Annotated in this window: 52 protein-coding genes and 2 tRNA genes; 12 read left to right on the top strand and 42 right to left on the bottom strand. The window is 53.6% G+C overall.

Features of this window, described 5'->3' with window-relative positions; genetic code table 11:
- Positions 1-359 precede the first annotated feature (359 nt).
- Positions 360-1,388: a glycosyltransferase family protein gene (locus tag V6575_RS20820; RefSeq protein ID WP_340277137.1), complete on the top strand. Its 1,029-nt coding sequence runs from the start codon at positions 360-362 to the stop codon at positions 1,386-1,388.
- 58 nt (positions 1,389-1,446) lie between these two features.
- On the opposite strand, the gene V6575_RS20815 is transcribed toward V6575_RS20820, so the two are convergent.
- Positions 1,447-2,559: a polysaccharide deacetylase family protein gene (locus V6575_RS20815; protein WP_340277136.1), complete on the bottom strand. Its 1,113-nt coding sequence runs from the start codon at positions 2,557-2,559 to the stop codon at positions 1,447-1,449.
- Between the two features lie 140 nt (positions 2,560-2,699).
- Between V6575_RS20815 and V6575_RS20810 the strand changes: the two genes are divergently transcribed.
- The 3 genes from V6575_RS20810 to V6575_RS20800 are packed head-to-tail and all read left to right on the top strand — an operon-like array spanning position 2,700 to position 6,977.
- A complete protein-coding gene (locus tag V6575_RS20810; protein ID WP_340277134.1) occupies positions 2,700-3,662 on the top strand; it encodes a glycosyltransferase family 2 protein in 963 nt (320 codons plus the stop codon).
- A 47-nt stretch (positions 3,663-3,709) separates the two neighbouring features.
- Positions 3,710-5,227, top strand: coding sequence for a lipopolysaccharide biosynthesis protein (locus V6575_RS20805; protein ID WP_340277133.1), 1,518 nt, complete (start codon positions 3,710-3,712; stop codon positions 5,225-5,227).
- A 4-nt stretch (positions 5,228-5,231) separates the two neighbouring features.
- Positions 5,232-6,977: an alpha/beta hydrolase gene (locus V6575_RS20800; RefSeq protein ID WP_340277132.1), complete on the top strand. Its 1,746-nt coding sequence runs from the start codon at positions 5,232-5,234 to the stop codon at positions 6,975-6,977.
- Here V6575_RS20800 and V6575_RS20795 read toward each other — a convergent pair.
- From V6575_RS20795 to V6575_RS20755, 9 genes are all read right to left on the bottom strand, one after another.
- Positions 6,974-9,457 carry a beta-mannosidase gene (locus V6575_RS20795; RefSeq protein WP_340277130.1) on the bottom strand — a complete coding sequence of 828 codons (2,484 nt, stop codon included), beginning with the start codon at positions 9,455-9,457 and terminating at the stop codon, positions 6,974-6,976. The two genes, V6575_RS20800 and V6575_RS20795, sit on opposite strands and share 4 nt — an antisense overlap.
- 2 nt (positions 9,458-9,459) lie before the next feature.
- Complete coding sequence (locus tag V6575_RS20790) at positions 9,460-10,458, bottom strand: DUF1839 family protein (protein ID WP_340277147.1); 999 nt, start codon at positions 10,456-10,458, stop codon at positions 9,460-9,462.
- 17 nt (positions 10,459-10,475) lie between these two features.
- Positions 10,476-11,384: an amino acid--[acyl-carrier-protein] ligase gene (locus V6575_RS20785; protein ID WP_340277128.1), complete on the bottom strand. Its 909-nt coding sequence runs from the start codon at positions 11,382-11,384 to the stop codon at positions 10,476-10,478.
- Between the two features lie 6 nt (positions 11,385-11,390).
- Complete coding sequence (locus V6575_RS20780; protein ID WP_340277126.1) at positions 11,391-12,572, bottom strand: acyl-CoA dehydrogenase family protein; 1,182 nt, start codon at positions 12,570-12,572, stop codon at positions 11,391-11,393.
- Position 12,573: 1 nt separating this feature from the next.
- The gene (locus tag V6575_RS20775; protein ID WP_340277123.1) at positions 12,574-12,825 is read right to left on the bottom strand and encodes an acyl carrier protein; all 252 of its coding nucleotides are present in this window, start codon (positions 12,823-12,825) and stop codon (positions 12,574-12,576) included.
- Positions 12,826-13,043: 218 nt separating this feature from the next.
- Entirely contained in the window at positions 13,044-13,844 is an 801-nt protein-coding gene (locus V6575_RS20770; protein WP_340277121.1) for a class I SAM-dependent methyltransferase, read from the bottom strand.
- Positions 13,844-14,941 carry a glycosyltransferase family 4 protein gene (locus V6575_RS20765; RefSeq protein WP_340277119.1) on the bottom strand — a complete coding sequence of 366 codons (1,098 nt, stop codon included), beginning with the start codon at positions 14,939-14,941 and terminating at the stop codon, positions 13,844-13,846. Before V6575_RS20765 ends, V6575_RS20770 begins: the two co-directional genes overlap by 1 nt.
- Entirely contained in the window at positions 14,941-15,342 is a 402-nt protein-coding gene (locus V6575_RS20760; RefSeq protein ID WP_340277117.1) for a 6-pyruvoyl trahydropterin synthase family protein, read from the bottom strand. The genes V6575_RS20765 and V6575_RS20760 overlap by 1 nt, the downstream gene beginning before the upstream one ends.
- Positions 15,343-15,367: 25 nt before the next feature.
- Positions 15,368-16,291: a zinc-dependent alcohol dehydrogenase gene (locus V6575_RS20755; RefSeq protein WP_340277115.1), complete on the bottom strand. Its 924-nt coding sequence runs from the start codon at positions 16,289-16,291 to the stop codon at positions 15,368-15,370.
- A 178-nt stretch (positions 16,292-16,469) separates the two neighbouring features.
- Here V6575_RS20755 and mdoH point away from each other — a divergent pair, with 178 nt between their 5' ends.
- Entirely contained in the window at positions 16,470-18,308 is a 1,839-nt protein-coding gene (gene mdoH / locus V6575_RS20750) for a glucans biosynthesis glucosyltransferase MdoH (RefSeq protein ID WP_340277114.1), read from the top strand.
- Positions 18,309-18,373: 65 nt separating this feature from the next.
- Here the strand turns inward: mdoH and ptsN are convergent, their stop codons facing one another.
- From ptsN to V6575_RS20695, 11 genes are all read right to left on the bottom strand, one after another.
- The gene (gene ptsN, locus V6575_RS20745; RefSeq protein WP_340277113.1) at positions 18,374-18,841 is read right to left on the bottom strand and encodes a PTS IIA-like nitrogen regulatory protein PtsN; all 468 of its coding nucleotides are present in this window, start codon (positions 18,839-18,841) and stop codon (positions 18,374-18,376) included.
- A gap of 62 nt (positions 18,842-18,903) precedes the next feature.
- Positions 18,904-19,491 (bottom strand): ribosome hibernation-promoting factor, HPF/YfiA family, encoded by a 588-nt coding sequence (gene hpf, locus V6575_RS20740; RefSeq protein WP_340277111.1) that lies wholly within the window; start codon positions 19,489-19,491, stop codon positions 18,904-18,906.
- A 281-nt stretch (positions 19,492-19,772) separates the two neighbouring features.
- Positions 19,773-21,341 carry an RNA polymerase factor sigma-54 gene (rpoN, locus tag V6575_RS20735; RefSeq protein ID WP_340277110.1) on the bottom strand — a complete coding sequence of 523 codons (1,569 nt, stop codon included), beginning with the start codon at positions 21,339-21,341 and terminating at the stop codon, positions 19,773-19,775.
- 64 nt (positions 21,342-21,405) lie between these two features.
- On the bottom strand, positions 21,406-22,206 hold the full coding sequence (gene lptB, locus V6575_RS20730; RefSeq protein WP_340277108.1) for an LPS export ABC transporter ATP-binding protein: 801 nt from the start codon (positions 22,204-22,206) through the stop codon (positions 21,406-21,408).
- 88 nt (positions 22,207-22,294) lie between these two features.
- Positions 22,295-22,831, bottom strand: coding sequence for a lipopolysaccharide transport periplasmic protein LptA (gene lptA, locus V6575_RS20725; protein ID WP_340277106.1), 537 nt, complete (start codon positions 22,829-22,831; stop codon positions 22,295-22,297).
- Positions 22,832-22,834: 3 nt separating this feature from the next.
- The gene (gene lptC, locus V6575_RS20720) at positions 22,835-23,482 is read right to left on the bottom strand and encodes an LPS export ABC transporter periplasmic protein LptC (RefSeq protein ID WP_340277104.1); all 648 of its coding nucleotides are present in this window, start codon (positions 23,480-23,482) and stop codon (positions 22,835-22,837) included.
- A gap of 38 nt (positions 23,483-23,520) precedes the next feature.
- Positions 23,521-24,141 carry a ribonuclease D gene (locus tag V6575_RS20715; protein ID WP_340277102.1) on the bottom strand — a complete coding sequence of 207 codons (621 nt, stop codon included), beginning with the start codon at positions 24,139-24,141 and terminating at the stop codon, positions 23,521-23,523.
- 324 nt (positions 24,142-24,465) lie between these two features.
- A complete protein-coding gene (locus V6575_RS20710) occupies positions 24,466-25,377 on the bottom strand; it encodes a restriction endonuclease (RefSeq protein WP_340277100.1) in 912 nt (303 codons plus the stop codon).
- Between the two features lie 12 nt (positions 25,378-25,389).
- Positions 25,390-26,613 carry a type IIL restriction-modification enzyme MmeI gene (locus V6575_RS20705; protein ID WP_340277097.1) on the bottom strand — a complete coding sequence of 408 codons (1,224 nt, stop codon included), beginning with the start codon at positions 26,611-26,613 and terminating at the stop codon, positions 25,390-25,392.
- A complete protein-coding gene (locus tag V6575_RS20700; protein ID WP_340277096.1) occupies positions 26,580-28,823 on the bottom strand; it encodes a DNA methyltransferase in 2,244 nt (747 codons plus the stop codon). The genes V6575_RS20705 and V6575_RS20700 overlap by 34 nt, the downstream gene beginning before the upstream one ends.
- A 211-nt stretch (positions 28,824-29,034) precedes the next feature.
- A tRNA-Leu gene (locus V6575_RS20695) sits at positions 29,035-29,121 on the bottom strand.
- A 242-nt stretch (positions 29,122-29,363) separates the two neighbouring features.
- On the opposite strand from V6575_RS20695, the gene V6575_RS20690 reads away from it, so the two are divergent.
- Positions 29,364-30,338, top strand: a complete 975-nt coding sequence (locus V6575_RS20690; protein ID WP_340277095.1) for a complex I NDUFA9 subunit family protein — start codon at positions 29,364-29,366, stop codon at positions 30,336-30,338.
- 68 nt (positions 30,339-30,406) lie between these two features.
- Here the strand turns inward: V6575_RS20690 and V6575_RS20685 are convergent, their stop codons facing one another.
- Positions 30,407-30,643: a DUF1127 domain-containing protein gene (locus tag V6575_RS20685; RefSeq protein ID WP_340277094.1), complete on the bottom strand. Its 237-nt coding sequence runs from the start codon at positions 30,641-30,643 to the stop codon at positions 30,407-30,409.
- A 153-nt stretch (positions 30,644-30,796) separates the two neighbouring features.
- On the opposite strand from V6575_RS20685, the gene V6575_RS20680 reads away from it, so the two are divergent.
- Complete coding sequence (locus V6575_RS20680; RefSeq protein WP_340277093.1) at positions 30,797-31,810, top strand: helix-turn-helix transcriptional regulator; 1,014 nt, start codon at positions 30,797-30,799, stop codon at positions 31,808-31,810.
- 20 nt (positions 31,811-31,830) lie between these two features.
- On the opposite strand, the gene V6575_RS20675 is transcribed toward V6575_RS20680, so the two are convergent.
- Complete coding sequence (locus V6575_RS20675; protein WP_340277092.1) at positions 31,831-32,637, bottom strand: undecaprenyl-diphosphate phosphatase; 807 nt, start codon at positions 32,635-32,637, stop codon at positions 31,831-31,833.
- A gap of 189 nt (positions 32,638-32,826) precedes the next feature.
- Between V6575_RS20675 and V6575_RS20670 the strand changes: the two genes are divergently transcribed.
- Positions 32,827-33,519, top strand: coding sequence for a glutathione S-transferase family protein (locus tag V6575_RS20670; protein ID WP_340277091.1), 693 nt, complete (start codon positions 32,827-32,829; stop codon positions 33,517-33,519).
- A 25-nt stretch (positions 33,520-33,544) separates the two neighbouring features.
- The gene (gene queG / locus V6575_RS20665) at positions 33,545-34,669 is read left to right on the top strand and encodes a tRNA epoxyqueuosine(34) reductase QueG (protein ID WP_422785612.1); all 1,125 of its coding nucleotides are present in this window, start codon (positions 33,545-33,547) and stop codon (positions 34,667-34,669) included.
- A 3-nt stretch (positions 34,670-34,672) separates the two neighbouring features.
- Here the strand turns inward: queG and fdhF are convergent, their stop codons facing one another.
- The 8 genes from fdhF to V6575_RS20625 all read right to left on the bottom strand — a co-directional run bounded on the left by fdhF (position 34,673) and on the right by V6575_RS20625 (position 45,471).
- Positions 34,673-37,441, bottom strand: coding sequence for a formate dehydrogenase subunit alpha (gene fdhF / locus V6575_RS20660; RefSeq protein ID WP_340277089.1), 2,769 nt, complete (start codon positions 37,439-37,441; stop codon positions 34,673-34,675).
- The gene (locus tag V6575_RS20655; RefSeq protein ID WP_340277088.1) at positions 37,438-39,114 is read right to left on the bottom strand and encodes an NAD(P)H-dependent oxidoreductase subunit E; all 1,677 of its coding nucleotides are present in this window, start codon (positions 39,112-39,114) and stop codon (positions 37,438-37,440) included. Before V6575_RS20655 ends, fdhF begins: the two co-directional genes overlap by 4 nt.
- A 95-nt stretch (positions 39,115-39,209) precedes the next feature.
- The gene (locus V6575_RS20650) at positions 39,210-40,121 is read right to left on the bottom strand and encodes a LysR substrate-binding domain-containing protein (RefSeq protein WP_340277087.1); all 912 of its coding nucleotides are present in this window, start codon (positions 40,119-40,121) and stop codon (positions 39,210-39,212) included.
- A 50-nt stretch (positions 40,122-40,171) separates the two neighbouring features.
- Entirely contained in the window at positions 40,172-40,942 is a 771-nt protein-coding gene (locus V6575_RS20645) for an SDR family NAD(P)-dependent oxidoreductase (protein ID WP_340277086.1), read from the bottom strand.
- Positions 40,943-41,017: 75 nt separating this feature from the next.
- Positions 41,018-41,548 carry an RNA pyrophosphohydrolase gene (locus tag V6575_RS20640; RefSeq protein WP_340277084.1) on the bottom strand — a complete coding sequence of 177 codons (531 nt, stop codon included), beginning with the start codon at positions 41,546-41,548 and terminating at the stop codon, positions 41,018-41,020.
- Positions 41,549-41,557: 9 nt separating this feature from the next.
- On the bottom strand, positions 41,558-42,574 hold the full coding sequence (locus V6575_RS20635; protein WP_340277145.1) for a divergent polysaccharide deacetylase family protein: 1,017 nt from the start codon (positions 42,572-42,574) through the stop codon (positions 41,558-41,560).
- A gap of 207 nt (positions 42,575-42,781) precedes the next feature.
- Positions 42,782-44,122, bottom strand: a complete 1,341-nt coding sequence (locus tag V6575_RS20630; protein WP_340277083.1) for a S41 family peptidase — start codon at positions 44,120-44,122, stop codon at positions 42,782-42,784.
- Positions 44,119-45,471 carry a murein hydrolase activator EnvC family protein gene (locus V6575_RS20625; RefSeq protein ID WP_340277081.1) on the bottom strand — a complete coding sequence of 451 codons (1,353 nt, stop codon included), beginning with the start codon at positions 45,469-45,471 and terminating at the stop codon, positions 44,119-44,121. The genes V6575_RS20630 and V6575_RS20625 overlap by 4 nt, the downstream gene beginning before the upstream one ends.
- A gap of 405 nt (positions 45,472-45,876) precedes the next feature.
- Here V6575_RS20625 and V6575_RS20620 point away from each other — a divergent pair, with 405 nt between their 5' ends.
- The gene (locus V6575_RS20620; RefSeq protein WP_340277079.1) at positions 45,877-46,404 is read left to right on the top strand and encodes a hypothetical protein; all 528 of its coding nucleotides are present in this window, start codon (positions 45,877-45,879) and stop codon (positions 46,402-46,404) included.
- A gap of 54 nt (positions 46,405-46,458) precedes the next feature.
- On the opposite strand, the gene rlmH is transcribed toward V6575_RS20620, so the two are convergent.
- The 11 genes from rlmH to V6575_RS20565 all read right to left on the bottom strand — a co-directional run bounded on the left by rlmH (position 46,459) and on the right by V6575_RS20565 (position 54,561).
- Complete coding sequence (gene rlmH / locus V6575_RS20615) at positions 46,459-46,941, bottom strand: 23S rRNA (pseudouridine(1915)-N(3))-methyltransferase RlmH (RefSeq protein ID WP_340277077.1); 483 nt, start codon at positions 46,939-46,941, stop codon at positions 46,459-46,461.
- 65 nt (positions 46,942-47,006) lie between these two features.
- Positions 47,007-47,423, bottom strand: coding sequence for a ribosome silencing factor (gene rsfS, locus V6575_RS20610; RefSeq protein WP_422785613.1), 417 nt, complete (start codon positions 47,421-47,423; stop codon positions 47,007-47,009).
- Between the two features lie 153 nt (positions 47,424-47,576).
- Positions 47,577-48,212 carry a nicotinate-nucleotide adenylyltransferase gene (locus V6575_RS20605; RefSeq protein WP_340277076.1) on the bottom strand — a complete coding sequence of 212 codons (636 nt, stop codon included), beginning with the start codon at positions 48,210-48,212 and terminating at the stop codon, positions 47,577-47,579.
- The gene (locus V6575_RS20600; protein ID WP_340277141.1) at positions 48,209-49,483 is read right to left on the bottom strand and encodes a glutamate-5-semialdehyde dehydrogenase; all 1,275 of its coding nucleotides are present in this window, start codon (positions 49,481-49,483) and stop codon (positions 48,209-48,211) included. Before V6575_RS20600 ends, V6575_RS20605 begins: the two co-directional genes overlap by 4 nt.
- A gap of 69 nt (positions 49,484-49,552) precedes the next feature.
- The gene (proB, locus tag V6575_RS20595; protein WP_422785611.1) at positions 49,553-50,704 is read right to left on the bottom strand and encodes a glutamate 5-kinase; all 1,152 of its coding nucleotides are present in this window, start codon (positions 50,702-50,704) and stop codon (positions 49,553-49,555) included.
- Positions 50,692-51,738: a GTPase ObgE gene (obgE, locus tag V6575_RS20590; protein ID WP_340277075.1), complete on the bottom strand. Its 1,047-nt coding sequence runs from the start codon at positions 51,736-51,738 to the stop codon at positions 50,692-50,694. Before obgE ends, proB begins: the two co-directional genes overlap by 13 nt.
- Before the next feature lie 31 nt (positions 51,739-51,769).
- Positions 51,770-52,321 carry a GNAT family N-acetyltransferase gene (locus V6575_RS20585; protein ID WP_340277073.1) on the bottom strand — a complete coding sequence of 184 codons (552 nt, stop codon included), beginning with the start codon at positions 52,319-52,321 and terminating at the stop codon, positions 51,770-51,772.
- Entirely contained in the window at positions 52,318-52,881 is a 564-nt protein-coding gene (locus V6575_RS20580) for a GNAT family N-acetyltransferase (protein ID WP_340277138.1), read from the bottom strand. Before V6575_RS20580 ends, V6575_RS20585 begins: the two co-directional genes overlap by 4 nt.
- A complete protein-coding gene (locus tag V6575_RS20575; RefSeq protein WP_340277071.1) occupies positions 52,881-53,489 on the bottom strand; it encodes a GNAT family N-acetyltransferase in 609 nt (202 codons plus the stop codon). The genes V6575_RS20580 and V6575_RS20575 overlap by 1 nt, the downstream gene beginning before the upstream one ends.
- A gap of 128 nt (positions 53,490-53,617) precedes the next feature.
- A complete protein-coding gene (gene rpmA, locus V6575_RS20570) occupies positions 53,618-53,887 on the bottom strand; it encodes a 50S ribosomal protein L27 (RefSeq protein ID WP_340277067.1) in 270 nt (89 codons plus the stop codon).
- A gap of 53 nt (positions 53,888-53,940) precedes the next feature.
- Positions 53,941-54,561 carry a 50S ribosomal protein L21 gene (locus tag V6575_RS20565; protein ID WP_340277065.1) on the bottom strand — a complete coding sequence of 207 codons (621 nt, stop codon included), beginning with the start codon at positions 54,559-54,561 and terminating at the stop codon, positions 53,941-53,943.
- A gap of 486 nt (positions 54,562-55,047) precedes the next feature.
- On the opposite strand from V6575_RS20565, the gene V6575_RS20560 reads away from it, so the two are divergent.
- Together V6575_RS20560 and V6575_RS20555 are read left to right on the top strand one after the other, a co-directional pair.
- Positions 55,048-55,137, top strand: a tRNA-Ser gene (locus V6575_RS20560).
- Between the two features lie 275 nt (positions 55,138-55,412).
- Entirely contained in the window at positions 55,413-57,212 is a 1,800-nt protein-coding gene (locus tag V6575_RS20555) for a hypothetical protein (RefSeq protein ID WP_340277064.1), read from the top strand.
- Positions 57,213-57,322: the final 110 nt, after the last annotated feature.

Genomic DNA, 57,322 nt, shown 5'->3' with positions numbered 1-57,322 from the left:
CTTCATCTTGCCGATGTGATAGCGGCGACTGGCGTTATGTTTATACGGCATGCTGGACCAATCAAGTTGGTTTCGATCGCAACCGAATAAGCAGAAATCGTTGAATTCTTATTCATGCACCAAAGCCTTTCAATAAAGGAACCAATGCACTCAAACGATTGCATGCCTACCGGCCCCAAAGCGCATCTAAACAGACACTTAATTGATCAACCTAATGATTTTTAACAGCCCAGAAAGTGAAAGCATGAATAGTGCGTCTAAAATTAAAATACTTGACCAGCAAAGAAACACAAACGCCTCCAAAACCCGCTTCTTTTTGGAGCACTATGAAACCAATTAAGAACTAAGGTCGGCAAGAAATGAAGATAGCAATGATATCCGGGAGCTGGCCGCCTGAACGCTGTGGGATCGGTGATTATAGCGATGTTCTTAGTCGCGCTTTAGAGGCCGAAGGTGCTGATGTCGTAAGGATAGAACGGAAGGACTGGAGTATTAGGTCTCTTTTCTCCTATCGACATCAGCTTACGAAGGCAGAAGCGGATATTCATCATATCCAGTACCCTTCCGTCGGGTACGGCAGGTCGATCCTACCATCGCTGACGCCCTATCTTGGCGGGACAACACCATCCGTCGTCACATTACACGAGTACGAAATTTTCAAGCCCTACCGAAAGCCATGGTTTTTCCCTTTTGCACACCGGAGTAAAGCGAGAATATTTTCGCGTGAGGCAGAACTAACTGCTTTCAGAACTGCTTTCAGAAAAGACTTGGGGCAAGATTTGGTCCTACCGATTGGCAGCAATATACCTTCCGCAAGCAGCACTGTTGAGCGCCTGCCGGATAGCATCGTTTTCTTCGGACTTTTCTGGCCTGGAAAAGGGCTTGAGGAATTCTTAGACCTCGCACGTTTGCTTCGCGAAGCTGGACAAGACAGCCGCAGGCTAACAATTATCGGGGCTCCCGTTGCTAACCAAGAAGGCTTTGCGAAAGAGATCCGGAAGGCAGCTGATAAATATGAAATCCACCTCCATGAAGGCCTGCCACCTCTATCTGTCGCGAAAGTTTTGGCAACCCATGAATATGCATATCTTCCCTATCCAGATGGTGCAGATGAAAGGCGGGGAACGCTTGCGGCAGCTATCGTCAACGGCTGCATCCCGGTCACCCGCCATGGCGCAGGAACGCCAGACTGGCTTAAAACCGCAACTATTCCAGCGGACACGCCGCTTTCAGCAAGCATGCTCTTTCAAGATCCGGCATTTCTCACAAATGGCAACTACGATTTGACAGCGCCCCTTGCATTTGCAGCGCGACGCTACGACTGGGCTGCAATCTCAGCGCAACACATGAAGGTATATCGTGCGCTTCTGTCAGAGGGCATTAGATGAGAATAGACTTAGGAGGATCGGGCTTCTTGCAGACGATACACTTTCTCATCACCTTTGCTTAGGCCAAGGTTGCCATAGGCTCACCGAAATTGGTTGTCATGGCCCTATGCAACCCGTTGAGACGACTAGCCAATGCCGCAGCGCTTTGTGGCGCATAACCAATATCAATGCGGGGCAACAACTGCGGCGAATTCAAATGATCTGCAAACAAGTGACCAGGCCGTGTGGTGAAACTTGCTGTAAAGCCAACGTTCTCCGCAATGTCGGCCTCTCGTGCTCCGCAGGCCGTCTCTGTACCATATGGGTATGCCAGATATTTTACCGGCACCTGAAGCAGGTCTTCCAGAAAGGCTTTGTTGACTGACAGTTCCCTTACAACACTTTCGTCATCTAGATTAGACAGGAACCTGTGCGTCTGCGTATGAGCTCCGATGGTCACCAGACGATGTTCTGAAAAACGCTTCAGCTCCTGCGCGTTCATGGCAACTCGCTCAACAATTTCTGAAACGGAAACTCCAGACTGAACAAAGACGTCTTCAAGAGCATCTGCCCGGCTCTGACTGGTGCCAATCCAACCTGCAATCTGGCGCATAGAAGCCGCCTTGCTGGCAAGGTCAGACGTCGTGAATTTTTTTTCCATTGCAGGAACTTCGACGTTATCGAACGATTTGATAACCTCACGCAATCCAAGCCACCAAGCATAGATCGACCGGTCAATCATACCGGTTGGCGCAAAGAGTGTCAGTGGGGCATTAAAGTGCTCAAGAACCGGAAGTGCATTGGTCCAGTTGTCCCGATAAGCATCATCGAAGGTTAGCAGGGCAAAGGGCCGACTTTCCGGATCAGCCAACCTGCGCAAACCTTCTTCTATGGTGACGATCTCGCGCCCCTCGGCCAAAACGGCCTCAATAATCCGCGTCAACTGAGCAACGTCACAGCCTGTTCGCAATTCGGCATCCACATCATCGTGAATTTCGTGAAACATCAAAGCAACGCCTGCTCCGCGATAACGCTGTCCTAAAACTCTGCCAATGCCCGTTCGGTGGGCCACCTCTTCGCCGAACTTGGAAAGCTTTGGCTTTGCAATCGACCAGGTTTTATTCGGCAGTACATGAAGAGGCTCGCCGCGCAACTCCCGCCAGACCCGGCGCAGATTATTTAATAAATACAATTTCTCGCCTCCCCCCTTTTTTCCAACTCATGAATCTCCCCACGGCCCATCCGAAAGAAAACTTCTTCGATCTTGGCAAATATACGGAATTGAAAGAATAATTCCTTAAACAGGAGGACTAACGCAATCGGAATATTCAAATGTCTTTGCCCAAGGTCTCCGCAATCATCCCCTGCTACAACACCAGAGACTGCGTTGTCACGGCCGTGGAGAGCGCGCTCAATCAAGCCGGGCACCCAATTGAAGTGATCGTTGTCGACGACGGATCAAGCGATGATAGCGCTGATGTGGTCGAACGGGCATTCTCGAATGACTCACGTGTATGTGTAATTCGGCTTCCAAATAATCAGGGGCCATCGGCGGCCCGAAATGCCGGGTTTGAAGCTGCCCAAGGTGAGTGGATTGGACTGCTGGATTCTGACGATATCTGGAGGCCAAATCGGGTTTCGACCTTGTTGCAACATGAAGCGGATGCTGACTTTATCGCCGACAATCTGATGGGCTTCGATGCCATTGCCAATGTAGAGACTGGCGCGGTTTACGAAGAATTATCTAATCGATGGCTCAATCTTACGGACTTCATTACCCCAAGCGCACCAGACCGTCACGACTTCGGTTATTTGCAGCCCCTCATACGCAGGAGCTTTCTGATAGAGCATGCAATCAGATACCGAGTGGACGTACGCGCGGGCGAAGACCTTCTCCTCAATCTCAGCATTCTTGCAAAAGGCGGACGGGCCTATTATGTAAATGAACCTCTTTATGTCTATGCGACACCAGTGGGTGCAGTCAGTCGGAATGCTTCACCGCATTCCCGCAGCACTGCAGATACTAAACCGTTGATTCAAGCGCTCATAGAATTTTCAGAAGAGTTTAAGTCCAAATTGACGAGTTCGGAAAATTCGGCTTTCAAACTCCGCCTCGCGGATCTCCGATCTCAGGCCCCAATTGGTGCGTTTCATAGAGCCAGAACGAACAAGCGCTACCTTGAGATGCTATTTTTAATCGCCCGAGAGCCCATAGTTCGCCGCAAGATTTTTGACCGCATACTGAACAAACCGGGAAATGGAATTTCCGCGTCTACATCGTCTACCAACTCCTAGAAATCACACTGCTAGGTTGAAAATTCCGGAGCCCGAACAGGACCCATATGGCCAGCTTTATCAGTTCTTCCGCGTTCAGCACCATGGCAGGGGCGGTTTCGCTGATCTTCGGCTTTACCTCAAGCATCATAGTGGCGCGCCTTCTGGGCGCTGAAGGCACCGGTGCCGTAGCTTTCTCGCTTTGGGTTGCCATGACGGCTGCCACGGTGGTGAATTTCGGCATTCCGTCAATCCTACTTCGCTACATGACCCGCTTTAACCGAGAAGAAAACCCAGGTGGGGGGCTCGCCCGCCTGCTTTTAATCCGCTTCCTAGTCCCCGTCATCTTAACAGCTGCCGGGATAGGACTATACGCTATCTGGCGTTGGCAACATGGCGGGGATGTAAACCATCCCCCGTCGCTCTGGGTGATGACCTCACTGCTTCTCGTCTCATATACAACTGCGTCATTCGCAGAGGCAGCGGCCCGTGGCTTGAATAAATTCGATGAAACGGCGCGGTTGGCCTTCTATGGCTGCCTGCTGCAACTTCCACTAATCGCTCTTGGCGCCTATTTCTTTGGCGTTGCAGGCGCCCTTGTCGGCCATGTCGCGCGCCATTTACCACAAGCATGCCGAGCAATCTTTTACGTTCGTCAGATTCCCGACGAAGTCGTTGAAATTCAGCCGAAAATGGCAATTTTTGGTCGAAACACATGGTTTTCCAACGTAGTGGGCATGTTGGTCTGGTCTCGATCAGAGTTTTTCTTCCTTGGACTTTATCTATCAACCACTCAAATTGGCTACTATGCAGCCGGGCTCACATTGGCCGGTCTTGTGATCCAACTTCCAACGCAGATGATTGCCGCACTCACCCCGCACATTGGCAAACAACACGATGACAATGATCACGCTCGGATCAACCGCACCTATCAACGTGTCATGCTTTGGCTGTGCCTTTTCATTCTGCCCATCTGCTTTGGTGGTGCCGCGATCATGGGAGAGCTACTTCCATTTCTGTTCGGCTCTGACTTTAGTGATGCCGTCTGGGTGTCGATTGTCCTTGTCGGCTTTGCGTTTATTACAGCGCTCTCTCTGGTGCCTTCAACCATTATCGCTGCCCGCGAGAGAACCGATTTTTATCTCTATGCATCCCCAATCATGGCTGTGATCTCGATGGGGTCATTTGCTGTGGTCACCCCAATTGCTGGCGACATCGGGACGGCTTGGGTTCGCACAGCCGTTCATACGACCTGGTTTTTCTGGCTTGTCATATTTTGCTGGCACACTTTGAATGTCCGCTTAAACATTCTAGAGCTTGGCAAGGTCGTGGCTGCAGCTGCCTTGTGTGCTGGCGCTGCATTTGGCTGCCTTCAATTGCAAGGCGGGCTTTTGGGCATGATCATTGCTGTTCCCATCGGCGGACTTGTTTATGCAGCGGGCTTGAGGCTTTTCAAGGCCATTCCAGAGAATGATGTCATCGCGCTAGCTGATAATTTGCCGTCAGCCTTACCGCGAAAAATCTCGGATCTGGGCATTAAAGCCCTCATGCTCCTCGTACCTTCATCGGGCCGAAATGCGGGATAGCTCAATGACATCATCAACACCTGTCGCTTTTTCAGGCTGCGCTGGCTTAATCCAAAAACCCAAAGACGAGCACATTCGTGCTACAGCAATTGTGTTGTGCCCAAATTGGGGTTTTGACGAACTTTGCGCTCGCAAGTTTTATCGTCATATTGCGAAAACACTCTGCGCAAACGGCTTTCCGACATTGCGGTTCGATTACCCAGGAACCGTCGACTCTCTCGATATGGTAACCGGAGAAAGTCTGGAGGATTGGTTGAATGCAACCAATGCGGCTTGCGACTTACTCAAGAATCAAACGGGTTGCGTCAATGTCGCACTTTTCGGCCTTGGCCTCGGTGCGATGATTGCACAATTGGTTTCCGAGGGCAGACAAGACATAGTCGGCTTAATCCTATCTGCGCCGGTCATAAATGGACGGCGTTATTTGCGAGAAACTAGCCTAAGGGCAAAAATGATCGTCGAAGGGCTCGGCCTGGCGCCAGACGCCTTACCAAAGCAAGGGACATCTATTGGCGGACTCATGATGTCCGATCAAATCGCCACCGACCTCAAATCCATAAACCTGGAAAAGAATTCGAATAGCAGGCCCATTCCAACTCTCGTTTGGGCACGCCAGACCGTCACTGCCGATGCCACCTTTGCTGAACACCTTGTGAAGCAGGGCGTGCCTGTGACCACCAAAAGTTTTCTGGGCTATGAATATCTGATGGACAATCCAACATCATCAAAATTGCCACTCGGCATTCTGAACACATTGGGCTCGTGGTGCGATAGTAACTTCCCGGACCGTATGCCGGAACCCGTTGAGAAAAGTGGAGCAGATGCCCTTTCCATTGGTCCAGCCATTCTCCAGGACGATGAATTTGAGGAAGAGGGCCTCATTCTCAGAACAGCTGCCCCTCTGCACGGCATTCTCTGCAAACCGAAAAATCTGATTCCCGGGCCTGTCTTCGTGTTTTTGAATGCGGGTTATGATCACCACGGCGGCTGGGCACGGAACTGGGTCAAATCAGCTAGAGCCCTGGCCCGTGAAGGCCATCCCTCTTTCCGCTTTGACATGTCGAATATCGGGGATAGTCCGGAAATACCGGGAGAGCCTGATCAGGTCCTCTATACAGATGGACCGATCAATGACGTGTCGGATGTTTTGGCTGAGTTAGCCGATCGGATCTCGGGCGACTTCATCCTGGTTGGCCGCTGCAGCGGCGCATATACAGCCTTTCACGCAGGTTTTCGCGACAACCGGGTCAAGGAAATGGTGTTGATCAATCAGCTGCGTTTCATTTGGGACACCGAAGAAAGCATCACGGACGCAGCCCGCATGGGGCCACGCTCGATGGCCGACTACAAAAAGAAAATGGTAGACACCAAGACCCTGAAGAGACTGCTTGCTGGAGATATTAATATCCGAGGCGTTTTGCGCGGGTTCAGCATACATGCCAGAACGCATATCTCCCACATGCTTGCACCGGTCTTTCCAAACATCTCAAAATATGCCCGCTTCCGCGCCGAATGCCATCGCATGTTCGCAGGTCTTAGTGAGCGAGGCGTACCCATGCACCTTCTGTGCAGCGAGGGCGACGAAAGCCTGGAACAACTCTGCCTTTATTTCGGCAATCAGCGCCAAGGCTTAAAGAAATTCCCCCTTGCATCCGTCACTACTTTGGTAAACGCGGATCACAACCTGACACCCTTTCCAGTGCAGGGTGAATTGATCCAGTTCCTGAAGTCCGTTGCGAGAAGAAGTTAGCCAGCAGACAACTGAACCGATGTATTTCCATTCAGAGCCCGAAGATGCCCTTTAGGGTCACCAGTCGTTTCAATGGTGGCGTTCAGCTGCACCACTTTCTCTGCACCTGGTGCCAGATGGAACCAATTGTCTGAGGCCTGCCAACCTGGGATGTCCAGATGTACCGAACGGGCGAAGCGCTGTGCTGTGAGCGTAAGATACCAATTTCCAGTATGCGCTTCTTGGTGCAGTTTAGTTTCTAGCGCCAGAAGCTGCCTAATCTCCTGATGCCCTTGTGGGAAATGGAAAGCCTCCGCAAGGATTTCTTCGGTCTCTGAATCGATCAACCGTGCAACAGTCACATCATGCGCGGGTGGACCGAAACGGTAAGCGTAGGTCGTATCGAAAAACGCGCCGAACAGATCTGTTGCGGCGATTTGTTGATTGCTGAGTGGCATCAAATTCAATTCACGGCGACCAGAGACCACGGGCGTCGTTCCATCGCGCAGGCAGGCGAGTGTCAGCAGCAGATTTCGCGGCGCGGCGGCCTCGTTGATGACATGAACGCAAAGCCCATTCGTACCTTCATCGGTCATCGTTACATTCACAGGTCGAAAAGCCCGCTTCAGCGCATAGTAGGCTGGCTTTGGCATGCCGGATGAATCTAGAATGCCCCAACCAGCGCCCGGCTCCAGGTCCTGATAGGTCCAAACAAGCGCGCCATTGCAAGATGACCCGGCCCGGCGCCATTCGGCAAATGTCGCCTCCATGACCTCACCCGTAACAACACGGGAGAGATCGAGATAGCGATCTGGATCACTGTAGCGCAGGTCCTGCGGGTTGATCTTGTAGAGCGCCTTCAGATAGTGATCACGAACATCCTCGAAATCCCATCCTGCCCCACGATCACGCGGCACACGGGATTTCCAGCGTGGATCATGTCCCGGTTTGACCGGTAAATGAGTTTCCAACAATGAGCCTTCCGGAACATTGGAAAAGGCCAGGCACTCTGCAGCAAAACGCACATCCGCACGTCGCGCGTCTTCCAGTGGGCGCTGATATGCTCCCACGCCATAGTAGTGTGCAATACCAGCGTTCGGGGAAAAGGGCAAAGCCCCCTCGCACGGGGAATTCGCCACATAGGGCACATCAGGGCGCGCTGCGCTGCTTTCCGCACTCAGGATTTCTTCGCAAAGAGGACCCTTCCACCGGTTTTCCGGCAACCCCATCATGGCTCCCTGTTGGTAGATTTCACTGCCACCACACAGGACCGCAAGCGAGGGACAACCTTGCACCTTGCCCAACTGCTCACGCGCCTCTTCGCGAACCGTTGCCACAAAGGCCTCGTCCTTGACCGGGTAGTCATAGTTGGCGAATTGGAAATCCTGCCAGACCAAAATGCCGAGCTGATCGCAAAACTCGAAAAAAGCCCGCGTTTCATAGGTCATGGTGCCGCCGATGCGCAGCATATTCATGCCGGCATCACGAGCGAGTTCCAACAAGGGTCGATAGGTCGCCTCGCTGCCGGAAAGGTTCAGAAGATCAGCAGATGTCCAGACTGCGCCCCGGCAAAACACAGGTTTGCCGTTCACAACCAGCCCGAAGCCTTTGCCGTCGGGTCCGCGATCCACTTCTATGGATCGAAACCCAGTGCAACCAAGGTCAAACGCCTGTCCGTCAACCAAAACGGAAACGCCATAGAGATGCGGTTCTCCGTGGGTGTGTGGCATCCAGGGCGTAACATTCGGGATCGTCAGCGCGCCATGAAACCGGCCATAGTCCTTTTGAACCATGAGCGTTTCAAGACCATCGCACCTCAGAACCACGCTCTCTGTATTACCATCAATTTCCAGATCGACAGTCAGCACCCCAGTATCTTCAGCTCCAAGGTCGGCACTCATCCTCAAACCGCCGGCTCTTAATTCGCCACGTTTCAAAAGCGAGATAGGACGCCAAGGACCAACCGCGTGGATCTCCGGACACCATCCGGGCATATGACCCAGCAGTGTGGTGCGGATCAGGCGTAGGCCTTGGGACGTTGCCAACTGCGGACGCCAACGCGCTCTGGGGCCTTTCTGCTCCAGAACAGGGGCGAGCGCCCGAAAGCAGATCGCAAGCTCATGGGTTTCTGTAAGATCCACCTCAAGGGCCAAAGACCGAAACATGCTCTCGAATGAGCCAATCAATTTGCCGTCCAGATAGACCTCGGAAATCGTCGCGAGGCCCTCGAACTTCAGCTCCCATGCCCCCGGCACATCCACGCTGAATGTGGTGACATACCAGGCATCTTTGTCATGCAAGGAAAGAGGGCTTTCAGGGTCATATTTACTAGCGCTAGATAGAGCACCAGCAACTGTCCCAGGCACAGCAGCTGGAACCCACCCCTCCACATCTGCCAATTGGTTCGGCAGTGCAACCGCATCAGCAGCCGTGACAGCCAGCCGCCACCCCTCGGTCAACGCGACGGTCTTGTCACCGGATACAGGGAGGAGAAAGGACATGATCAGGCAGCTTTGCGATCTGTCTTGCCCAACTGCGTATCAAGCGCTGTCATCATATCGTCCCAAGCAGAGATTGCGGGCTGAAGCGCAGGTTGAAGCTTATCGAATTTTTTGCGCATGACCGCGCGGGCAAGCTGAAACTGCAAGCTTTTGCAGGTCGTTGAAATTTGCCGTGCAGCCACGGCCGCCTCTTCCAACTCATTGACACCATTTGCTCCAAGCCAATCAAGATGCGCCGAGAACAGTTCAAAATTCGCCCCAAGTTGGCGCAGGGTATTGAATGCATAGAGATGGAAGAACTCGAACGGACGCTCTGAAACAGCGGCCACCTGACCGGGGAGAACATCGGCGAAAGCAGCAATAGGATTGCGCGACGGACGCTTGGCCAAATAAGTGCTCAACAGGGCCTTTGCTTGCTCTGCAAGTTCTTGTGCAGGCAGCTCTTTTTCGGGCAGCTTTACAAATTCGGTGTAAGGTAAGAAAGGTAAATCAAGCGCCTTATCGCCGCGCTGGAAAATCCCATCAAAATCATCGCCTTCCAGATGGTGCAAACCAAGTCCGTGGAAGTAATCCATGGCCCGGCCGTCAATGTCGAGACGGTTGATCGCAATGGTTGTTTTACCATGAGACTTATGATAGCTGACGCCTTGAGTGTCCGGCAGATAGTAACTGTCTACTTCGACCAAAGACAAACGCCCTCGGCGGATCTGTGCAGCCACATGGTTTTCAACACGGTCGTAAATCGCGAGTTCCGTCACACGAAGACCATAGAGGCTCTCGAGATCTTCCAGAGGCACCTTGAAGAAGGTGAACTGGTCTCCCTCAAAATCTTGGGTAACCGAATAGCCGAGGCAAGCCTCGGGCGGCAGCCCAAGCGCAGGCAGGACTTCAATCCAGACATCAAGGTAGCAATTTGTTTCCGGCCAATCCCTCTCTGCCGAGTGCAAGGGATGGCGTTGATAATTGCCTGGTGCCAGATCCGAAAAGATCTTTTTTTCCATGATCTCGCCCATTCTGATCAGCCCCAAAGCGATTTGCGCACGCCAGCTGGCCATGCCTTAACGTCAAAGCCATGATGGCGAAACAATGCCAGAGCAAGGCGCTCGAGACCGAAGCCGACACAGGCAGTGTGCGCGGGCGAGCCATCAGCCTGTTGGATGTTCCAGGCCTTACCGAAGTTGTCCATATGATAGTTGAAGCTCATGCAAGCGGTCGGGCTCGCGCCCTCATTCACCGGAATGACAAGCTCAAATTTCAACTCCTGTTCACGCTGGCTAGAACCCAACATCCGTCCGGCGCGACCGAAAAACGGATCATTGGCCACTTCAACATGGTGCGGCAACTCAAGGAGATCCATCATCTCCTGACCGCGCTGCTTCCAGGTTTCCCGGAAAGCGGTCGTCTGCTCCTCAGTACCGACACGAACATATTCCCGTTGACGGAACATCTGCATTCGCGTTGGCTCCTTGGAGGGCTCATGTCGGAAGCAATAGGATTGCAGCGCAACATAAGCTCCGCTTTCCGGAAGCGGGCCACGCTTGGCCAGGATCGGATAAAGCGGATAACAGGCAGCGGGTGTTAGCGCGAGATCTGTCTTCTTCTGGTTTTCTGTCCAGTCTTCCCCTGCCGCCATGCATTGGATCAACCCCATGTGATCATGGTCAGAACCACAAAAGGCATGAACTGTTCCAGCCAACTGCGGAAAGTTCTTCATATAACCACTGGTCTCGAAATCCGTCATCGGCATGCCCGGTGGAAACACCATGGCTTCCGAGATTTCGTCCTTGCCCAGGGAAAGTGCCAGATCTTCAAAACGCGAAATTACATCTTCAAAATCGGCGCTGCGACCATAGATGCCATCAACACCGCTGTCGTAAAGGATACCCTGATTGAAAAGCTGATCCAGAAAAGAAACGTTTGCGGTCATAAAAAATTACCCCAGCAGGCTGGTGTCTTGTTTGTTGATGATGAGCATTGTCGACGTGTTGCCAAGAATGCGATCATTCGAAATCATGAGCTGTGCGGAATGCGCATCGCGGAGATGTCGACCAAGGCTAAACGGCGTAGCATTCTTATAGGCCGCAATCCCGCAGATCAGCATGCAATGGTTGATAATCGTCAGGATAACCTGCGACGTACCAACCTTGATGTTGTTCATGGCGACCGAAAAACTCATCGCATTGAGCGCATCTGCATCGCCTTTGGCGGCTTCGAACTGCTTCAGCCCTGCAACAACATTGGATTTAACCTGCTGAAGAAGGTTAGACGCTTCAGCAAGGCGTAAGGCCCCTGGAGGCGTCTGTCCTGGGGATTTACGGGCTGCAGCCTTCACGAATGCCTGAGAACGAGCAACTGCATCGGCAGCAATTCCATACCAAAGAGCCCCCCACAACAGATGCGAGACCGCCAGCATTGAATGGGCTGCAATTTCAGCAAAGGGCCTTGGAAGGATCTGCTCGGCTGGCGCTTCTCCCCGGAAAACATGACCATCAGAACAGGTGCCGCGCATACCCAGAGTGTCCCAAACCGACGTTTGCTCCAGAGTGTATTGCTCTTTCAGGAAAAGTGTCGCCACCTGGTCAGAATGTGGGGCTTCTGCATTTCGGCGGGAGGTGATCACAATGGCATCTGCTATCGTACCATAGGAAATCACGGTCGCATTTTTTTCCAAACGCGCCGTGTCACCATCAACGTCCATGGCGCAAATGGAATTCCTCAGATTTCCGCCAATGCCAGCCTCACTGGTGGCGGAGGCAATCAAAAGCTGCTCGTCGCAAATTCGCGTCAGAAAAGCTTCGTGCCAAGCGCTCCCAATCGCATAGTCCGCAAGACTGGCGATCTGTATCTGATGCATGGCAAAAACCATAGCTGTAGAGGCGCAAGCTTGACCGAGGATACCGCAGATATCTGCCACCTCGGTAATTCTCGCAGCTTCTCCGCCAAGTTCCTGTTTGATCATGACGCCCATCAGACGCTCGGCTTTTAGTGCGTCCATGCCTTCGGTTGGGAAGCGGCCTTCCGCATCCACTCGGTCGGCAAATTCACCAGCTACCTTCGCCGCACGCCTAGCGCGCTCCGCGAGAGAAAGAGCTGCAACGGAGCTTGCAACGTTCATCTCAGGCGACCTGACGATCTGACGTTATCTGCGACAATGCTTCGCTGATCGCTGCAATTGATGAGAAAGACTTGCGGTTCAGCAGATTTTCCGGAAACTCAACATCAAACTCTTCTTCGAGAGCCAGCATCAACTGAACTGATGCAAATGACGACAAGCCTGCCTCATACAGATCCGTGGTGTCATCGAGCTTCTCGACAGCAATCGGAAGTCCGCCATGTTTTACCAATAGCTCGCGAATAGTAGATGTCATGAGGATGTCCCCTGTCATATAAAAATCTGATTCAAAACCTAAATGGCGTCATCGGCCTCTAGGGAATAATTACTATAGAGAAATAGATAAATACCGCTTAAAAGAATTGGTTAACGAAACATAAACTCCAATTAACGACTCGTTAATACTTAACCAACACCATAAATTTAATCAAAACAAATACGGTTAGTGCATCTGGCACAGTTAACTTTCGGTTTTTATCGAGGCAATGCCACCAGATCCTGATGCCCGACACAAACAGACAAGGATTGATCAGATATTTCTGACAATCGACGGCTGCGCCATCGGTCAAGTTCAGCAGCATTGACACCAACTTCCGAGGCTGCCTGCCCCCACCCCTCCAGCAAAAGCTTCAGAAACGGCTGGCTATCGGCTGTCGGGGTCCAGTCGGATGCGCCTGTCATCACGTCATAGCCTGCAAGCCGGAAGAGACTTGCGGCCACCGACCAGGCACGAGGCCCAAGGGCCGCACCAAAGCCTTTATCCGTCTGTTGGTGCATATTCATCGCTTGTCGAACTGTGTCATCAAGTGGGTCAGCAGGGGCGCAAATAGCACGGCCATCATAGGATAGACTTGCAAGGAACGGCTTTTGGGACGCGACCACTTGTTCAACCAAATTTGCGAGGAACTCCTCGGTCACCAGATCCAGGAAAGCTGACGTGGTAATTGCATCAAAGGAGTCGAACGAAAGTGTCTTCATCTCCCGGGACAAATCCAAAATTTCTGACTGAACCTGAAGGCCCTGAAAACTGCCAAAACGAGAATTTGCAACGTCCAATAACTTATGATCATTGTCGGTCAACAGCCATGTTTGGTTCCGGTTCAACTTGTGAGATAAAGCAGCAACGGTCGACCCGGCCCCGCTTGCAAGGTCAAGAATTCGAACCGGGCCAGTTTGTGGCAAGGCAGAGAAGAATGTGTGTTCGACCTGATCGTTCCGAGCAGCCAGATCAACAGGCTCCCGAAGATCGAGCCATTCGGCGGAAAACCCGGTCATTAAGAACGCTCCAATATACCTGCAAAATCTGCGGCCGCATCATCCCAACTTGGCAGTTTACGGCTGGCTTCTGCAGCTTCTGCACCAAGCGAGATGCGAAATTCCAAATCGGTCAAGGTGCGGCGCAACGCATCGCGCAAAGCGTTCACATCCTCGACGCCGCAATAAAGCGCTCCGCCGCCTGACAATGTCTCTTGAACCGCACCAGCTCCACTGCCAATCACCGGCAATCCATAGGCCAACGCTTCTGTGTAGGCCATGCCGTAGCCTTCATACCTGCTGGCAAGTACGAAGATATCTGCGGCCTGATAAAAATCGGAAATACGTGCATCATCGACAGTACCGTGAAAAGTTACCCGCTCTGCCAGTTCCAATTTCCGCAGCTGCTCTAACAACTGACGATAACACTCTGGATCACGCGTGTGATCACCGACAACATTCAAATGCCAATCAAAGTTCGAAAGATCCGCAATTGCATCGAACAAAAGATCATAGCCTTTGCGATAAGCGACAGAGCCGACCGATAACAATTGAACGGGGCCGCTCGGTCTACTTTGGCTGCCCTTATCAATTTGGCCAACATGTTGAGACGACCGCACATCCGTGCCCGGCAAAACCACATGCAGCCTGTCATCAGTAATTCCGAAGAGATCCTGAACTTGCCGTCCTGTGGCAGAACTGGTCACAATCACACGAGCGGCTTGACTTAATGCCGCCCGCTCACTTGTTTCCATCTTGCTGGCAACGCCTGCCTTAATGCCATTTTCCTTGCACAGAGGGTGATGCACCAAAGCAATAAATTTAAGGCGGTCAGACAATGCATGCGCGATGTCCGGCAAAACACCAAAGGCCAACCCATCCACGACAACGCATGTTCCGGGAGCCAGTTGTTCCAAAGCACGATGTGCAGTGGCTTTGGTCTCGGCACTCGGAAACGGGTAGCCGTCACCGAGTTCCAGAAGGTCCACAACCCATCCCTTTGCGACCAAACCAGCAATTATGCGCCGATCATAGCCATAACCACCAGTCCGGGTTTCAAGATCACCCGGATAAGCAAAAACAACATGTCCGCGAGTCGCACCTATAGTGCCTGTCATCAGGTAACCGACGCTTCGTACCAAGCCCGCGCAACATGTGATTCAGAAATGGTAATGCGAATGCTGTCGAGCTCACTTCCCTGTCTGCCCAAGCGATTGTCTCGGGCAGCAGCTGCCAGATAGTCATGAATATGCTTCGTCAAAAATTCAGTCGTTGTGTTCTTGCCTTTGAATTCAGGCACCTCGTCCAGGTTCTTGTAGTTCAACGGTCCCAGAACTTCTTTTAGAGCTTCGTGCGCGCGGCCAATGTCGATGACAACGCCGTTTTCATCCATCGTCTTCGCGATAAACGCTGCATCGACGACGAATGTCGCACCGTGAAGGGCCTGAGCTGGCCCAAAGAGGTCACCCTTAAAGGAATGTGCGATCATGACGTGATCTCTGACTTCAACTGCAAACATTTGACTTAAGATTCCTTGATTGTATTCAGCTGTAGATAAGGACCGGCGCGAGAGCGTCAAGGCGGCCCATGTAGATGTCCGGTAAACGACTTGGCGCTTCTTCGAAGGGAATACGGTGGCTGATCAAAACGTCAAGCTCAGGATCGATCAAGAGTGAAAGCGCCACACCAAGACGGCGTGTATAGTTCCAACGTTCCTGGCGCGAAGCTGGAATCGTTCCCACCTGACTGGATTTCAAAACCAGACGGCGGGAATGGAAGTCAGCCCCAAGCGGCACAGAAACGGTATGTGCTCCATACCAGCTCATTTCAACAACGCTTGCACCATTTCCCGCAGCCTTTAATGCCGTTTCAAGTCCGGCAGAACAAGCACTTGTATGAAACACAAGGTCCTGATTATCAGGCGCGTCCTGCGGCAGGGAAAATTCAAACCCCAGCTTCACTGCCACACCACGCCGCGCCTCATTGACATCAATGAGCGTCACTCTTGTCGCAGGTATTCTGGCAGCCAAGTATGCGGTCAGCAATCCGACCACCCCGCCACCAACCACGCAGATGTGATCCCCAAGTGAAGGCAATCCATCCCATAAAGCATTCAGGGCCGTTTCCATATTGGCCGCGAGTACTGCGCGCTCGGCTGGCAGCCCATCGGGCAGGATATGCAAACCGGACAACGGGGCATTGTAGTGAGTTTGATGTGGAAAAAGGCCGAAGACTTTGCAACCAACGTACTCTGGCGGGCCATCTTCAATTACGCCCACGTTGGCGTAGCCGTACTTAACCGGATAAGGGAATTCGCCATCCTGATTCGGCGCACGCATACGATGCCATTCGCTCTCAGGCACCAGATTTTTGAAAATGAGGCTTTCTGTTCCGCGACTGACGCCAGTCGCAAGTGTTCTAACGCGACTTTGTCCAGATTGCGGAGCTCCAAGAGGTACCTCGCGCACTTCGCACCTCTCACGATAAATATACCACAGAGCCCTTGTTTGCGTTTGAACCGCCATCAACATGTCCCATTCATCCGCGAGAAGAGTTCCGCAGAGTTAAATTATCATCAGGATGACGGCGTAAGCGTCATGAAGATGAGGTCTATTGCCAAGCAACCTGATTTGGAAAGTAAAATATATGCGTAATATACCTGAACCAAGCTACCAGACACCGACTGCGCGCCGCATGACAGGCAGACGCACCGTGTTTGCGATGCTTGTGCTCGTGAGCTTCTTTGCGCTCGCGACCTTGATGGCCATGACATTGGCACCTGGTGGGTTCGGTTTTTTCAAGGCAACAATGTTCTTGTGCTTTCTACTGACCTTGCCATGGACCATCATCGGATTTTGGAACGCCGTCATCGGATTGCTGACCATGCGGCTGGTAAAGAACCCTGCAGCTTTCGTTTGTCCGATAGATACAGGTGATGACACCAAGCGACTGACTTCCAAAACAGCGCTTCTGTCATGCGTTCGCGACGAGGACCCAACAGACCTCGAATCCCGCTTGAACGCGATGCTTGCGGGACTGGTTCGAACCGGCGAAGCTACCGCTTTCTCGCTCTATATCCTGAGTGACACGTCACGTGAGGAAATCGCTTTTGACGAACAGAAGTTGGTTGAACGGCTCTCGCGCCAATGGTCCACAGACATCTGCGTGACTTATCGCAGACGCACGGACAACTCAGGCTTCAAGGCAGGAAATATTGAAGACTTCTGTGATCGTTGGGGTGTGAAGCATGACTTTGCGCTCGTGCTTGATGCCGACAGTTACATGTCTGCCGATGCTATTCTTGGTCTAGTTCGCCGGATGGAAGCCAACCCCAAACTGGGCATTCTTCAGAGCCTCGTAGTCGGGCTTCCAACCGACAGTGCCTTTGCTCGCATTTTTCAGTTTGGCATGCGTCTTGGCATGCGTTCCTACACCATGGGCAGCGCATGGTGGCAGGGCGACTGCGGTCCTTATTGGGGCCACAATGCTCTTCTTCGCATTAAACCTTTCATGGAACAGTGCCGCCTTCCAACACTCCCGGGCAGCGGCCCGTTAAGCGGCTCCATTCTGTCCCATGACCAGGTAGAAGCGACGTTAATGCGTCGTGCTGGATATGAAGTGCGTGTGCTGCCGCAAGAAGGCGGCAGTTATGAAGAAAACCCACCGCATCTTCTGGAATTCATCCGCAGGGATCTGCGCTGGTGCCAGGGTAATCTACAATACGCCTCTCTCCTGGGTCTGCCAAAACTGAAGCTTGTCAGCCGGATCCAACTGCTACTCGCGATGTTGATGTTCATCGGCTCACCGGCCTGGATTGGCTTTATGATCAGCGCGGCCTTGGCTGGGCTTTCGAGTGGTGACACACCGCTGTTTCACCCCACAACGGGCTATTCGTTATTCTTCATCATCATGGGAATGGTTTTTGCCCCCAAGTTGGCAACGGTATTGGACATCATCTCCCGCCCAGACCTTCGCAATGCATTTGGCGGCCCATTCAGAATACTCTTAGGAACCCTGATCGAAATCGCTTATGCGGCGATGCTCGCGCCCGTCATGGCCATGGCGCACACACTGTTCATTGGCGGCCTCATATTCGGTAAGACAATTGGCTGGGGGGCACAAGGGCGCCACGTGGAGCAATTGCCACTTGGACTGGCAACTTCCAGGCTTTGGCCGCAAACTCTTTTTGGCCTTCTTGGCATCGCCTGGATTTCAACCCAGTCACTCGCTGACATCTGGCCCGTCATTCCAATCGCGGCCGGACCTCTGCTGGCGATCCCTTTTGCCATTGGATCTTCCAGCCCAAGATTGGGGTTGCTGGCAATCAAGTCATCTCTCTGGAGAACCCCGGAAGAGGCCAACCCACCTGCCGAACTGGTTCCTCTGGCTTTGAAAGCACTTCGCGAAGAGGCCAACGTGATTCAGGTCGACAGCGAGAGCCTTCACATACCGCCACAAAGAGAACCAGTGCGCGCCGAGGCGTGACCCAAAACAACAAAAACCGGCCTTTGAGCCGGTTTCTTCATATTAACACCTAAAGGCTATAACAGTTAGGCTGCGTTCGATGAAGCCGTCGGCTGCGTCAAGAGACTATAGATCTCTCCAGCATCCGTTGATGCGCGAATGCCCTTGGTGACAGCGCTGTCGCGAAGTTGCCGCGCGATACGAGCCAACGCCTTCAAATGATCTGCGCCTGCTCCCTCGGGTGCCAAGAGCAGAAAGATCAGATCAACGGGCTGATCATCCAATGCGTCAAACTCTATAGGCTTATCAAGCCGCGCAAAAAATCCTGCGATGCCATCAAGCCGGATTAATTTCCCGTGCGGAATCGCAATCCCATTGCCAACTCCAGTTGACCCGAGCCGTTCGCGCTGAAGCAGCGTATCAAAAATCTCACGTTCAGAAAGCCCTGTAAGTTCAGCTGCTTTCGCAGACATCTCCTGAATTGCCTGCTTTTTGCTTTTTGCTTTTAAACCGGCGATTACCGCCTCTTTTTTCAGAAGATCACCAAGATCCATTTCAATCGCCTATGAGTGTCTCGGCGCCGATTTCCAAGAACCGGCGCCAAATCTTGTTCAATTCACTCAGCAGCCTGCTGGGCCACCAAGGCCGGATCAATCCAACCAATATTTCCATCAGAACGACGGTAAACGACGTTCACGCCACCATTTGCCGCATTCTTGAAGAGCACGACTGGAGCTTCTGTGAAGTCCAGCTCCATAACAGCCATGCCAACAGTCAGTGTTTTGACCTTCGCCGAAGTTTCAGCAATCACCAGAGGATTGAAGTCTTCAGGTAACTCATCTTCGTCCTCTGTCGAAGCCAACACATAAGAAGCGGCTTCAAAGTCCTCACGGGCACTGGCATTGTTGCCGTGATGATCCTTTAGCTTCCTCTTGTAGCGCCTGAGGCGCTTTTCAATCTTGTCTGCCGACCTGTCAAAACTCAGACGTGCGTCCTGGTCCTGTGCGGACACCTGCAGCACAATTCCGGTATCCAAATGCAGCGTGCACTCTGATTTGAAACCGGCACCTTCTCTACTCAACGTAACGTGGCCTGTGTAGCCACCTGTAAAGTACTTGGATAGCGCATCTTCAACTCGGTCTGTCACGTGGGTACGCAGTGCGTCACCAACATCAACGTTCTTTCCCGAAATCCGCAAAGGCATGGAGACCTCTTATTCTTGCTAGGACCGAAGGGCCGTCGGCTTACAAAGCTGACGCTTGAAACAGTTCGTGTTTCAAGCCTACAGAATGGACCAGTCAGCGCACAAGCGCCATCCCCCACATCACATACACTTGCGGGCGGTCGTATACGCAAAGTCACACCGACTGTCAATTGTAGGGTATTCGAATTTGAACAGCCTGCCTGCCCAAATATCATCTGGGCGAAGGGGAGAATTCGGTTCAAATCATATTTCAACCGAGAACGATATTAGATTACAGACAGTTATGATCTGGCCCGTTTCTCACGTCGACGCTGTACCGACGACGGAATCTGCATCGCTTCGCGGTATTTTGCTACCGTTCTGCGGGCAATATCCACGCCCTCGTCCTTTAAGCTTTTAACAATCGTATCATCAGAAAGAACTGCACTTGGTAATTCGGCGTCGATCATTTGCTTGATTTTATGCCTTACAGATTCGGCGGAATGGGCATCGCCACCACCGACTGTTGCGGAAATTGCGGATGAGAAAAAATACTTCAGCTCATAAATTCCGCGAGGAGTCGCCATGTACTTGTTCGACGTCACACGACTGATCGTTGATTCGTGCATCCCAATTGCATCGGCAATGGTTTTCAGATTCAACGGTCGTAGATGTTCAATGCCGTAGGTCAAGAATCCGTCTTGCTGACGAACAATCTCGGTCGACACCTTCAAAATCGTCTTCGCGCGCTGATCAAGGCTTTTGACCAACCAGTTTGCCGTTTGCAGACAGTCGGTCAAATATTCTTTCTCGACCTCGTTACGCGCATTCTTGGTGATCGTCGCATAATAGGTCTGATTCACGAGTACTTTTGGCAAAGTGTCCGTATTGAGCTCCACAGCCCATGCACCATCCGGCGAGCGCCGAATGAGAACATCTGGAACCATAGGCTGAACAAGAGACGCTCCGAACACGCTCCCCGGCTTTGGGTCCAAGGCCTTGATCTCGTCGATCATCTCGGTGAGGTCTTCATCATCCACCCGGCAAACGCGCCTGAGTGCAGCATAATCATGCTTGGCCAACAACTCGATATTCTCGATCAGGGCTTCCATCGCCGGATCAAACCGGTTGCGGTCCATCAATTGTAATTTGAGACATTCTGCGAGGCTCCGGGCAAACACGCCTGCGGGCTCAAAAGTTTGCAGAATGGCCAGAACAACCTCAATACGCTCCAACTCGACGCCGAGCTGAAGGGCGGTATCTTCGAGATCTAGGTAGAGATAGCCGTTTTCGTCCAGAGAGTTGATCAGATGTCCTCCGATCAATTTGTCTACAGGGTCCAAAAACGCCAAATTCATCTGATCGTCCAGAGACTGAACCAGTGTCTTGTCTTCAGCCACGAAAGCTTCAAGATTGTAGTCTTCCCCAGCAGCGCCGCTTGAGGTGTTTTTATAGCTATCGCCGCCCTTGAGCGCGGCCGGATCAGGCGAAGCTGGTACACCTGGCTCATCAGGATAGACATTGCCCAAGTCCGTATCCAGACGGGTTGCGATCGCTTCTGAGCCGGTTTCTAGCTGGCTTTCCATCCAGTCACCGGCCTGAGGCTCTTCTGAACTGGAGCCGTTGATTGTCGTCTCAAGACGCTCCGAACGATCATCACCACTAGGTTGCTCGCGCTCCATTTCCTGAGGCTCGACACTTCCGGCCTCACCTTCCGCCTTTTCCAAAAGGGGATTGCGCTCCAGTTCGGCATCCACATACGAAAGCAAATCGAGATTTGACAATTGCAACAGCTTGATCGCCTGCATCAGCTGCGGCGTCATGATCAGCGACTGACTTTGTCGCATCTCTAGCTTTGTTGAAATTGCCATTGAGCTCCGGGCTTCTAAACTTGGTTGGTCCGCTTCTTGCTATACTCTAACCCAAGCCCGATCATCAAAGAGTAAATTGCTCACCAAGATAAAGCCTGCGCACATCCGGATTGGCAACAATCTCATTTGGCAGCCCCTCGGTGAGGACTTCACCGGATGCAATGATATAAGCACGATCAATAAGCCCAAGGGTTTCCCGAACATTATGGTCCGTGATCAAAACGCCAATACCGCGTTCCGTCAAATGCCTGACAAGCTGCTGAATATCTCCAACCGCAATCGGATCGATGCCGGCAAAAGGCTCATCCAGCAACATAAACGACGGACGACTGGCCAAAGCGCGTGCAATTTCCACACGCCGACGCTCACCACCTGACAATGCGATGGACGGCGACTTGCGTAAATGGGTCAGCCCAAACTCAGACAAAAGATTGTCCAGGTCTTCATTTCTTCTTGCCCGGTCTGGCTCAATCACCTCCAAAACCGCACGGATATTCTCTTCAACGGTGAGGCCGCGAAAAATAGACGCTTCCTGAGGTAGATATCCAATTCCCAAACGGGCACGGCGATACATCGGCAAGCGCGTCATATCGAACCCATCAAGGATGATTGACCCCTGATCCGGTCGTATCAGCCCAGTAATCATATAAAATGTAGTGGTCTTGCCAGCACCGTTGGGTCCAAGCAAACCGACAGATTCCCCCGGCCTGACTTCAAGGCTGACGTGCTTGACAACTTGCCGCCGCCCAAAGGTTTTGCCGATTCCATCAACCAACAGTGAACCGGCCCCGCTCTCGACAGTCGCCGCACCTTCATCCGCAGCGGTTTCAGTTGATCCGCTTGAACTAAAAGGAAAAATTTTCACAAGATGGCTTCCGTTACTGAGTGCTTCCGATGCGCATCATGAGATACAACCGCCGGAGCCCTGTCTACATACCGTTAAATAGACAGACCTATTTGTTCTTTAGGCTGTTTGGCTGAATCAGCACTTTCACGCGTCCGGACTTCGGAGCCTGCAAATCAGCCTTCCCGGTCTTCAGGTTCACAGTCAGGCGATTTCCGACCACGACATTAGGCCCCTGACTCAGAACAACTTTCTTACCAGTCATGACCATAACTTCCTGCTTCATATCGAAGCTCGCAGCGTCACCAGTCGCCGTCTGATCCTTGGAAGAGATGTAGACTTGTCCCGTTGCCTCCAGCTTGGAAATTTTCTGCTGGGTAGAGCCCGACGCAGACCCATCATAGAAGACACGTAGTTTATCTGTCTTGAGCTTCGTTTCTCCCTGGGTGACAACAACATCACCCATGAATGTGGCACTGTTGGTCTTGTCTTCCACCTGGAGCTCGCCAGCCTCGATTTCGATAGGTGCTTTATCATTGGAACCAAACCCGGCGAAAGCATCCGAAAACGTTTGAGCGCTGGAAGGCAATGCCGCTGCACAAAGGCAGAAAGTTCCGATCATGGCAGTCTGCAACAGCTTCATCATACCTTAGTCCCCTTGAGCGCCCGGCTTTAGCACCATCTTGATGCCATCCGTAAACCGCACGATCCCGTTATCCTGATCATACGCCAGTTTACCAGCACGAATGTTTCCCTGATCTGAACGAATAACGATCGGTTCAGACGTTTTGAGAGCGCCGGATTTCAAGTTTATGTTCACGTCGGCCATATCGATTGTATAGCCTTCGCTCCACTCTATTTGTAGTCCATTATAGAGCCAAAGTGTTTCCGCGCCATTATCATATGTTCCGTTCAAGGCGGTCAGCTTGGCGCTCTGATCCGGGCTTAAAACAATATCCGCGTGAATATTTTCCAGATCGATGATCTTGGGATCGGTCAGCCGCTGAATCGCCCTCACAGCACGGATCTTATAGGACCGCTCTCCATCGTGGCCTGATAGCTCTGGCTGGTCCATCACCAGCCCGTCGCTGCTCAAGCGGATGTTACCAATTCCCAAACCGGACAGAATGTTGAAGATGACAATCGTACCGATCATACCGGCAAGAATGAGGCCCCCTGATAGCGGCAGCAGAATGCGCAGCACTTTGACGATAGTGCTATGACGACGAGCAACTTTTTGAGGGCGGCTTTCCGCTAGCCTCATAGTCGCCCGGCTTTGCCCGGAAGTCTTGTTCATATCTGCCAATATCATTGCTTCGGATCGTCCGGTCCTGCTCAAGAATGAGCGAAAATATCGTTCTCGCCCCAGCCCTTCAAATCAAGTTCAGCCCGAACCGGTAGAAACTCGAAACAAGCCTTGGCAATATCGGTTCGCCCTTCCCGCTGCAACATTACCTCAAGCCGTGCCTTCAGCTTGTGCAAATGCAGGACATCAGAAGCAGCATAAGCCAACTGCGCATCAGACAAGGTCTCAGCGGCCCAGTCGGAACTCTGCTGCTGCTTAGACAGTTCAACGCCAGTCAATTCACGCGTTATATCTTTTAATCCGTGACGGTCTGTATAGGTGCGCACCAGTTTGGACGCAATTTTCGTACACCAGACAGGGGCAACCTCAATACCTAGGTAATGACTCAGCACCGCAATATCAAAGCGGGCGTAATGAAAAATTTTCGGCTTAGACGGGTCCGCCAGTAACTGCTGAAGATTAGGCGCTTCACTTTGACCACGAGAGATCTGAACCACATCGGCTGTACCATTGCCCGACGATAGCTGAACGACACACAAGCGGTCCCGATGCGGATTAAGACCGAGCGTCTCGGTATCGACAGCGACCGCCTTTGCAGTTTCATAAGCAGAGAGATCTGGAAGATCTCTCTTATGGAAGCGGATCGTCATGATCGATATTAGCTCCTGAAACCATAGCGTTTTGGACGGCAAATTAGCAGCAAAGCTGCGGAAATTCGCCTAAGCTCTCCCCTGTCAGGTAGAACATGCCCAGCCCTCGTGCAAGGTTCAGCACTCGCAATTATGTCAATTGGTGAATGAACCGCAATTCAAGGTAGTGCCTTGAATTCTTTCCATGCGATCCTTTGCTGAAACACATAACCGCAAAAGAGCCAGCAAAAGCGATTAGAACTCAGCTTTTGACACCAAGATGGCCGCGCAGAATTTCAACATGAAATCCCCGTTTAAGCAGCATATCATCCATATAGGCTGCTCTCAAAGGCTGTCGAACCAGGCACCATTGATCGTGACATCCTCGATCATCTGCGTTTTCACACCCAGATCATATTGCTTCAGCAAATCACACAGCCGGTCGCCGTCTATCAGGTCGATGGCAATCGCGCCATCGCGGGTGGCTTCTTCTGAGGCCTGGCTGGTGAAGGTGCCCGTGGTGATGAACAGGCCCTTGTCGGCGCGGCCTTGCAGGGCGCCGCGGAAGTCGCGGATTTCCTTGGACCCGACGCTGCCCTTCCAGCGTTTGCACTGAAAATAGACCTGAAACGACACCAGATTCACCCGCAAGACCCCGACACCGTCGATGCCGCCATCGCCGGTTTTGCCGCGCACTTCCACCTTGATGAAACCGGCTTCGCGAAGCAACCGCTGGGACAGGCGTTCAAAAGCTGACGGGTCCATGGCGCGCAAGGTTTCAAGGAGCTTGGATTTCCAGTCCTCGCTTGCTGTATCCTGAGCCACATCCTCAAGACTACGAGGATCTTCCAGCGGTGTGCCGGTTTGTTTCTTTTTGGCCTGACGCTTGAGCTTTGCGCGTTCGCGCTCTTCGTCGTTCACCTGTTTGTAAATTGCCTGGGTTTGCGAGATGGAGGCAATCTGCTCTCCCTTGTCAGTCAGTGCCCACACGCCCCGAGCAGAGTTCTCAAGCGCACCACCACGCCTCAAAAACGTCCGTGCCCAGCCTAGGTAATAGTTCACACGTGTGCGTTGGTCATCGCCGGACATGAGATGGGATTGTTCTGTCTCGCTCAGTTCTTCAATCTCGATGACTTTTTCGTCGAGTTCCTGAATGGACGCAGACCCGCCGATTTGCCGGAGAGCTTCTACCGTCGCCAGCATCATGCCGGTGAGATCCGGCAAGCCTTCAGCTTCAATGGTGAAACGACGTCTCATTCAATTTTCCTCTTATGCGGCGTAGCGGCCATCTTCAGTCAATTGTGCTTGTCCCAGCGCCGCGAGGCTTTCCAACAGAGGCTGCACGGCCGTGGTGCGGGCACGGGCAAAGCGGCGGGCGATTTGTTCGGGGGAGGCCTCTCCCATCTCCAGCAGGGCTTCGCGCACGGCGGCGATTTGGTCGGGCAAGCCTTTGGGCCATGGGGCTTTTTCCACCTTGGCAACAACGCCGAGATCCATGTCGGTGGTTTTGCCTTTTTCGGCCTTGGCACCGGTTGGGTTTTGATACTCGGGGCGCAGCCAGCGGATGTGACCTGAGGCCTCCTCTGCAGCGCGGGTCTTGTTGAGATCAACCAAGCGCATCAGGATCTCTTCGTCGCTCAGATCAACAGGCCAGCCATAGGCATCGGCCACGGCGGCGTCGATTTGATCATGCAGATCGCGCAGGATACCGATCAGGCCCTGGTCGTAGATCTCTTTGTCCTTGCCCTCGATGGCCTCGCCCGCGCGCAGCTTTTCCAGCACGTTGTACATCTGTGTCAGCGTCAGTTTGGGGTGCACCGCCTGCTGCCGCTTGCGATGGGCATCGAGATCCTCTCCGAGAGTGCGGAGAAGGACCTTTTGAGTTTCGGTGAGTTCCGGGAACGGGAAGGGGTCGAAGCAGCGGGATTTGTTGTAGCGCGGACGATCTTCTAGTGTACCGCCCTGCGCCAGTGACCAAACGACATGTGTCCGACTTGAAAGCACCGCCAGACTGCTTGCGTCTTCAATAGCAAACATCACAGTTGTACTGTCTGCAATTGCACTTGATGGGACATAAACAAAGGTTCGATGCGACGCCGTCAACGAAGATACGACCAATGTCTTCAATCCCTTGATAGCTGGACGGAAGGTGTTTCGAGCCTCCCCATATACCCACCAGTTATCTCGCACAGATTTTCTAGCATTCTGGGCTCGCTCAGGAAGCACACTATCGACCAAATGTTGATAAATAGCAGGGTATTTCTGACGAATAGTCGCCTCTTCAATCCCGCAAACGTCTATTGCAACCATAGCCTCAGCTTTTCGTTGAATTCCTAACCCTCCAATCCACGGCTTGAGAACATCAGAATTTTTGATGTCTGTATCCCTAAAATGCTGTGCTGTTGCAGGTGAGAGTAAAAAACCTTTGCCAGTCAACTGGAAGCCTACTGAACATACGCCTAAGTTCGAGGACAGCGCTTTTGCAGATAGCAAATCTGCCCAATTCTCAAGTCAGGATAGACTGCCCCGCGCACCTCCGACATTTCGACAATCACCCCCTCAGCGGAAACCACGTTATCGTTCTCAGAAGTCACCGAGAGCAATCGGCCCTCACGTGTTCCCATTGCACCCACCGTCATTGAGATACGCACCGCAGCACCATCAGAGGCATCTACCCAGGGGTGATCTGGAATTACGTAGAGCAATGATAATGGCTTTTTGGGGTCTCCCATATGTCGTGCCGACACTGCACGATTGAATGTCTGGCTCAACGAATTTGTCGTGATCAAACCAAACCTGCGTGTACCTTTGCCAGACTTTCGGTCGAAGGCACGTGCTGCCAATGCGGCCTTTTCCCACCAATACATGACGTAATCAGCATTCTCGGGAACATTCTTGTAGGCAATTCGTAGCGCCTCTAGATAACCATCGGCATAAGCCTTTCGAATATTGCGCAGCCCAATAAACGGCGGATTGCCAACGATGAATGTCGCCTTGGGCCATGTGGTGGCTTTCGGTTTAGCATAGTCATAGACCTGCACACGGGCGGCGGGGTCTGGCACCTCTTCGCCGGTGACTTGGTGACGCACAGTGGTGACGCCATCCCAACGGGTCACAGGGGTGCCGGTGTCATCCACACGCGGCGTGCGCGCGGACCAATCCAATACGGCATCGCGGTTTTCAATGTTCTTGAAGTCGCGCAACACGGGCTCTGACGGGGCGGCGATGCCATGGGTGCGGTAGTGCCATTGCAGATAGCCGATCCACAGCACCAGCTCGGCCACATTGGCGGCCCAGGTGTTGAGCTCAATCCCCAGAAACTGATGTGGGTCAACGGTGATAAAGCTGGCTTGCGTTTCGCCCAGCTCCTCCATCAGGCTAGTGACTTCGCCCTCCAGCCGCTTCATCATCTCCAGGGCGACGTTGCCCGAGCCACAGGCGGGGTCAAGCACGCGCACTTCGCACAGATCATGGTGGAAGTCCTTGACCAGTTTCAGCGCCTGATCGGTTTTGCCATCGGCATTCAGGCGTTGCACCGCGATCTGCACGTTGCGCCAATCATCGCGCAGGGGCTCCATGATCGTGGGGGTAACAAGGCGTTCGACATAGGCGCGCGGGGTGTAATGCGCCCCCAGTTTGTGGCGTTGTTTGGCATCCAGGGCGCGCTCCAACAGTGTGCCGAAAATCGCGGGTTCCACCTGTTTCCAATCGGCTTCGGCGGCCTCAATCAAGAGACCCAGCTGCAGATTGTTCAGTGGCAGGGCATCGGCATCTTTGAACAGCCCGCCGTTAAAGCGTTTGAGGTCTTTGGTGAGTACGGGGGAAAACCCGCCGGTGTTCATGGTTTGCCACAGGCTTTTGAGCGTCGGTTGGGCATGTTCGGGATGGCCGCGCAGCTCTTTGAGCTTGGCGGTGAAGCTGCCATAGGGGATCAGATCAACGTCTTCGGCAAACATGGAGAAGAGGCAGCGCATGAGGAAGCGCGCAACGGTTTCGCTGTCATGGCCCTGACCCTCGAAGCTCTTGCCAAGTTCCGCCAGATGGGTCGCGATTTCCCGGGTGACTTTTGCGGCGACAAGCGACGGGTCGAGGGATAGCGGATCTGTCCAGAGCGTCTTGAGGAATGTGCGAACTTCCTGCTTGCGCAGGTCCTCCAGCGTGATCCGGTAACGGTTGCCGTCCGGAAACTGGGTGTAGCCCTGCCCGGCGCGGGAGAAGTCCGCATAAATCTCGAACACATGCCCAACATCGACCACCATCAGGAACGGTGGCCAGCCGTCTTCCCTGGACACGGCACGTGCATAACCGTCGGCCTGGTTCCGAGCCTTCAGCATGGTGTCGTCCCATTTGGCCGTGCCGCGTGGTCCATGGCCGAGCTTTGCCTTGGGAGCATCCCTATCCGCCAGAAGCTTCAGCTGGTCCTGATCTTCCGGCTTGACCTTGTCACCGCCTTGCTTGGCTTCAAGGATAAAACAGCCGCGCTTGTAGAGATCGATCCGGCCCCGGCTGTTGCGGCCTGTGTGGGTGAAGGTGACCGGTCGCTCGAAGCGATAATCGTTGTTCTCGCCGTCGCTGGTCGCAGGTTTGGGCCGGTCGACACCCAGCAGATCCGTCAATTCATTCGCAAAAGTCTGGAAATTAGCCATCTCGCTGCGGCTGGACGGTTTCCAGCGGTCCATGAAGGCGTCAATAGGGACGGACATGGAAATAGTGCACAACGAAGACCTCAAAACAGAGGACCAATCACTACCCATCGAGTGCCTAAGCCTAGGGAAAAACAATCTGTGCGGTCAGGGTTTCCAATGCCCGCAAGCGTGAGCAATTCTTTGGTGAACTTGAACTGCCCAGAAACGAAAAAACCGGCCATGGAGGCCGGTTTTTTCGTATTCTTCGTTGGTAAGCGAAGAGATTATTTGGTGCCCAGAAGAGGACTCGAACCTCCACACCCTTGCGAGTACCAGCACCTGAAGCTGGCGCGTCTACCAATTCCGCCATCTGGGCTTAGGAGGCGCTTTTAGGGTTGCGACAGGACCTTGTCAATCCGGGAAATGAAAACATATATTTTCATTCACAGTCCGATGTTTGACAGCTTGACGATTTACTGGCGGATAAACCAAAGGCCTTCACAGGTTGATAGCAAAGGTCTAATAGACTGGTGACCGTCTGGTTCCTTCTGAACAGACAAATTTTGGACGCGACACTTACACAAACGCGGCGTTATAGCTGCGACAGGGGCAACCGGCATGTCCACGGCTCTCAATGGAAAACTCGTAACAGTCTTTGGTGCATCCGGTTTTGTCGGACGCCATATCGTGCAGGCACTCGCCCGGCGCGGCTACCGCATTCGCGCAGCTGTTCGTCGGCCAGATCTTGCCGAACACCTGCAGCCACTTGGCGCGCCAGGGCAGATCATGCCCGTTCAGGCGAACCTGCGATATCGCTGGTCCGTTGATCGTGCCGTCGAAGGCGCTGATGCCGTCGTAAATGCGGTCGGCATTCTTTCGCCAACCGGCAAGCAGAGCTTTGATGCCGTGCAGTCCTTTGGGCCGCGCGCCATAGCCGAAGCTGCCCGCTCCGCAGGTATTTCCGCCATCACGCATGTTTCCGCCATCGGCGCGGATGCTGACTCCCCCTCCGCTTATGCAAGATCCAAAGCGGCCGGTGAAGCTGGCGTTCTTGAAACCCTGCCAGACAGCGTCATCCTGCGACCTTCCATCGTCTTCGGACGAGAAGATGATTTCTTCAACAAGTTCGCTGCGATGTCCCGCATATCACCTGCCCTGCCCCTGATCGGCAATGGCGTGACCAAGTTCCAGCCTGTCTATGTCTGTGATGTTGCGGAAGCTGTTGCAAAAGCAGTCGACGGAGACCTTGCCGCCGGTAACGTTTACGAACTGGGTGGACCAGAAGTCGTCAGCTTCAAGGAATGCCTTGAGCAGATGCAGAGCATTACCCGCTCCAAACGTTTGCTTCTGCCTATCCCGTTCGGCATCGCCAGCATGCTCGGCAAGTGCATGCAGATATTGCCAAAGCCGCTGCTCACTGCCGATCAGGTCACCCTGCTCCGCACGGACAACGTTGTTTCTGCAGATGCGATGAAAAAAGGCCTGACACTGGAAGGCCTCGGTATCCGGCCTTCAACCCTTGCCGCCATCCTACCGACCTATCTGGATCGCTTTCGCGAACACGGACAGTACGACGCGCACCGTCCAGCTTGATCAAGCAGACGTGGTATTTGTGAATGAAATTTTCGGGCGGCCATTGGTCGCCCGTTTTTCGTTCCAGTTCAATCTTGCGGTCGCCGCTTGCGCCCTAGTTCGTCCGGAGCCAAGCGATAGCCTTCAGAAGTACGGGTCAATCCGATGTCCCGCAAGCCGCGATCATCCAACCTTCGCAAAGCCCTCACTGTTCGGCGATATTGAATGCTGCGCAGCGCAGCTTTCAAAGTCAGAGTAATCAAGTCCCTCAAAATCGCACGGCCAGAAACCTTTTGGCCAGATTTTCTATCAGTCACCATGGTCATGTTTTCAGCTCCAGTCACACTGGCCAGCAGTCCTGTCCACCGGCCTTGAGCTGAAGATGCCCGGTCAATCCTGACAACAGGGAGTCAGGTATATTCTTGTTCTGTTCCTTTTTCTCAAAAAAGCCTAACGTGGGCGAGAATGGAAGGAAGATCATGAACCCGATAGAGCGCGCCCTTGGTATTCTGCTGCTACTTACAGGCGGCAAGTTGGTGACAGCGACCACCCTTGCCGAACGGTTCGAGGTTTCACTGCGCACCATCTACCGGGACATAGACCGGTTGCTGGCTCTCGGCGTTCCGGTTGATGCGGAAAGAGGCGCGGAGGGCGGTTACCGTCTGCCACGCGACTACATGCAACCGCCTGTGGCCCTCACCCGCAATGAGACAGCCGCGTTGTTGACGGCCCTGGCAACCGTGCGCGGCATCCGCACCATTCCATTAATGGACGATCTGCAGGCCGCCGAACGCAAACTCATCGCAACTCTGCCAAAAGCCGTCCTCACCTTGCTGGGACAAGCCGAACGCGTGATTGGTGTTGAGCCAGTGCCCATCGACATATTTCACGCCGAAACAAAGGCAAAGACCACAGACGCATGGCAAGCGGCCCTTGACGGTTTCATGCTTGGCCTCCTGGACAATTGCAGGGTCCGGTTTGACCATCACAATCCATCCCGTACAGCCCCTCGCGCCCATGACGTAGAGCCATGCGGCATTCTTTACGACAGAAACCTCTGGTATCTGGCAGGCCGGTCTGTGGAAACAGATGAGATGAAACTCTACCGCGCTGATCGCGTGCGCAACATCGAAGTCAGCGGTTTGCGGTTTCAGCCAGATCCATCTTTCGACATAAAGCATCTGTTGGGCGGGGCCTGGTTGTCACAAGCCATGCGTCGCTGGGAGAAGGAAGGCCCCATTGCGCAAATCAGGGTGACTGCAGAACAATCAAAGCGGTTGGCGCAAGATTGGTACTATCGACATGTGATTTTTACGCCCGCTCCAGATGGCAACGTCATGATCAGCATTCCAAACGCTGAGGCAATCAACCTGTTCCCGTTGATACGCTGGCTTGGCGCTGGCGCCGAACTGATAGAGCCAGCACATCTGCGCAAAGCACTGGCCGCTGAACTCAGTGAAATGGCGCGAGTTCATCGAGACCCAGCCCTCTGATGGGTTTAAGCGCCAGCTGCCTAGCCGAAGTAATAGAGACCCATGAAGCCGAGAAGACCGACCACAATCCGCCACCAGGCGAATGGGGCGAAGCCGTGGCGAGAGACAAAATCAAGCAGCCGGCGGACAACGAACAGCCCTGCCACGAAAGAGGCGATAAAGCCGATGGCAATGAGCATCGCATCGTCCATCGAGAGCACATTCCGGTTTTTGTAAAGATCGTAGGCAAAAGCCCCCGTCATGGTCGGCATGGCCAGAAAGAAAGAAAACTCAGCCGCGGAGCGTTTATCCGTGCCCATCAACAGCGATCCGGCAATGGTCGATCCGGAACGGGATACACCGGGCACCATCGCCAGACACTGGAACAGGCCTATCTTGAAGCAAAGGCTCAAGGGGTAGTCCATGATGTCAGTGTAGCGCGGCTTCAACGGCAATCGGTCAATCCAAAGAAGAATGATCCCGCCGACCAACAGGGTGCTGCATATGAGCGCTGGAGACTGAAACAAGACAGTCTTAATAAATCCATGAGCCATAACGCCGACAACGGCTGCGGGAAGAAACGCCAGCAAAATACCAAACACAAACCGGCGAGACGCCTGACTGCTTGGAAGGGAAGTCGCCAGGTTCCAAAGTCGACCGAAATAGACGCTCAAAATAGCTAGAATCGCGCCAAGCTGAATCAGAACCTCAAACGTCTTGCCAGTGCTCTCAAAACCCAAAAAATGACCAAGCAAAAGGACGTGCCCGGTCGACGATACCGGGATAAATTCCGTCAGACCTTCAACTATCCCCAGAATCAGTGCGTTGATGATCGTTTGGTCTTCCATCAAAATGTCTCCAATTTTCACCAGATATCCATCGCTGGCGCAGATTGTCCGGTCACATGGCCGAAATAGCTCAAATTAAGTTGTCAGCGTCAAACCCTTGATAACCACCCTTAAGACATAATTGACAGCTATCGGCACCAGAATCGTTGCCGCACCGTTCCACATACCTCAGGCCGTCTAAAGCCGTTCATGTTCACGCTCTATCATCATCCATTCTCCCCGTCTTCCCGCTTCGTCCGTTTGATGCTGAGGGAGTATGGGGCCGACTATCAGGAACGCTGTTTTGATCCTTGGGAACGCCCCGGTGAGCTTCTGCAACTGAACCCTGCTGGCACTGTGCCCATTCTGGTGGAAAATGAAGGCCCGGCTATTTGTGGCCCGATGCCTATCATGGAATATCTTGATGAAACGCGTGGCTATGCGGTCGCGGATCGACGCTTAATGCCGGATCACCCGGACGCTCGCGCCGAATGCCGCCGCCTTGTGGATTGGTCACTCTGCAAATTTGACACTGAGGTCGTCGGACATCTGGTCCGGGAACGGATTTACAAACAAACGATGCCAAAATCCGCAGGTGGCGGAGCGCCGGATTCTGCGGCCTTGAGGGTCGCACGGGCAAATATTCACCATCACCTTCGGTATTTCAGCTATCTTGTTGCCTCTCGCAGGTGGATTGCCGGAGATCGGCTTTCCTTCGCAGATCTCGCATTAGGTGCAGCTCTGTCCTGCGCGGATTATTTGGGCGAGGTGCCATGGGCAAACGAGGAAAACGTCAAGAACTGGTACGCGCGGGTCAAATCGCGCCCGAGCATGCGGCCTCTTTTGTCCGAGAAAATACTCGGGATGCCAGCCTCCGTCACCTATGCGGATCTCGATTTCTAAGCAAAGCTGCAGCTATTTCAGGGGCGTGGCCCAAGTGAACCCGGAACGCCTATTGAAAGCCCTTCGGGAAAGGGCCCAAAATCTTGGCTTTGATGGCCTGAAGATCGCGTCTGCGAACAGCATTCCCGAAGCGCCGGAGCGTTTAAAGCAGTTTCTGGATGCAGGCCATCACGGTTCCATGGGATGGATGGCCGAGACAGCAGAGCGACGAGGCGACCCGCAAGTGCTTTGGCCCGAAGTCTCTTCCGTCATCATGCTTGCGATGAACTATGGCCCTGACGACCCGGCGTTGGCACATCTGAATGACCCAAAGAGTGCGGGCATATCCGTTTATGCACGCAACCGCGACTACCACGACATCATCAAAGGTCGTCTGAAAGAGCTTGCCAGCTTCCTCGTCTCCCGCGCAGGCGGTGATGTGAAGGTTTTTGTTGATACAGCGCCCGTCATGGAAAAGCCGTTAGCAGAAGCCGCCGGTCTTGGCTGGCAGGGCAAACACACGAACCTGGTCTCACGCAAGCTCGGTTCCTGGTTTTTTCTGGGATCGATTTTCACCACATTGGAGCTGCCTGCCTCCGGTGTGGAAGTGGATCATTGTGGCACCTGCACAGCGTGCCTGGAAAGTTGCCCGACCAACGCATTCCCCGCTCCCTATCAACTGGATGCCAGGCGCTGCATTTCCTATCTGACTATTGAACATGCCGGACCGATCCCACCAGAATTTCGGAAACCCATGGGCAACAGGATCTACGGCTGCGACGATTGCCTTGCGGCCTGCCCCTGGAACAAATTTGCCTCATCCGCACGTGAAGCCAAGCTAATCGCACGCGATGACCTCAAGCAGCCCAAACTGTCAGATTTGATCGGGTTGGACGACCCGGCTTTTCGAAAGCTCTTCTCCGGCTCCCCGATTAAAAGAATCGGGCGGAATAGGTTCCTGCGCAATGTTCTGATCGCTGCTGGTAACTCGGATGATCAGAACCTCCTGCCTGCCATTCAAGAGCACCTGGATGACGAAGACCCGACCGTGCGCGGCGCGGCGGTCTGGGCGCTCACACAGCTTGCCAGCGCTTGCGCCGTTGAAGCCGAACGGTGCAAGCGATCCACGACGGAACCTGATGCAAGTGTCCGGTCTGAATGGGCTGCATGAGGCCTACTCTGCAGCCTCTGCCATTGCTGGTGCAATCCGCGCTGCGCAGAACTTGAATTCCGGAATCTTACCGTAAGGATCAAGCTGCGGGTTGGTCAGGAAATTCGCCGGGGCTTCAGAAAAGCAGAACGGCATGAAGAGCATACCGCTTGAAACATCCCGATCGGCCCTAAGCGTCAGCGTAATGGCGCCCCGCCGCGTTTCCACAGTTACCTGCTGCCCAAGTGTAAATCCGGCCGCACGAATGTCTTTGGGATGCATAGAGACGACCGGCTCCGGCTCAAGCGCATCAAGCACCGTCGCCCGGCGCGTCATGGCTCCGGTATGCCAATGTTCCAGCATACGGCCCGTGGTCAAGACAAACGGGAAGTCGCTGTCTGGCAGCTCGGCCGGCGGCACAAGATCGGTAGGCACAATCCGCGCCCTGCCATCTTCTGTTGGAAATGAATCCCCGAACAGGATTTCATTGCCCGGTGTATCGTCGGCATCTGCCGGATAGGTCACCGTTCCGTCCCGCTCCAGGCGCTCCCAGGAGATATGCGCAAGCGACGGCATGTGTGAGCGCATTTCTTCATAAATCTCAGGCACGCCACTATAAGTCCAGTCAAGATCCAGCCGGTTCGCCAGTTCCATCAACAATTCCCAGTCGGCCCGAGCTTCTCCTGGCAGCGGAACACAGGGGCGCCCGATTTGCACCTGACGATTGGTGTTGGTGTAGGTACCAAGTTTCTCCGCATGGGCTGACGCTGGCAGAATGACATCTGCGTGCCATGCAGTTTCGGTGAGGAAGATGTCCTGCACCACCAGATGCTTCAGAGTGGTCAGGGCCTTGCGCGCATGATGTTGGTCCGGATCAGACATGGCCGGGTTTTCACCCATCACATACATCGCCTCAATCCCGTCAGCGATAATGTCATCCATGATTTCGACAACGGTCAGCCCGCGTTGCGGGTCGAGAGTACGTCCCCAGGCGTCTTCGAATTCAGCTCTGATATTGGGATCTTCAACTGAACGGTAATCCGGGAAGACCATCGGAATGAGGCCAGCATCAGACGCCCCCTGGACATTATTTTGACCACGCAAAGGATGAAGCCCGGTACCTGGGCGGCCAATATGGCCGGTAATCAGTGCCATCGCGATCAGGCAACGCACATTGTCTGTGCTATGCACATGCTGGGAAATACCCATGCCCCAGAAAATGATCGACTTGCCACTGGAGGCATAAAGTCTTGCAACATCTCGCAGCGTCTGAGCATCAATCCCGCAGACAGGTGCCATGGCTTCTGGCGTAAACTCGGAGACCTTTTCTTTCAGCGCCTCAAAGCCATCCACATGGGCGGCGATATACTGCCGATCATAAAGACCTTCGGTGATGATCACGTTGAGCATGGCGTTCAACATGGCAACATCAGTGCCGGGCTTAAAAATCAAACCATGGTCAGCATGGCGCATCAGACCCTGATGGCGCGGATCCATGATGACCAACTTGCTGCCTTTCTTCGCAGCCTGCTTCAGATAAGTCGCAGTGACGGGATGGTTTTGCTCGGGCCTTGCGCCAATCACGATGACACAGTCGGCATCAAGAGCGGCCCGGAACGGCGCGGTCACAGCGCCTGAGCCAATGCCTTCCATTAAAGCAGCTACTGAAGACGCATGACAAAGCCGAGTGCAATGATCGACGTTATTGCTCCCAAAACCCTGACGGATCAGCTTCTGGAACAGGTAGGCCTCTTCATTCGACCCCTTGGCAGAGCCAAAGCCAGAAATACCAGCGCCGCCCTTGGCCGCGTAGGATTCCTGCAGACCAGCAGCCGCACGATCCAGAGCTTCGTCCCAAGTCGCCTCCCGGAAGACATCAAGGTAATTGGAGCCGTTCAGCTCGATATTTTGGTCCTTGGGTGCATCATCGCGGCGGATCAAAGGTTTTGTCAGGCGTTCCGGACTGGCGACATAATCGAAGCCGAAACGTCCCTTGACGCAGAGCCTGTTTTCGTTGGCTGGTCCGTCGCGTCCCTCAACCTGGACGATTTTTCCGCTTTTGACCGAGACTTTGGTGAGGCAGCCCACACCGCAAAACGGACAGACACTATCAACCGTCTCGTCTGGATAGACAGCCCGCACTTTGGCCTCTTCATCCATCAGACTTTTTTCAAACAAGGCACCGGTTGGACAGGCCGACACGCATTCGCCGCAAGCAACACAGCTGGACAGGCCCATAGGATCAGCAAGGTCGAATACCGGTGCCGCATGAGACCCACGCCAGCCCATACCGATCACGTCATTGACCTGAACTTCTCGGCAAGCACGCTCACACAGATTGCAGGCGATGCAGGCTTCCAGATTGACCGCAATTGCAGGGTGGGAGATGTCCTGAACCGGTCGCTCGCACGGGGCGTATCGACTTGCAGACACGCCGACCTTGTACGACCACTGCCAGAAGTCGCTTTCCGGATCGGGATGCACTTCACGGGATGGCTGATCGGACATCAAAAGCTCGAACACCATTTCACGAGCTTTGGTCGCCCGCTCTGTTTCCGTGTTTACAACCATGCCTTCAGACGGCTGGCGGACGCAGGAGGCTGTCAGGGTGCGCTCACCCTCAATGTCGACCATACAGGCTCGGCAATTGCCATCAGAGCGATAACCGGGCGCGTCCTTGTGACAGAGATGCGGGATGGTAATGCCTTCACGCTTGGCAACCTGCCAAATGCTCTCCCCTTCCGCAGCTGTCACTGTCTTGCCGTCGAGGGAAAAGGTAATTGCTTCGCTCATGATCCGGCTTCCTCTGCAAAGAATTTCAAAACGGATGCCACTGGATTGCTGGCCGCCTGGCCAAGCCCACAAATCGAGGCCGAACGCATCACGACATCAAGGTCCGCAATCTTGTCCTTGTTCCAGGTTTCGTCTTGAAGCAACGCCACCATCTTTTCTGTTCCAGAGCGGCAGGGCGTACATTGGCCACAACTTTCATGTTCGAAAAACCGCATCAGGTTTAACGCAACGTCTCGCATGTCATCCTTGTCGGAGAACACCACGATGGCGTGACTTCCTATGAAGCAGCCGTGCTTTTCAAGAGTGCCAAAATCAAGTGGTTCGTCGGCCAATGACGAGGGCAATATGCCGCCAGATGCGCCTCCTGGAAGGTACCCCTTGAAGCTATGGCCTTCATCCATGCCGTCACAATATTCGGCAATCAGCTCATTCATTGTGATGCCTGCCGGTGCTATTTTAACGCCGGGTGATTTGACCCTTCCAGACACCGAAAACGACCGAAATCCCTTGTGGTCTCGGCGTCCTTGAGTAGCAAACCATTCGGAGCCTTTTTCGACGATATCCCGGATCCAGAACAGCGTTTCAATATTATGATTCAGGGTCGGACGGCCAAACAGACCAACCTGCGCAATATAAGGCGGCCGGTGCCTCGGAAGCCCGCGCTTGCCCTCAATTGATTCGATCATCGCGCTTTCTTCACCGCAGATATAGGCCCCTGCCCCGCGCCGTAGCTCAAAATCAATAGAGGTGACAATGCCATTTTCCCGAAGCAGAGCGATTTCAGTTTTCAGGATTTCAAGCACTGCCGGATATTCATCGCGCATGTAAATGTAGATACGCTCAACACCGACAGCATGGGCCGCGATCAGCGCTCCTTCCAACATGCGATGCGGGTCGCGCTCCAGATGAACACGGTCCTTGAATGTTCCAGGTTCGCCTTCATCGCCGTTGATTGTCAGGTACTTAGTCCCCGGCAGGTCGTTGACAATCTTCCATTTGGTTCCCGTTGGAAACCCAGCGCCACCCAATCCACGCAATCCGGCAGCCAAAGCATATTCGGCAATGTCTTCTGCTTTCAGTTCTCCGGACCGAACTCTTTGCAACACATTATACCCACCGTCCGCCAAATAGGCCGTCAGGCCGACATAGTCAGGGATCGACGGCTCAATCTCTCCAGCGTAAACAGACGAAAGAACAGTCATTTCGCTCGCGTTATCAACGGCACGCTTGCCAACTTGAACCGCTGGAGCAGCGGCACAGCGACCAATGCAGGGAACCTTCTGGATACGGACTTTTGACGGGTCCAATCCTGACTCCAGAACCGAGGCCAAAGCATCAGCACCTTTCAAGGAACACGCAACGCTATCACACACCCGCACAGTCAGAGGTGCAGGAAGCGTTTCGCCTTCGCGCACGATATCAAAATGATGATAGAAACTCGCAACCTCAAAAACTTCGGCTTGGGACAACCGCATTTCTTCTGCCAGGGCTTTCAGGTGCTTTGCTTCAAGACACCCATATTCATCCTGGATCTTGTGCAAGTGCTCGATCAACAGATCGCGCTGACGCGACTCCCCATCCAATAGAACACGGACGTCTTCAAGTGCGGCCTCATCAAGCTGGCGGCCCTTGGGCTGGGACGGCTTTCTGGAAAGCCCCTTGCCGAATGTCATATTGCTTCTTCCCGACTGGCTATTTTCCGCTAGAAGACGCCGGTCAGTCACAATTGGCAAATCATCAATGATGATTTTTTGATCACCTCAGGTGATCAAAAGTCTTTCAAGATCTCAGGCACGGCGGCTAGAAGTGCCGAAGAAACTGGCAATGCAGGCTCTCGCGTCGGAACAACAAGACCAAGGCTCGCGCTAATATCTGGCTCGACCAACTCCAAAACCTGCGAACCTGCACTCAAGCCTTGCTCGACCTGCAAACGCGGTAAAATTGTCACCAACCCACCCTGCCTGACAAGCGCCAGAATTGCATTGAAGCTGTTGGATTCAAAACGTGGAACCGGGCTCACACCTGCGCTGTGAAACGCCGTATCGATGATCCTCCTGTTCTGCATGTCTTCCGTCAGCAGACATAAAGGCAGCTCAGCGGCAGCTTTCCAGGAAATGCCGTCTTCGTCCCCCTTGGGAAGGACAAAACTCTGCGCTGCAACAAGTGAGTATTTTTCATCGTAAAGAGTAATCGACGTTCTGCCAGTCACGTCCGGCTTGTTCAGATACGTCAGGCCCGCATCGAGACTAAAATCGTCAAGGCCCGCCTCTATGAGATCTGAAGACATCGACAACAGGCGAAAGGTCATGTCTGGATAACAGCTTGCCACCGCACCACACAGCTTTCCCGCATATGGGGCCGCCGATGGCACCACACCCATTCGCAGATTGCCGGAGGGGCTCTCTGAAGACGACAGGTCTTGCACGAGGCCACCGCAGTCAGACAAAATCCGCCGAGACCAAGCAAGAATGCGCGCGCCCTCAGGAGTAAACCCCTCAAACCGTTTCCCCCGAAATATCAGCGGCGTTGCCAGTGCTGTTTCAAGTCTCCGAATACGCGCCGACAGCGCTGGCTGGGACAGCCCGCAAGCCGCCGCAGCACGGGCAAAATGCCTATGCTCAGATAACGCCAAGAGCAAGCGCAAATCAATCAGATCAAATGGTGGCAAGCGGTCCATCATTTCGCGTTGACCCCCCTCCGGTCATCAACTTTATATCTTAGAGTGCATGCCTAGAGCGAAGACACCAAATGGCCACCATCGACAGGAAAAACAGCTCCTGTCATGTAACGGGAGGCTTCGCTGGCGAGCAAAAGGAAAGGCCCATTCAGATCGTCAAGGTCACCGATACGGCGCATCGGCACGCGAGAAATCATTTCCTGCCCCGCTTGGGTTTCAAAGAACCCTTCATTTATCTCGGTTTCAAAATACCCCGGCGCCAATGCATTCACCCGGACATTGTGACGAGCCAACTCAAGGGCCAGGGCCTTTGTCATTTGGATAACGCCAGCCTTGGAGATGGCATAGGATGCCAAGTCCTTGCTCACACGAACACCCAGTACAGACGAAATATTGATGATTGACCCGCCATCAGCGGTGTCCCGCCAATGTCGGCCGCAAGATATTGCCATGAGCCAGACACCGCGCAGGTTGACGCCCATAACGGCATCAAAATCTTCCGCAGTCTGATCCAGCGCAGCCCCTTCGCGCGCAATGCCTGCATTGTTGACCAGCACATCGAGACCGCCAAAAGTCTCGACCGCCTTGGCCCTGCATGCATGAATGGAGGCACCATCCTTGACATCAAGCTCGATGGGGCAAACGCTTGCGGCACCAAGCGCCATAAGCCTTGGACGCATTTCTTCCAAACGATCAATTCTGCGTGCCGCAATCGCCACATGTGCACCATGCGTTGCACATAACTCAGAGAAGTGCGCTCCCAATCCACTGGATGCACCAGTCACAAGGACCCGCTTGCCCGAAAGGTCTGTTCCGAGATCCATTTGTCCTCCCAACGCCCCGCAATCGTTTTCCAATCACATCAGGACATCTCAAGGCAAAGCACCTTGGCTCCCAAGTCAAGCTGTTAGATGAGAAAACGCTGCGACAACCCGCTGATATACATCGCGTTTGAACGGGACGATCAAGGATGGAAGCTTGTCGGCAGCGGTCCAGGCCCATTCACAGAACTCTGGCTTATGGCCGTCTGGAGGGGATAAAACATCGATCTCGGACTCTTTGCCCTCAAAACGTACTGCATACCATTTTTGAGCCTGGCCGCCGTATTTTTTTCGTCTTGAGTTAGCCAGTATTTCTGCCGGATAGTCGTAGGTCAGCCAACCATCTGTCTCCGCAATTACCGTTGCAGAACGAATTGACGTTTCCTCATAAAGCTCTCTGAGAGCCGCCTTCTGGGGGTCTTCCTTTGCATCGATTCCGCCCTGCGGCATTTGCCAAGAATACTCATAGTGAGATGCTCCCTGACCATCATCACGTTTTCCGACCCAGACCTTGCCCTGATCGTTCAAAACCATAATCCCGACGCACGGGCGATAGGGCAGCCCATTTTCGACAGTTGGGAAACCCTGAGCAGTTTGATTGATGGTCACAAAGTTATCTCATCTGTCTATTGTGGCGCTTACAGGAACAAGCATTAGGCCTCGTTCCTCAAGGTCTCGACCCCAGATTTCCAACTGCTTGACCGTGATCGGAAGTGCAGACCCGGACGCAACAGCAATTCCGCGGGCACGCGCAATGCCTTCGAGTTGCAACAGCTTGGCATTAATTTCATCTTCACGAGGAACAGTATCAAGCACAACGTCCACAGAGCTAAACGGTGCTTTAACCTCCGCAGCAACCTCATCGGAGCTGCTACGAGAGGACGTTCCATTATCAACGAACATCAAACCCCGCTCGCGCAATTTCTCTAAAAGATACTGCATAGACGGCCGTGTGGACGTATAGCGCGCGCCCATATCATTGATAACACCAACATAATTGGTGACACGGGTTAAAAGCCAAGCGAGCCGGTCCATCATTTCTGCAGGGCGCAGACTGACGAGCAGCGTGTGCGGCCCTGGATCATTGTCGGGGAAATCGAATGGCTCAAGCGGAAGCTGCAAAAGCAACTCATGCCCCTTAGAGCGAGCGCTTTGCATCCAGCGGTCCAGATTAGAACCATAGGGCGCCATTGCAAAAGTGACATCCACGGGCAGTCTGTCGATCGCGTTTTGCGTTCCACTTTCACTCAAGCCCAGTCCCCCAATGATCACTGCTATCTTGGGAATTGATGCAAAATCAGTTGAAAATGGACGCGCATAAGCATCAAGCGGCCTCACACCACTTGAGCCGATCTTAGGCAAGAAACCGTAATCGGTCCTCTCACTCACCCTTGGATCCGGATTGATCAGCTGACTGCCAGCAACGCCATCTTCCCCTGTCTTGGCTTGCAGCTCATAGCGCGGTCCGAGACTGGAGTTCTCTGCCTTAGGACGAAGATTTGGGCCCAGATCACCATCGAGGGACGGATTAATCTCAACAACTTCAATGTCACGAGACGACAATCCTTCAACGGTATTTTCTAGCGGAACAACCGCAACCGGCTCACCACCATACGGGTCGTCCACCGCCCCCATCCAAATGACGGCTGTGGTCCCTAAAACACTCAATATACCTAAGCCAATCAGTCCAAAAGGGAGCCGGAAAATTTTCCGTTTGCCCAACCCTAAAGGAGCTGTGAGATCTTCGCTCGCCATAGCGTTCGTAAGGTATCCTGTGTTTTACGTCCCCATTACATCAAGCTCAGCCGTACGCTCAAAAGCGCACGGCTGTAAGGACTTCATTTAGTTAGGCGCTGAGGCCGCATCACCTACAGGAGGAAATGCAGCGTTGACCTGCGTACCGCGCAGCAGGTCAAGCGCAAGGTTCAGCTGCTTGTCGTCCTTGGAATCGGCAGGCACATAAGCTTGGCTTCCAGACTGTTCTTTCTCGCCATCCTTGTCCTCAGACTCCAGATGACCGCGCAGTCCAGCCTCACCTGTGGTGGTTGCCCGTCCCTTCATATCATCAGGTAAATCCTGCAAGCTTTCGATATCCGGCTGGATACCTTTGGCCTGAATAGATGTTCCCGACGGAGTGTAGTAACGCGCTGTCGTCAGACGAATTGCGCCATTTGCACCCAGAGGAATGATCGTCTGCACAGAGCCCTTACCGAAAGAGCGTGTGCCAAGCACCGTCGCACGACGATGATCCTGAAGGGCCCCCGCCACAATTTCCGAAGCAGAAGCAGAGCCACCGTTAACAAGAATGATTACTGGTTTGCCATCAGTCAGATCACCGCTGCGGGCGTTATAACGCTGTGTTTCATCTGAATTACGACCGCGCGTAGAGACAATTTCACCACGATCCAGGAAAGCATCCGAAACAGCAATTGCCTGATCGAGAAGACCGCCAGGGTTGTTCCGCAGATCGATAATGAAGCCCTTCAGGTTATCTTCTCCGATCTTTTCGGATGTCTCTTCAATGCCTTTTTTCAGGCCATCGAACGTCTGCTCATTAAACTGAGTGATACGAATATACCCGACATCACCTTCTTCGCGCCAACGAACCGAACGAATCCGAATGATGTCCCTTGTAATCGTTATGTCGAATGGCTCACCCGCGCCTTCGCGGCGAATGGTAACAACGATATCAGTCTTGACCGGTCCGCGCATTTTCTCAACGGCTTCATTCAAGGTCAGGCCCTGAATTTGTTCACCATCAATATGGGTGATCAAATCGCCACCTAGAACGCCAGCCTTGAACGCAGGTGTGTCATCAATGGGCGTCACCACCTTAACGTAGCCATCTTCCATGGTCACCTCGATCCCAAGACCACCAAACTCACCGCGCGTCTGCACCTGCATGTCCCGGAAACTTTTCGGACTCATGTAGCTGGAGTGCGGATCCAGAGATGTCAGCATGCCATTGATCGCATTTTCGATCAGCTCGGCATCGTCAGGCGTCTCGACATAGTCAGAGCGAACCCGTTCGAAAACATCTCCGAACAGATTGAGCTGACGATACGTGTCAGAGGCAGCTGCATGCGCCTCGTCGCTGACACGAAAAGGGACCTGGGCGAGGGTGACGGCAGCAACAGCTCCCATCAATGTGCCGACGAGCAGCAGTGAAGCTTTCCGAATCATCCGCGAACCTTTTCTTCTTCGGTGCGTGCCCACCAAGGTGTGGGATCCACTGCACTTCCGTCTTTTCGAAATTCAACATACAAGATCGGCTGAGAAGAACCCAGACCAATCGTGGAGGCACTCGCCCATTTGGTGGTGCCCATAACGCCTACCGGCTCTCCGGCAAGTACGAATTGCCCTAACTCAGCGTCGATTCGGTCCATTCCAGCTAGAAGGACATGGTAACCGCCGCCGGTGTTCAGGATCAAGAGCTGGCCGAACGAACGGAATGGACCAGCATATACAATCCACCCGTCTGCAGGTGACGTAACAGGCGAGCCTGCACGGGTCGTAATCGACTGACCTTGAGTGAGGCTGCCAAACTCGTCTTTTTGACCAAAGTCGCGGAGCATCTGACCCGCAACCGGTTTTGGCAGCCGGCCTTTGGTGTTCTCGAACGCCAAAGCGGGGGCCAAACGCCCAGGATCCGCAAAGGGATCCTCCTGACGTTGTCCACCTAAACGGGCCTGACGCTCTGCTTCGCGAGACTTTGCCGCAGCCGTTCTCGCGCTCTCAATTTCTGTTTCCAGATCAGAGATCAAATCTTTTAGAGACACGGCTTTTCCCGCCAGTTCCTCTGCCCTTTGCTTTTCTTGTGCCAGCTGTCCAGCCGTCTTGTCACGTTCTTGACGCTTCACACTCAGCAACAATTCTAGGCGTGATTTTTCCTCTGCAAGGCGCATTGTATCGCCTCGTAAACTGGTTTTTTCAGTCGCAATTGTGGACTTTAAACGGCTTAATTCTGCCAAATCAGATGCAAGTGCCTCGGTCTCAACGCGAAGCTCGGGCATGACAGCGTTGAGCAAGATCGCGCTGCGCACTGCCGCAAGCGCGTCACTCGGTCGCACGGCTAACGCTGGAGGAGGACGGCGACCGATCCGCTGGAGAGCAGCAAGAACTTCCGAAAGCACACCATTGCGCTCATGTAGAGACAGCCTGACGGCATCCTCGTTCGCGCCAAGACGCATAAGACGGCGGTCCGTATCATTGAGCTCAGTCTCCAAGCCCTTGATCGTATCAGCGGTGCCCAGGATTTTTCCATTCAGGCTTTCCCGGTCACGATCGATCAGCTGAATTTCACGCGCGATCTCTGTCTGACGCTGAGAAGACACTTCGATATCACGCCCAATAGAGAGCAACTCCTGCTCACGCTCCTGTTTTTTTGCAAGTGCAGCTGCAACCTCTGCAGACACTTTCACTGCAGCATCCTCAGCACTTTTCTGAGGCGTAGTTTCGGTGGATATCGCAGGTTGCAGCGCAAAAGACAGCAAGAAACCGAAGGCCAACAGGAGAGACCTTCCCTTCAGCAAGCGACCAGCCCCCCATATTAGGGACCTCCATTCACGGCCTGCCTGCAATTTGTTCTTGCTCAGAAACAACATGTAAAATCGATACCTAGCGTATCGTTAAGGAAGCGTTTACCAATCCAACATTCGAACGAATTGGTCCGGTAAGAGATAGCGACCGATTAAGGCGATAACCGGGCGCTTCTGTCTACAGCATCTCCCAGATAAACAACTCACTCTTCACTATCAAAACCTTGGTGTGCAATAGATAAAACTGCTTCATTCCTTGGCCATAATTTGAAGGCAAGGTCTTAGCGTATCAACAAGGACACACCGCTAGATATCACAAGTCTAGAAATGGTTTTTCCATTTCGCCACATTAGATAGCGTTTACGGGACGCAAATTTGGATACAGGAGATTTTCGAAACATGAAGCTTTCTAAAATAACAGCAACAATTATGGCTTTGAGCCTCTTCAGTGCAGGTATCGGGCAATCCGCGGCTGTAATAGCAGCCCCACTTGCCAATTTCTCGATGAATGCCCCTACGCCAGACACAAATTCAGTGCATTCAGAGTTTGTACAGGTCTCTGAGAAAAAACGCGCCGGTCATAAAACAAAAAACACCAACGTCAATAAAAGACACAAGAATACAAATATCAATAAAAAAACTAACAACACGACTAAAAATCGCAACAACAACAACAACAACAACAACACAGTAAACCGCAATGTGAACAACACTACAATCAACCGCAATGTAAATGTAAATGTTGTTAAGCGCCCGAGCGGTTGGCACGGCCAATACTGGGGCAGGGCCGTGTTCGGCATTACGCTCGGAACCATCATCATCGTTGCAGCGAACACGCCACCACCACCGCCAGATCCAACCCTTTGCTGGACATGGAGCAACAGCGCCTTGACCGAAGGCTTCTGGTACTACTGCACAGGTGACTAAAGTCCAAACTCATAAGCCGCCTGGAACACGTTTCCGGGCGGTGTCTTACCATATCTATTCGCGGTGATAGGGATGGCCTGATTGGATCGTCAGGGCTCTATAGACCTGCTCTGCCAACAAAATACGCACGATCTGATGCGGCCAGGTCATTGCGCCAAAGGCAATTCTCAGGTCAGCTCTGGCCAACAATTCCTCGCCATGACCATCTGCACCACCGATGGCAAAGACAACATCTTGAATGCTATCGTTTTTCCAGGCGTCGAGTTTTGAGCTAAAAGCCATGCTGCTCATCGACTTGCCATGCTCGTCGAGCACGATGAGGCGGGCACCGGTCGGAAGACCCGCAATGAGTGCATACGCCTCTTCAGCTTTTCGCTCGCTGGCGCGTTGCGCACGGCTTTCGGACAATTCATTGACCGTTACAGCAGTTACACCCAAGCTACGGCCGCACTTACGCGCCCTGTCGACATAGCGGTCGAACAGTTCCTTGTCGGCACCGGACTTCATGCGCCCGATACAGGCGAAAACAAATCGCATAAGCTACCCCGCCGGGACACTAGGTGTTAGTCCCGGCACGTTGTGAACTCGTTCAAAGCAACGCTTTAACTAACGTACTTTGGAAGGTCTTCTGGCTCAGGAGACCACATTTTTTCGAGGTTGTAAAAACCGCGAACTTCGGGCCGGAACACATGAACAATCACATCGCCAGCATCGATCAGCACCCAATCGCAAGTGTTCATACCTTCAACACTTGGATTGCCGCCACCGGCAAGCTTCACGTCACGCACGAGGTAATCGGCGATTGCCCCCACATGACGATGGGACCGACCCGACACGATCACCATCTGATCGGCCAGAGAGCTCTTAGCCCCGATTTCAAGAGTTACAATGTCCTCAGCCTTAGCATCTTCAAGGCTGGCGAGAACTGCATCGATCAGCTCTCCCGTAAGATCAGTTCTTGCGGAAGACTCTACTGGAGTGGACGCCGTGGTCCCCTCGTTTTCAAAGGTCGTGGTCAGGTGTCGTGCCTTTCAGATTAAAGCCCCCAGGCACGCATGCCTGGAAGAAAATTGACCGTACCTCGATCACCCTCACGGTGATCGACTTTAAGACTACGCCTTCGGACTTGGCACTTTCAAGACAGCCAAGAAATCAGAAAGCTTCACTTTTCGTTACGTTTGTTTGTTCTGCCTCAAGCGCGTCGACGAAGTTGCATCGAGAGCGGTATGAAGAAATGTCCAAGCCGGCGGCTTCAGATCTGGCAGAAGCTGGGCATCCATCTCTGGAACCCGGCACCTTTCAAAGGCTTTCGCCAATGGTGACCCTAGTGTCGCCAAGGACGCTCCTGGTCGGTCAACAACCGCCACAGGAACGCTCTTCATTATATTGCGCCAATCTTGCCAACTGTGAAAACCAGCCAGATTGTCTGCACCCATAATCCAGACGAACCGAAGTGCAGGCCGCTTTACCAGCAGCATTTCTATGGTTCTAGCCGTAAAACGTGAACCGAGGGTAATTTCATGCGCCGTCACTTTCATCTTTGGATGATCCGCCAGCGCACGCGTCATATGCACACGCTTTTCCAAAGGTGCAAGCTCGGAATGATCCTTTAAGGGATTTCCCGGTGTCACCAACCACCAAATCTGATCAAGACAAAGTCGCTTGAGGGCCGTCTCTGCCACAAGCATATGGCCCGAATGAGGCGGATTGAAAGACCCCCCGAAGATTCCGATCCGATTGCCCGGCTCGGCATGGGGCAGCCTGTACCAATCCGGCGCTCCCTCTCCCAGCCCAGCTCCCCCACTCATGAACGCGTCTGTCCCTTGCCGCGCACCAAGTATTTAAAACTGGTCAGCTGCTCGACACCCACAGGTCCACGGGCATGCATACGACCCGTCGCGATACCGATTTCAGCCCCCATGCCGAACTCACCACCGTCTGCAAACTGGGTGGAGGCATTGTGAAGGACGATGGCCGAATCCACCTTCTGAAGAAACTCGCTTGCTGCTGCTGGGTCTTCAGCAAGGATACAATCGGTGTGATTGGAGCCATAGAGCGCGATATGGTCAACCGCAGCTTCAAGACCGGCCACAACCTTCACCGACAGAATCGCGTCAAGATACTCGGTGCTCCAGTCGTCTACCGTCGCCGGAACGACATCCTCACACAGCTCACGGGTACGCACATCTCCGCGAACTTCACAGCCTGCATCTTGCAGGGCTTTCACAATCACCGGCAGGTGACTGTTTGCGACAACCTCATCAACCAACAGCGTTTCAAGTGCACCACAAATACCGGTTCGACGAAGCTTTGAATTGACGACAAGCTCAACAGAGGAGTTCAAATCTGCCGACTTATCAATGAAGATGTGCACCAGGCCTTCAAGATGGGCAAAAACGGGCACACGCGCTTCATCCTGAACGCGCGCAACAAGGCTCTTGCCTCCCCGCGGTACGAGCACATCCAGATTGCCGTTAAGTCCCTTAAGCATCTCCCCAACAGCGGCACGATCTGTTGTTGGCACCATCTGGATGACATCTTCCGGCAGGCCAGCAAACTTCAGGCCCGACTGCAGAGCTGCATGAATGGCCATATTGGAATGGATTGTGTCGGAACCACCACGCAGAACAACCGCGTTGCCTGCCTTCAGGCACAATGCCCCCGCATCAGCTGTCACATTCGGACGGCTTTCATAAATAACACCAATGACGCCAAGCGGAGTACGCACCCGATTAATCTGCAGCCCGTTGGGCCGATCCCATCCAGCCATAACGCTTCCGACCGGGTCCTCTAGTGTAACAATGGCTTCCAACGCCTGCGCAATGGCTTCAATCCGCTCTTCGCTCAGCGTGCCACGATCCAGGAATGCTGCTGTCTGCCCATTCGCCTTCATGGCGGTAAGATCCTTGGCATTGCCTGTCAGGATTGCCGGCATCGCAACACGAACGGCCTTCGCCATCTCGCGCAACGCCAGATTCTTGGTCTCTGCTGGTACAGTCGCAAGAGTGCGTCCGGCAACACGTGCACGTTGGCCGATATCTGCCATAATGGCCTGAACGTCGTTTGCCTTATCCACCATCATTCCGTCTCGCGTTTCAGCCCGAATTTCCAGTTTATATTTCTGGGCCATTCTTCCGATACAGCTATATTACCTAGCGCCAGTCAACATTGCATCGTTCAGTACAAGGTCATCGCGATGAACCATTTCTGACCGGCCCGGGTATCCGACAATCGCTTCAATTTCGCGGCTATTACGCCCTGCAATCATCCGCGCCTCATCATCGTCATAGGCGATTAAACCACGGCCAATGTCCTTGCCCTCCGGATCAAGCACCTTGACTGCATCGCCTCTGGAGAATTCCCCAGTCACTTTTGTTACACCCGCCGGAAGAAGGCTGTTGCCCGATTGAAGCGCTTTAACTGCTCCAACATCGAGACTGATCTCACCGCGCGGTTCCAGATGACCACCGATCCACGCCTTGCGCGCAGACCCGGGTGTTTCCAGTGCCCTGAACCAAGTCGCTCGCGCTCCCTCGTCCAATCGTTTCAAAGGGTTGAACTCTTTGCCTGACGTAATGACCATAGTCGTTCCCGCCGCAGTGGCGATCTTGGCCGCATCAATTTTCGTCTTCATACCGCCACGTGAAAGCTCAGACCCGGCACTTCCCGCCATTGCTTCGATTTCATGCGTGATCCTTGGGACTTCAGGCAGGAACACCGCGTCTGGATTTTGCTGAGGTGGTGCCGTGTAAAGGCCATCAATGTCCGACAAAAGCACCAGACAGTCAGCGCTTGCCATCGTCGCCACTCGCGCGGCCAACCGGTCGTTGTCTCCATAACGGATTTCCGAGGTCGCAACGGAATCGTTTTCATTGATAATTGGCACGGCACCGAATTTCAGCATGGTGCCGATTGTCGCGCGCGCATTCAGATATCGTCGACGCTCTTCAGTGTCCCCAAGCGTCAACAGGATTTGACCGGCCTGAATTCCATACTGCCCGAAGCAATCGGCATAGGCTTGCGCAAGAGAGACCTGGCCAACCGCAGCGGACGCCTGGCTTTCCTCAAGCTTAAGTGGACCTTTCGGTAGGCCAAGAATACCGCGCCCCAGAGCAATCGACCCTGAGGACACAACGACTACTTCCGCACCCTCTTTTACCAGAGCGACAAGATCGGCCACCATAGCTTCAAGCCAGTCACGCTTGAGCTTGCCATCTCCAACGAGAAGGGCAGACCCAATTTTGACGACTAAGCGGCCATCAATGACAAGAGGACGCAAGGCAGACATCAGGGATGCCATCCCTCCTGTTCCTTGGCCGGCAACTGATTGGCAGCGTCTTGCTTGTCCTTATCAATGGCGCGCATGATCATGCGCAGAACACGCTCTACATTGTGCCCACTGGCCGCCGAGAGGATCAAAGGCTTCTGGCCGCACGCCGCTTCAAGCGATGCTGCCTTTTCCTCGATCATCTCATCGGTCAGCGCATCGGACTTGGACAACGCGACAATCTCGGTCTTGTCCATCAGGCCATGGCCATAGGCTTCCAGCTCGCCGCGTACTACACGATAGGATTCGCCCGGATCCTCTTCATTCGAGCCATCCACAAGGTGCAGCAGGACGCGGGTCCGCTCAACATGACCCAAGAAACGGTCACCGAGCCCAATTCCTTCATGTGCCCCTTCAATCAAGCCCGGAATATCGGCCATAACAAAGCTATTGCTATCAATTTTCACAATACCAAGGTTCGGATGGAGCGTGGTGAAGGGATAATCTGCAATCTTCGGCTTGGCTGCAGAAACCGCTGCAATGAAGGTTGATTTACCAGCATTTGGCAGGCCGACAAGGCCAGCGTCAGCAATCAGCTTCAATCTCAACCAGACCCATTTTTCCTCACCTTCCAGACCCGGATTGGCGCGGCGCGGTGCCTGATTGACGGAAGATTTGAAGTGCGCGTTGCCGAACCCGCCGTTGCCACCACCGAGCAGAAGAACCTTCTGCCCAATTGTTGTCAGATCAGCGATGACAGTCTCATTGTCTTCTTCAAGAATCTGTGTGCCGACAGGAACCTTCATGACGACATGTCCGCCGTCAGCACCAGTTCTGTTCTTACCCATGCCGTGGATGCCGGTTTCGGCCTTGAAATGCTGCTGATAGCGATAATCGATCAACGTATTCAAACCATTGACGCATTCAACATAAACATCACCGCCACGGCCGCCATCCCCGCCGTCAGGTCCGCCGTATTCGATATACTTTTCACGTCGGAACGAGATACAGCCTGCGCCGCCATTACCGGAACGGACAAAAATCTTGGCCTGATCGAGGAATTTCATGTTCTTGTCTTTCTATTGTCCGTCGTAGCCGTCATGTCGATACCGGACTTTTAAAATTCTGTCTCACCAGCTCCATGTGCCAGTTTTCTGCGACGTTTCCGCGCGCCAAACTCATGGAAGCCCCGTCCCCGACCACCGTAAAACCAAGTTTCTTCAGGACATTCTTCGAGCCTGCATTGTCCTTCATGACCTCAGCGCGCAGGCTTTTGATGCCGGTCGCAGCGAACACCCAGCGCAAAGCTGCAGCCAATGCCTCAGTCATATAGCCTTTTCTCCAATAAGGCTCGCCAAGCCAATAGCCGATCCCGGGTGCTTCTTGCAACTCTCGCAGCACAATCACGCCAATCAACTGCCCTTCTTGGCTAACGGCGAAATCCGCCTGGCCAAAACGACGCCAGTCCTGTGCGATCTCCTCAGTCTTTTTCAAATAGGCCTCGCCCTGCACCCGGTCATAAGGATGCGGCACACGCGACAGCATCTTGGAAACTTCATAATTACCGCACAGCAGCTCTAGCCGCTCCAGGTCAGAAGACCGGAGCGGTCTGAGTTTCAGCCGTTCTGTGGCAAGCGTTGGTAGGTTCATGCCGCAGCCCTCCGCCGATCAAAAGCGGCTCTTTCCAAACGCACCACAATGCAGGACACATCTCGGTCCAATGGCTTGGCAAAACGCATTGTCTTGCAAGCCGGCTTGAAGCCATGCTTCCGCAACAGACCGCGTGAAGCGACATTGTCCTCGAATGCGCGCGCCGCAATCGCCTGACAATCATGCGTCCTGAAAGCCCAGCCCAAGATGGCCTCAACCGCCTCATCAGCATAACCAAAGCCCTGAAAAGGTCGGCCCAGCCAATAGCCAAGTGTTGGACACTCCGGTTCCTCTGCCAGGTCTCCGGGTGCTTCAATGGCAATCACGCCAACAAACACTCCGCCCAGGGTGATCGCAAAAACAGCCTCGGCCTCCATTGGCTCTGCTGCCAATGTCTTTGCAACATACTCCTCGGCCTCACCGTCTTGGTAGGGCCAGGAACACCCTGTCAGCCAGCGAGCCACTTCAAAATCGCGCCCGCCAAGGGTAGCAATCGCGTCCGCATCGCCGGTCTGCAAAGGTCTAAGTAAAAGGCGTTTCGTTTTCAAAACCGGAAGCATCACGCCGTCCTCCCCCAAGTTTTGAGCGAGGCCCAAACTGCGCGCTCCAGATTGAAACGCTCAATTGGCACCGTGCCCCGTGCCCCAACCGAATGGATGATCGATTGGTCCCGGTATTGAAAACCAGATTTGGCAAGGACACGCCGGGACGCAGGATTGGTCACCCTGCAGCCCCCTGTCAACTCGTCCATCGAACCGTTGGTAAAGGCGTGATCGACAAGTGCATGAACAGCTTCCGTTGCCAGCCCGTCACCCCAGAAGGGCTCACCAAGCCAATAGCCGATGTGAACCGGGCCACCAGCTTCCGCCTCGCCATATTTTGCGACACCGATAAACCGGCCAGTTGTTGCCATACGGATTGCAAAGGTCGCGTTGTTGTCCCGGTATATCTCAGCGCGTTTGATCAAGGCTTTGGCATTATCGAGCGAAAATGGATGCGGCATGCTCGACAGGTTCATGGCAATGCGATGATTGTTCGCCAGGAACATAATATCAGGCAGATCGTCCGTTCGCGGCATATCAAGCCGAACACGGACAGCTTCCTGCGGCGAAGGGGCAGCCGCACCCCGACAACTTTCGTCTAAGAGACCATCACTCTCAACAACCATGTTTCTAACTCCAGTCAAAATTCAAAGAAAAAGGGGAGATGGCGCTCCATCTCCCCTTGAACTTTGACTGGTTCATCTTGAACCGCCGGGGCGATGAGGCGCCGGCGGTTTTTGATAACACGTCGACTTTACTCCGCTGCTTCCGCCACTGGAAGCACGTTAATGAAGGTTCGCTTGTTGGCTTTAGCCTGGAATTCCACTTTGCCTTCGACGACTGCGAAGATTGTGTGGTCCTTGCCCATGCCAACGCCCGTGCCAGGATGCCATTGCGTGCCACGTTGGCGCGCAATGATGTTGCCCGGAATTACAGCTTCGCCACCATACTTTTTGATGCCGAGACGGCGACCAGCGGAATCGCGACCGTTGCGGGACGAACCACCTGCTTTTTTATGTGCCATGAGGGTGCTCCTCGTTTCTCGTAGTTGGAGTCAGAACAATGAAATGGAGGCGATTATTCGCCGCCCAGTTCCTTGGCCTGCTGAAGCCAGTTATCGCGCTCGATGCGGCCCTTGAAGCTCAAGGCATCGTCGACGCGGGCGATGTCGTCTGCGGAGAAGCCAGCGACCTGCGCGTAGGTTGTGATACCCAGCGCGTTCAGCTTCTTCTCCAGAACCGGACCAACACCAGAGATCTTTTTGAGATCATCGGCCTTGCCTTCCGGCGCTGTGAACAACGGCGTGACAGCTTCATCGCTATCGGCTACCGGTGCTTCTTCCTTGGCTGCGGCCTTCCGTGCAGCCTTTTTAGCAGGCTTGGCACCAGCTGCCAGAATGTCAGTCACCTTGATGAGGGTGAAAGACTGGCGATGGCCGTTACGGCGGCGGGAATTCTGACGCCGACGCTTCTTGAAAATGATGATTTTGCGATGGCGGCCTTGATCGACCACCTCAGCAACAACAGTGGCGCCTTCGATAAGCGGAGCACCAACAGTTGTATCTGTGCCATCGTTGAGCATCAGTACTTCGTCAAATGTGACAGTACCACCAGCTTCAACGTCAAGCTTTTCGATCTTCAGGAGATCGTCTGTTGCGACGGTGTATTGCTTACCGCCGGTCTTGATCACTGCGAACATGTCTCGCACGTCCTTCTTTTCGTTTTTAATCACGCCTCGCCTTTAGTGGCTAAGGTCGCGTTCCTTAAATCCTGTCCTTCGGCGCCCATAAAGCCTCTCGTGCGAGATGCCCGGGTCTTTGCGGTTGGCTGTTTCGGAGATTATCCGGTACGGTCGACCAGGCCTTAGAACAAAGAGAAACGGCGGAATCGTTCCCAAATCCACCTTTTCAAGCTCGCGCACTATATGCATGGGCAGATCTGAGTCAACGCAAAACTGGCTTTAGGGCGGCATTCTCGCCCAGTTTTGAGTTCGGCATGTTCGTGCAGATGAGATCCTTGGCCAACTTACCAACAACTGGCCAGCTTCACCAGCCTGCCAACCAGTTTTCGTTATTTTGCAAATGCTTACAAAAAAGCTTGCAAACACCCAAACTGCCCCTTGCGAGGGAGGTGCGCCTTGGCTATGTTCCGCGCCACTTGAGACCCATTTATCTTAAAGTACCGCGGGGAGGTGCCAGAGTGGTTGAATGGGACGGTCTCGAAAACCGTTGAGCGTGCAAGCGTTCCGAGGGTTCGAATCCCTCTCTCCCCGCCATAACTTTTCCCACTCTCCGCCATTTCGGCGAACCGCAGAATTCCGCGAATGTTCAGAAAACGGCCAACCTTGAATAGAGGCTGGTATCGTTCATGGTATCGCGCAAGGTATCGACCGTCGTCTCCCTTGACGCCGTCCGTCAGGGACGCCGCGATCAATCGCCCCCACCTCCGTCCGGAACACCGAAACCCGGGAAGCCGAGAACTCCCTCTCCCGGCCCCAATCTGGTCCGGTCCCAAAATATTTATCTTTTTCAGGTTCGATGGCCGAAACATTTGGATCCGACACGCCGTGCGGCACCGATCCGGATCAGCCTCGGTGCATGTCCGCACAAGGAAGCGCGGCATCAGGCTGACCTCCTGATTGGTTATGCGCGGCGACTGTTCGGACGGGCGGGACAACTGGGCGTGACAGACGATCAACCAAAGAAAGACGGCTTCTCGGAATACACCGATGAAGAACTCGAGGCCAAGCTGACCGATCCGAACCGAAGGGGAGAACTCATCGGCGAGCTCCGCGTCTATCAGAAAATCATTTCAAGCCCGCCCCCTTCAGACAGCCCAGCAGATCAAAAGATGTTCGCGGCCATGCGGGGGTTCGTCCAGCTGTCGAAAGAGATCTCTGATCCAGAAAACGCCAATCCCCTCGTTGTAGACAACTTCGAAACGCTTCAGGCGAAGTACACGAGCGATCTGGAAGCCGCTTTCACTGAAAAGGACAGTGCCGCTCGAACGGCTGATCCAAGAGAGGAGACTGCCCGAAGGGCAAGAGCACTTGCTGAGCGCACTGGCGTTTCAGTTGGATACGGGGGATCACCTGAAAAACCGCTGGACGCCAACTTCGGGACTCAACCTCGAGAAGGGTCTCAAATGGTCGAAGCGGCTAGTACGGCATCTAAAGACCGGGAAAAGACACGGCACTACGGTCTGGGTGAAGCAGACGGCGACGTGGCTGACTTTACAATCCACAAAAAGCCTGATCCGCCTACCGAAACGACGGCGGCTCCGGATTGCATTTTGGATAGCCCCGTTCAGACCGCCACAATGCCTGAACAGCCTGCTGCGAATTCGGACGAACATATACCCACCTATAAACTCGACCGTAGATTCATCGAACGACCCGCGTCTTCCGCTCCGCTGTTCTCTGTCGTCGCAAAAGAAAATCTGGATGCATGGGAGAAACGAAGGGCAACCAAGTCCGGAAAATCAACCGACGTCGCTTCGGCCCGCACTCGCTGTGAGTTGTTCATTGAACTGGTTGGCGACCATCCGGCAGACACATATGTGCCGTCCGATCTGCAAGCCTTCATCGAACTTCTCAGATTCTATCCAGCGAAGATGTCTGACCGCCGCAAGGGTCTCAGCGCCCGGGAAATTATTTCCGATAACACCGACCTTCAGCTCAAACCGTTGAGTTCGACAACGATCCGGACGCAATACGTCTCGACCGTGAAACGGATAATCGCAGAAGGCGCGCTTGGCTGGGAGTACAAGAACCCACTGGAGAATGTGAGCTTGCGCCTTCCCAAGGGACGCAAGAACAACCGAAAGGCCAAAACATCACCACTGAGTTCCTTCCAGGTCTCGACCATCTTTCGGAAGGGCGTAGAAAGCGGCTTGCTGGATAATGCGATGCTCCCCCTTCTCGGGTACCTCACCGGACGTCGTATCGGTCTTCTGACCTATACGAGTGCCGACGACATCATCGAAAAGTTCCCGGGGGTCTGGGTCCTCCAACCGAAAATGGAAATAGTCGAAGAAGAAACAGGAGCGTCCGAAGAGACGCCCTCGAAGACCGAGGAGAGCGAGGACTATTTCGTCCTTCACCGCATTCTCGAGGATATCGGTTTCATCCAGTGGGCAGTCCAGCAGGAAGGTTTCATATTCAAGGAATTGATGCGTCTGGAAGACCCGGCGAGATCCGCATCGTCTTACATGGGACGCCTGCTAAAGGCGGCAGGGGTGAAAACCACGAACAGCCGAAACCGTGAGGTGTTTCACTCGCTACGAGGCGGAAATATCGAAGACCTCCGCGAAAAATTCAAAGACAGGGAAACCCTGATCAGCCCCACTTGAGTGGTCCACTTTGAAAGTTAGTGCATGATTGGCCTTTGGTCCATCGGGATGATGGCCTCTGGCGCAGGTGGGCGGTAGCCCAATGCACTATGGGGTCGCTTGGTGTTGTA

The sequence above is a fragment of the Roseibium algae genome (genome assembly GCF_037783265.1).
GTDB classification, from domain to species: Bacteria; Pseudomonadota; Alphaproteobacteria; order Rhizobiales; family Stappiaceae; genus Roseibium; species Roseibium algae.
The sequence above is the reverse complement of the archived record's forward strand: the minus strand, read 5'-3'. Positions and strand labels throughout refer to the sequence as shown.

Bases quoted from the DNA above. Each gene is read 5' to 3' on its own strand.
- V6575_RS20780 (WP_340277126.1), bottom strand. From the start codon at position 12,572: ATGAACGTTGCAAGCTCCGTTGCAGCTCTTTCTCTCGCGGAGCGCGCT.
- V6575_RS20820 (WP_340277137.1), top strand. From the start codon at position 360: ATGAAGATAGCAATGATATCCGGGAGCTGGCCGCCTGAACGCTGTGGG.
- V6575_RS20650 (WP_340277087.1), bottom strand. From the start codon at position 40,121: ATGATGGACCGCTTGCCACCATTTGATCTGATTGATTTGCGCTTGCTC.
- ptsN (WP_340277113.1), bottom strand. From the start codon at position 18,841: ATGGATCTTGGTGATCTTCTGAAAAAAGAGGCGGTAATCGCCGGTTTA.
- V6575_RS20565 (WP_340277065.1), bottom strand. From the start codon at position 54,561: ATGTTCGCAGTGATCAAGACCGGCGGTAAGCAATACACCGTCGCAACA.
- mdoH (WP_340277114.1), top strand. From the start codon at position 16,470: ATGCGTAATATACCTGAACCAAGCTACCAGACACCGACTGCGCGCCGC.
- V6575_RS20605 (WP_340277076.1), bottom strand. From the start codon at position 48,212: ATGAGTGGGGGAGCTGGGCTGGGAGAGGGAGCGCCGGATTGGTACAGG.
- V6575_RS20655 (WP_340277088.1), bottom strand. From the start codon at position 39,114: ATGACATTCGGCAAGGGGCTTTCCAGAAAGCCGTCCCAGCCCAAGGGC.
- fdhF (WP_340277089.1), bottom strand. From the start codon at position 37,441: ATGAGCGAAGCAATTACCTTTTCCCTCGACGGCAAGACAGTGACAGCT.
- V6575_RS20575 (WP_340277071.1), bottom strand. From the start codon at position 53,489: ATGGTTGTTGAGAGTGATGGTCTCTTAGACGAAAGTTGTCGGGGTGCG.
- V6575_RS20630 (WP_340277083.1), bottom strand. From the start codon at position 44,122: ATGATTCGGAAAGCTTCACTGCTGCTCGTCGGCACATTGATGGGAGCT.
- V6575_RS20690 (WP_340277095.1), top strand. From the start codon at position 29,364: ATGTCCACGGCTCTCAATGGAAAACTCGTAACAGTCTTTGGTGCATCC.
- V6575_RS20620 (WP_340277079.1), top strand. From the start codon at position 45,877: ATGAAGCTTTCTAAAATAACAGCAACAATTATGGCTTTGAGCCTCTTC.
- V6575_RS20805 (WP_340277133.1), top strand. From the start codon at position 3,710: ATGGCCAGCTTTATCAGTTCTTCCGCGTTCAGCACCATGGCAGGGGCG.
- proB (WP_422785611.1), bottom strand. From the start codon at position 50,704: ATGGCATCCCTGATGTCTGCCTTGCGTCCTCTTGTCATTGATGGCCGC.
- V6575_RS20645 (WP_340277086.1), bottom strand. From the start codon at position 40,942: ATGGATCTCGGAACAGACCTTTCGGGCAAGCGGGTCCTTGTGACTGGT.
- V6575_RS20810 (WP_340277134.1), top strand. From the start codon at position 2,700: ATGTCTTTGCCCAAGGTCTCCGCAATCATCCCCTGCTACAACACCAGA.
- V6575_RS20785 (WP_340277128.1), bottom strand. From the start codon at position 11,384: ATGACCGCAAACGTTTCTTTTCTGGATCAGCTTTTCAATCAGGGTATC.
- V6575_RS20600 (WP_340277141.1), bottom strand. From the start codon at position 49,483: ATGGTGGATAAGGCAAACGACGTTCAGGCCATTATGGCAGATATCGGC.
- rpmA (WP_340277067.1), bottom strand. From the start codon at position 53,887: ATGGCACATAAAAAAGCAGGTGGTTCGTCCCGCAACGGTCGCGATTCC.
- V6575_RS20790 (WP_340277147.1), bottom strand. From the start codon at position 10,458: ATGGAAAAAAAGATCTTTTCGGATCTGGCACCAGGCAATTATCAACGC.
- V6575_RS20635 (WP_340277145.1), bottom strand. From the start codon at position 42,574: ATGGGGGCGGTGGACGACCCGTATGGTGGTGAGCCGGTTGCGGTTGTT.
- rlmH (WP_340277077.1), bottom strand. From the start codon at position 46,941: ATGCGATTTGTTTTCGCCTGTATCGGGCGCATGAAGTCCGGTGCCGAC.
- V6575_RS20670 (WP_340277091.1), top strand. From the start codon at position 32,827: ATGTTCACGCTCTATCATCATCCATTCTCCCCGTCTTCCCGCTTCGTC.
- rpoN (WP_340277110.1), bottom strand. From the start codon at position 21,341: ATGGCAATTTCAACAAAGCTAGAGATGCGACAAAGTCAGTCGCTGATC.
- V6575_RS20580 (WP_340277138.1), bottom strand. From the start codon at position 52,881: ATGCTTCCGGTTTTGAAAACGAAACGCCTTTTACTTAGACCTTTGCAG.
- V6575_RS20715 (WP_340277102.1), bottom strand. From the start codon at position 24,141: ATGACGATCCGCTTCCATAAGAGAGATCTTCCAGATCTCTCTGCTTAT.
- lptA (WP_340277106.1), bottom strand. From the start codon at position 22,831: ATGATGAAGCTGTTGCAGACTGCCATGATCGGAACTTTCTGCCTTTGT.
- V6575_RS20585 (WP_340277073.1), bottom strand. From the start codon at position 52,321: ATGAACCTACCAACGCTTGCCACAGAACGGCTGAAACTCAGACCGCTC.
- V6575_RS20710 (WP_340277100.1), bottom strand. From the start codon at position 25,377: ATGAGACGTCGTTTCACCATTGAAGCTGAAGGCTTGCCGGATCTCACC.
- V6575_RS20685 (WP_340277094.1), bottom strand. From the start codon at position 30,643: ATGACCATGGTGACTGATAGAAAATCTGGCCAAAAGGTTTCTGGCCGT.
- V6575_RS20700 (WP_340277096.1), bottom strand. From the start codon at position 28,823: ATGTCCGTCCCTATTGACGCCTTCATGGACCGCTGGAAACCGTCCAGC.
- hpf (WP_340277111.1), bottom strand. From the start codon at position 19,491: ATGCCTTTGCGGATTTCGGGAAAGAACGTTGATGTTGGTGACGCACTG.
- V6575_RS20765 (WP_340277119.1), bottom strand. From the start codon at position 14,941: ATGACAGGCACTATAGGTGCGACTCGCGGACATGTTGTTTTTGCTTAT.
- V6575_RS20760 (WP_340277117.1), bottom strand. From the start codon at position 15,342: ATGTTTGCAGTTGAAGTCAGAGATCACGTCATGATCGCACATTCCTTT.
- V6575_RS20775 (WP_340277123.1), bottom strand. From the start codon at position 12,825: ATGACATCTACTATTCGCGAGCTATTGGTAAAACATGGCGGACTTCCG.
- V6575_RS20770 (WP_340277121.1), bottom strand. From the start codon at position 13,844: ATGACCGGGTTTTCCGCCGAATGGCTCGATCTTCGGGAGCCTGTTGAT.
- lptC (WP_340277104.1), bottom strand. From the start codon at position 23,482: ATGAACAAGACTTCCGGGCAAAGCCGGGCGACTATGAGGCTAGCGGAA.
- V6575_RS20680 (WP_340277093.1), top strand. From the start codon at position 30,797: ATGAACCCGATAGAGCGCGCCCTTGGTATTCTGCTGCTACTTACAGGC.
- V6575_RS20675 (WP_340277092.1), bottom strand. From the start codon at position 32,637: ATGGAAGACCAAACGATCATCAACGCACTGATTCTGGGGATAGTTGAA.
- V6575_RS20795 (WP_340277130.1), bottom strand. From the start codon at position 9,457: ATGTCCTTTCTCCTCCCTGTATCCGGTGACAAGACCGTCGCGTTGACC.
- obgE (WP_340277075.1), bottom strand. From the start codon at position 51,738: ATGAAATTCCTCGATCAGGCCAAGATTTTTGTCCGTTCCGGTAATGGC.
- V6575_RS20800 (WP_340277132.1), top strand. From the start codon at position 5,232: ATGACATCATCAACACCTGTCGCTTTTTCAGGCTGCGCTGGCTTAATC.